We start from the raw sequence: 57671 nt of genomic DNA on the forward strand, positions 1-57671 counted from the left end.
TCCTTGGTTGATTGTATCTCGGCACATTTACCTCCTGAAGTTATCAGAAAGTATCCACTTTATCGGGGGATCTGCTCGGTCCGCTGGAACTTCTTGTTAGCCCTGTGTGTACTCGTCGGTTGCATCATCTAGAACACCAAATTTCTTGGCTAGAAAATCTTCGGTGTTTGCCCACGACCGAGCGGAGGCAAATAACAACATAATTGACATTAAAGGTAATACCCACACTCCGGAACCGATAGACTTCTCTGGGCTGAATATTTCGATAAGAAACGAAACGAATAGTATGAAGGATGCGCTTGCATAAAACTGCTTCCACGCATAAGTGCGAGAATAAATTCGATCAATCATTTCGAAATCATCAACCGTTTCTGGATCACGTTTTGCGGTTGGTTGTTTGAATATTTTTCTGCGAATTTCTCGAATCAGATAGTCAATAGAGACGAAGCACAACCCATCGACTACCAAACCTGCTACCAAGGCGATTGAGAGGACCACAAGGCTACCCGACAGGCCAGCATCCCCTTTGGTTGCGGCAATAAGCAGAGCATTGATTTGTTCCACCATTAAAGACAATGGATACAGTGCAAGTAGGCCTGGCGACAGATGCGCTACAACGAATCGATACGTTATTGGAGCAACAGAGTTCATAAGACTACGAGGCCTCTTTAGGGCTAACTATTAATCGAAGACCTAAAAGTTGTGCTTGAACACGACACTGAGGTGCATATTCCCTTTAGATCTCCAGTAAACACTTGAATTAATGTTCTTATAATGTATTATACCTGCATTATAAGATCTAAATAAAAACCTGAAAAGGGATTGCCATAATGGGAAAGGAACCCCGCTTGCTCGACCGTGTTCGTGCGGCTATTAGAACCAAACATTACAGCATCCGCACTGAGCAGGCTTATGCCGACTGCATTCGACGCTTTATTCTGTTCCATAACAAACGCCACCCCGTTGAGATGGGTAAGGCTGAAATCGAAGCGTTTCTGACTCACCTTGCGGTCAATAGAAACGTTGCGCCTTCGACGTCTTGAGCCCCCTGGAGAGATTAACGTAATCGTCGATTCCATAGCCATAAGCTTGGCTTAACAATCGGTGAATAATGCTAATCCGAAGTATCCCCACTAGCCAAATAAACTATGTCGCTGCAACGCCGGCAGTTCTATTCCGGGTCGCGGTTATCTCAGCCATGATGGAGAGGGCGATCTCGGGGGGCCGTTTACTACCGATCGATACACCGGCCGGGCCTCTTATGCGCTCAAGTTGCTGTGGGGAGCAGCCCATTTTCGCCAAACGATCATGTCGCTTTGCGGCGGATCGGGTCGAGCCCAGCGCACCGATGTAGAAGGCGTTTGATTCAAGCGCCTCCAACAACGCCATGTCGTCCTGTTTCGGATCGTGGGCCAGTGTGACGACCGCCGTGCGCGGCCGCGCGGCGATGTTGCGTACCGCGTCATCGGGCATCTGGCGGGTGTAATCCACATCGGGCAGGGGGTCGGGATCGGTGAATGTCTCCCTGGGATCGCAGATCGTCACCCGATAGTCGAGCATGCGCGCCATCCTGGCCAGGTAGCGTGCCAACTGGCCATCCCCGATCAAAAGAAGCTGCCAGGCGCTACCGAAGACCTTTGTCAAACTCTGATCCGAGACGCTCAACTCCGGGTGCCCATCACCGGTTAGCAGCCTAACCTCTCCGTTCCCCAGGTCTACCTGGCGTGCAACCAGTTCGCCATGATCGATACGGTTCAAAAGCTGATCGATGGAGGTGACCGAGTTGAGATGCTCGACGGTAATCTGCAGACGCCCGCCGCAAGGTAGCCCGAGGCGCCCGGCCTCCTGGTTGTCGACGCCGAAGCCCAGCGAAAGCGGAAGCGTGTCGGCCAATTCACCCTGTCGGTATCGGTCGATCAACTCCTCCTCGATACAACCTCCAGAGACCGAACCGATGAACCGGCCCTGATCGTTCATCGCCATCAACGACCCGGGCGGTCGTGGCGAGGAGCCCCAAGTCCGGGTCACGGTCGAGAGGGCCACCCCTCTTCCCTCGCGCAACCACTCGGCGGCCTTGGCCATGACTGCCTTGTCCTCCGCCAGCACAATCTCTCCTGACCTATCGTTATGGTTCGCCATCGGAATCCTTTTAGGGCCTGTTACCATGGATTAATCGTTCCCACGCTCCCGCGCGGGTACGCAGACCACAGTGCAATAGGGGAACCCGTAAACAACCACACCGCAACTCGTGCACTAAAACCATAAACCTGTCAGGCGGGCCTAAGCGGTAGTTGTCTCAGACGTTGCCCCGTTGCCGCAAACACCGCATTGGCGACGGCCGGCGCTATCACCGGCGTGGCCGGCTCGCCGACCCCGGTGGGTGCTTCGGTGGACGGTACGATATAGACCTCAACCTCGGGCATCTGATCGATACGCAGGGTCAGGTAGTCATGGAAGTTGGACTGTTCGACCCGCCCCTCCCTGAGAGTCAATTCGCTGGCCAATGTGGCCGCCAAGCCAAAGCCCATACCGCCCTGCATCTGCGCCTCGATGACATCGGGGTTGACCGGGACGCCGCAATCCACCGCGATCACCACCCGGTCCACGTAGATCACCCCGCGCCGCACCGTGACTTCCGCCACCTGCGCCACATAGGAGTTGAAGGACTCGTGCACCGCCACCCCCCTGCCACGGTTACGGCCCAGGGGTTCGTCCCACCCCGCCTTCTCCACCGCCAGGTTCAGTACACCCAGATGTCGCGGATGTTCCGCCAATAGGGCGCGTCGAAAGGCTACCGGATCCTTACCCGCCTCCGCTGCGAGCTCGTCCAGGAAACACTCCACTGCGAAGGCGGTATGGGTGGAGCCAACCGAACGCCACCAGAGTACCGGCACCTGCAACTGCGGCGAATGGAGATCGATATGGATATGCTTCAGGGCATACGGCAGGTTTGCCGCACCCTCTACCGAAGTCTGGTCGATGCCATCCTTGACCATCACCGACTCGAACGGGGTACCCGCCAGAATAGACTGCCCCACGATACGCTGTTGCCATACCATAGGCCGGTTTTCGGCATCCAGTCCCGCCTTCAGCTTGTGGAGATAGAGTGGCCGGTAGTAACCGGCACGCATATCGTCTTCCCGGGTCCAGATCAGTTTGACCGGCGTCCCCGGCGGCATCGTCTTGGCGATATGTACCGCCTCGAGCACGTAGTCGGCCTTGGGATTGGCCCGTCGGCCAAAGGAGCCGCCGGCGTAGAGCATATGGATACGTACCTGTTCCGGCTGCAGTCCCAGCAGACCGGCAACCGCCATCTGATCGCCGGTGTTCATCTGTTCACCGTTCCAGATCTCGCAACCCGAGGCATCGATGCGCACCACGCAGTCCATCGGTTCCATCGGCGCATGGGCCAGGAAAGGTACGCTGTATTCGGCCTCGATGACCTTCGCCGCCTTGGCCATCGCCGTCTCGCTGTCGCCCTCATTGCGGGCGACCGTTCCGGGCTGATCTGCCAGCTCACGGTAGCTGTCGAGTATCTCGCTGGAGCTCTGCTTGAATGCCTCACTTTCGTCCCATTCCACTTGCAGTGCATCCCGGCCCTGCTTGGCACTCCAGAAATCGTCCCCCACAACGGCGATCCCGGAAGGGATCTGCAGCACTTGCTTGACGCCTTTGATCGCCCTTGCCGCCTTGTCGTCGAAACTACGCACCTTGGCGCCGAAGCGTGGCGGATGCGCCACCACAGCGGTATACATTTCGAGGAGTTGCACATCGATGGTGAAGAGAGCGCTGCCATCTGTCTTTTCCGGGCTATCCTTACGAGGCAGGCGCTTGCCGATCAGGCGAAATTCATCAGGCTCCTTCAATAACACCTCTTGCGGTACCGGCTGCTGCGCGGCGGCATCCGCCATCTCCCCAAAGCTGGCGCTGCGGCCGCTGGGCGCATGAGTCAGGCGACCGGCCTCGACCCCGATCTCATCCGCTTTCACCTGCCACTGCTTGGCAGCGGCCTCCACCAGCATATGTCTCGCCGCGGCGCCCGCTTTGCGCATCTGCATCCAGGAGTTGGCGATTGCGGTACTGCCGCCTGTACCCTGGGCCTCGCCCCAATAGAGATTGCGGTAGCGCTTGGCATCCGCCGGGGCGCCCTCCACTCTGACCTGTTCCCAGGCGGCATCCAACTCTTCCGCCACCAGGGTCGCCAGCCCCGTATAGGTCCCCTGTCCCATCTCAAGGTGTTTTGAGATCACGGTGATCTGGTTGTCACTGCCGATGCGCAGAAAGGCGTTGGGTTGAAAGGCCGCTTGATCCGCCGGCGCGGCACCGGCAAAACCGGGCCCCGATCTGCGCGTATCGGCACGGGTTACCGGCATGATGCCCAGAGTCAGTCCGGCCGCGGTGGCGACACCCGCCGCCAGGAAACGACGGCGACTCAGATTGGTTATCCAGTCACTCTTCATCTTGATTCCCTCCCGACGGGCTAGACAGACTTATTCGCGGCCGCCTTGATGGCGGCACGAATCCGCACATAGGTCGCACAACGGCAGAGATTACCCTGCATGGCGGCATCGATCTCGGCGTCGGTGGGCTTGGATTTTCGCTCGAGCAAGGCCGCGGCCGACATGATCTGGCCCGACTGACAGTAACCACACTGTACCACTTCGAGCTCCCGCCAGGCCGCCTGTACCGCCTTGCCGGAGGGGCTTTTCAAGCCTTCGATTGTGGTTATCTGTTTACCTATCGCCTCCGATGCAGGCGTGATACAGGAACGCACCGGTTCGCCGTCAAGGTGGATAGTACAACTCCCGCACTGGGCAATCCCGCAACCGAACTTGGTGCCCGTCAGCCCCATATGATCACGCAATGCCCACAGCAGGGGCATTCCCGGATCGATATCGAGGGATTGTTTCGAACCGTTGATAGTGAGTTGAATCATGCTATGCCTCCGGATGCCGCTATCCCTATAGCCATCTGGTTAGGATAGTACGGCAGTCAAAGCTTCGCTACGATCAAACTGGATACAGATAATAAGGATTAATGACCACCATGAAAGGACATCCATCAATCGCTTTCAACCACCACCCTATTCCTGCCCGTTTCCTTGGTCCTGTAGAGGGCGTCGTCAGCACGTTTGGAACTATTTCCCCTCTTTGTGGACCCTGCAGTGACGCAATCCCACAAGAGACCGTGAGCTTGAGTATTCAATCATTGAGCCTGCAGGTCTCGATTACCTCGGGTGACTGTCCATCCACAGGCGGTTTTCTGTCGTCTGGTTCTAACTGGCAAAAGATTCAGGTGTGGCTGTTGATGAAAATTGATTACATATCCGCGGTTGAGAACACTTTAAAATAAAGACCGCAGCTGTGTAGTCACTGATTCAACGCCCCCTGTTCGTAGAACCGCCAGGCCACCAGCAGATTCAACAAAACCAGTGTTGGCACGATCAAGGCCGGCGCCATAACCATGGGGAACATGAACAGCTCTGCAAACAGGGGTTCCACCATAAACAAATGCATCAACCCCGCTACCGGCAAGACGATTGCCAACGCACCGGCAAGATGCCAATAGAGGATGAATCGATCACTCAGCCGCCCTGAACGGGCCAACAGGGTCACGATGATGGCGGAGACGCCGAACAGAAGATCCGGACCACCCACAAACCAGGCAAACATCTGTGGAAACAGATCATTCGACGCCTTCAACAAGGTACCCAGGGCAAGGATTCGGAGAATATGTATCCCGCTCAACCAATGGACCGGTGTTTCATCCACGAGTACTCTCAGGCCATCCCGCAGCGGCGCCAGCGACAACATCATGCTCAGTGCGACAACAACCGGTACATAGGGCATCCAATAGCCGGGCTTCAGATTATAAAATGGCTCACTGCCAAACCGGCCCACACTCGACTGGTAACCGATAAACATGCCCCACATCAATATTACGCCAATCAGAAATGCCATCTGATTCCGTTGGTCTGAGTTCAGTATCCCAGCCCGATGCAGTCTACTTACAAGAAACCAGAGAAATCCGAACACAACAGCAATCAACAGAGGCAAACTGGATAATTGCATAGTGATTTCCCTGGCTAGTTAGAAAATGATCGTAAGGCCCATGCGCTCAGGCCATAAATAGATCATAAGGCCCTCCTGGTTTCTGTCGCAGTGGCCGATGGCGTTCGGCTGAGAATCTCAAACACCCACTGCGCTATCGACCGCGGCGGCAACTCACCGAGCAAGGCAAACACCTTATTGAGCAGTCCCGGCACTGATGTGGTTCGCCCCGCCATGGTGGCTCGATATCCGGCGAGCGCCACCTTTGCCGGCGTAAGCCTGGGCATCCAGCGATAGATCGGCATGGCGTTGGCACCCGCCTGACCGGCAAACGACGTCGGTGTGGCTCCCGGGCATAACGCCGTGACCTTAACCCCCGTCCCAGCGAGCTCTCTTGCCATACCACGGGTGAATGCCAGTACATAGTGCTTCGAAGCCACATAGCTTGCCCAGTTTGAACCACCCGCAAAATAGGCGGCCAGTGAGGCGACATTCAGAACCCGTCCATTTCCGCGTTCAATCATAGCGGGGAGAAACAGCCTGGTGAGGGATGTCAGTGTAACGATGTTCAGCCTGAGCATATTGAGCTGCCGGTTGAGATCGCTCTTCGCAAAGGGACCCACATCTCCCATCCCGGCATTGTTAACGAGCACATCCACCTGGATACCCTCGTCAATCACTTGCCGATGCAACTCAGTCGAACTATCGTCAGCGGTCAGATCAAACGGGTATGTGGAAACACCACACCCATATTCGTTTTCCAATTGTCCGGCTGCTTGCTTGAGATCGGCCTCACTGCGCGCCGCCAACACAAGATTGTAGCCGTGCATGGCGAACTGTTTCGCCAATTCAAATCCAATCCCTTTAGAACCACCGGTAATCAATACTGTCGGTAGTTTTTCATTTTTCACATCTTTCGTAGTCATTGACTTGATCTCCATATGGCTCGTTTAATCTACGGTATTTATCACACAGCTATTTCCATGAACTGCGTGATGCTTTGAATCAACCCAGCACAAAAAATTCTGAATGCTGCAAATCAAAGGTGTAAATAAACCAGCGCAATCGATGAATGTTAATTCTTGCACCTGTATGCATCTGTTTTGTAACCTAAGTCTTCATTCATTAGCTTGGCTGGGACAGAGTCCCTTAAAAGCGATACATTTGTCATCGGTTTTTAAATCGACTGAGCATCTCGACTGATCGATGTCTGTAACACGATTAACGCAACAGGGAGGAGCACTTCAATAATTATGGGGATGGTCCCCGCCATACCTGCCGATCCGAATTGAACGAGAGCATAGATACGTGCTATAGCGCCTACCAGAACAGCCCCCGCTATGATTCTCAAGATAGTCCCACCGTATTCGACCTCCCGCATGAGCCAGATCATGATAAGGCCGATGCCTAACATCAACGCACCGAAAAAACGAAGATCTGCATCCAGCAACAAGCTTGTGGTGTTGCCGGGCTCCACCCAAACTTCCGCAAAGGGCCCAGGACCTGTCGTGCCGTAGATCAACGCCGGCCCGCCGAATCGAAAGAACATAAGAAACGTTCCCAGGCCTAACAGCATGCGATAGACAGTTTTCTTCATTAAGCCCTCCTTATGGAGTGTCTATGGTTTTCTGAGTTATCGAATTCAACAATTGCCGCGGCATCCAATATCAGGATCTTTTCACTTTCGCGCTGAAAGTTACTTGGGTTCATAGAAAATCTTTGAAATGTGTATATACACATAATATTACTTTAAAAAAACTGCTCACGTAGTTGCAGCACTACTCACAACAGCTGTCAGATCCTCGAGCATACGATCAAGCCGTTCGCCGCCCAGAGAGGCTTCTATCTTCTGTTGCGCCTCCTGCCATAGGGGTAAAGCCAGTTCCAGGTGCTTCACCCCTTTTTTTGTTAGATTCACCTCGCGCGTCCGCTTGTCATGTCGGCTGGGTTTTACTGTCACCAGCCTGTCACGCTCAAGGGGCTTCAGGTTACGCGTCAATGTCGTGCGATCCATCACCAATGCCTCCGCCATCCTGGATATGGCAACCGGCCCCATGCCCCGGATTACAACCAACAGGGTGAACTGGGTCGGCAGTATGCCGCTGGGTTTCATAACCTCCTCGTAAACCTGGGTTAAAGCCCTGGAAGCCTTGCGCAGATTGAACATAACGCATGTCTGACCTATTCCCTGGCACATGCTAAGGTCGCAATTTAACTTTTTCTCCAGCATAGATAGTGTATATACACATATTATTTCGATGTCAAGTTTTTCTACTCTTCTGAGCTCACCATCGACACACCTGGCAGAGCACCACAGATTGTCTTATAACATTTGGGGTATTCTGAACTTGAGCCCTTCCTTAGACTCCATTCCACTCACATGGTGTGAATTTTTCACTACACCCATCACTTCCATTATTGGTATATCTCTGGTTAGATGACTCGCCTGAGAGCGTTTTCAGTGATACAAACAAACAGATATTCACATGGAGAATGTAATGATTTCATACATTAAACAGTTGGTAACGTTTTCGTTGGCTGCACTATCACTGCTGTTTCATACAGCACATGCCGCACCCGGCATGAGTGAACAGCAGATGCAACAGATGATGATGCGGGCTCAAGAGGCAGAAGAGTGTTTCAATAAAATCGATAAATCACAGGTGGAGGAACTCGAGGCCAAGGGGAAAAAAATGCAGGCCGATATAAAGGCCCTGTGTGCTGCCGGCAAACGGGATGAGGCCATGAGTAAAGCGTTTAAATACAGCAAGCAGATAAATAACGATCCCAAGATAAAAGAGATGCGTAAATGTAGCGAGAAGATGCGGGGCATGATGGTCAACATGCCGCAACCCTATATGCCCCCGACAGTGGACGAGCGGGAAAAGGCCGGACATGTTTGTGACGATATGTAGAAAAGCAGAACGACCACATTCGGTATAAGCGAAGCTGGCTGGAAAACACGCCCCAGGCCGGATATCTGGCCATATCTGTTGTGTGCGGTCTTATGTTGAGATCTGCGAACCTGGGCTGGCCGATGCAGAATCACCTCAAGCAGCCGGCCGGGTTCCGGATAACGTCATATGCCGATGAGCGGTTGCAACATGCGGCTGAAAACCCCTGAGAAGCGCAACCTGTCATCGGTGGCGATAAGACATATGCAAGGTTCACCGCTTTCTGCAACCGGTTGGTGGGAAACCGATGCATCCAGGTCTGCCAGGTCACCACTTTGAAAGCATCCCATCTCATCCGTGTAGGCACCCTTGATCACCAGGGTCAGTTCCCCACCCAGGTGTGTGTGGTGCGGTATGATTGTACCGGGCGCAATGGAGAGCAGACGTACACTGCCCCGGCCGCTTTCAATCCCGTTAATCACATGCTGGCGGATACCCGGCATTAAACTGCGCCAGTGTAACGAATCGATTCCATCCGGCAGATAGGGGATCAGGATCCCGGGCACGCCATCGACCGGTACGTGGCATGTGGCGGCTGGAATCTCTTCATCCGGTTCGCTATCTATACGCGACCAGACATCTTCAAGACCGTTGGCGGACATGGCTGCCGGCTGCATCTCAGACAACAATTCACCACCCAGGGCGTTCGCCTCCGCCATACGGCCGCGGCAATGGGGGCAAGACTCCATATGGGCTGCCAGTACCAGGGAAAAGCCCTCGGTTACCGCGCCAGCCGCATAGGCGAGTATGGTTGCGTCATCGGGGTGATGTTTGATGTTCATATCTTCTCTCCCATACCCATGCGCAGCTTGCCGAAAGCAAGTCTCAGACGGGATTTGACTGTGCCGATCGGTATGGACAGCTGCAGACTGACCTCGGAATGGCTCAATCCCTCGAAGTAGGCGAGCCGCACAACATCCATCTGGTTTTGCGGCAGTGTATCGACCAGCGCTCGCAGTTTGTCCGCGTCGGGTCGCTTTTCGTAACTTTCATGGCCACTACCTTCATCGTCGCCCGGCTCCACTTCAGGGGGCATTTCCACTTCGTGCAGCTTGTACTTACGCAAGCGGTCGATCCGCAGGTTACGCGCCACCCTGAATATCCATGTTGTTGCAGCGGCTTTTTGCGGATCGTAGTGATGGGCCTTGCGCCAGATCTGCACCATGGTCTCCTGGGCAAGATCATCGGCGCTGGCTTCATCCGTGCCTTGTCTTATCATATAACTCTTTATCCGGGGAGCGAAGTATCCATACAGGCGCTCGAAGGCATGCCGGTCACGGTTAACGGCAACCGAAGTGAGCCTGTCAACCGTCTCACTGGCAGAAGCTCCCGCTATGTTTTCGGATTCGGGAATTATGTTAGTCACAGCTAACATCATAGCGCGGACCTTTCTCTTGTCTATCCATATGTACGCTACCTTTGTCGTATCGGATCACTACCGGCACAATCAATCCATCTTTCTCAACATGATCATTTCAGTTTCTTCAGGCAGTGATCCCAACAAGCCGTATCCCGCCCTGATGCGGGACGGCCATGATGTTTGAGATGCTCAGAATTGTGGCAGCAGCACGCTGTCGACAACCCAGACCAGACCGTTGGCGGTGCGATAGCCTTGGCAATCGACCTCAGACTGGTTGACCATTGGGCTTCTTCGATCCCTGCTGGCGAACAAAGTCTGGCCAGCCAGGGTCTGGTATTTTCTGATGTAACGCACCTTTCTGGGATCGACCTCTTTCGGCACCACGTGATAGGAGAGAACAGCTGTCAAAATATCCGGATCGCTTGCAATGAGGGTGAGCAGGTCAGGCGGTATATTCTCAAAGGCCTCATCCGTGGGCGCCAAAACCGTAATGCCCTCACTGGAATCGAGCAACTCTGCAACCTCAAACGGAAGGACGGCAGCCAAGGTACTCAGACCCAGTGCCACCGCGCCCTCGGTGATTGTCGCGGGTCTCACATCGATAATTTCTGTCTTGGCACATTTAAAGTACCCGCCTCGCCAACCGGCATTTGCTGATGTAGTCGACAGCATCAGCATTGCCGGTAGCACTAAGGTAACGAGGGTCAACACCGTCTTGTTTTTGAGTATGAAAAACATGCCATCGAGTTTTGAATGGGTGGTAGTCATAGTTAATTCTCCAATCGATTTTTGTTTAAACGTCTTCAGGGACAAGGACGAATCCGAAGCCACACAGAACGACGCCTAACCATTCAACACTCCATTTGATCTTTCCCTTTGATTGCCGGCGTGCGTTCATACGCTTCTACGCCATGCCGGGAGATATGGATCACCAACAAAACGAACATCAAATCAATACGGTTTTTGTGGACTTGCTCAATGCAGACTGGATGTTTCGCAACAGCACGCATTCAGTTAATGACGAGCACGGCAGAAACCAGCATCGCGGTTTGGCACATCAACAGTGCATCCTTACTTAGTCATACGACAACACGCAGCTTCATAGTTAAAGCGCACCACCCCTTTCAGGCCCGCGACAAAAGCATTGCCAAATTGGGGACAAATGGCAGGGATGCCATTTGAGGTTCAGAGCGGTTGGACCCGCTTCTGAACCGAACGCAATTAGGCGATACTTTTGACGAGGAAAGGGCCTGTCGGGGAAGCATTTTTGGTTCCTTTTTATGCCTAAAAAGGGACTCGCACGCGTAATCTGAATTCTCTGCGGAGGCAGCCCGGTTGTCGCGTGTGGAACCCGTTGCCATAACAAAATAAAACAATCCCCTCTAAAACAGGTCACAATAATCACAGACTAAGAAATCATGCTTCGAACTCAACTCACCATTGTTTTCTCCCTGCTCATCGCCACCACGGTTGGCTGGGCAGTTACCCCAGAAAAACAACCACCGACCAATATCATCGAAACCCTAATCACCTCCCTCCCCGGTTCTTGGGATGGCCAGGCCATAGAAACCCCCGTCGGCCCTGTCGACTACGACATCATCTTCCAACAATGCAGCGACTCCCTGGTGGCCGGTATGGCCGACCTCAGGCCATCCGACCACTACTGGCAGTTCCGCAACGAATCCGACAAACTTGAGCTGACCTTCCTGTCGACTTTTGCCGGTAACCGCGAACCGGTAAAACTGCTGGTCAGCAGGAAAACCGGATCATCGATCGACTTCTATGCACCGGAATTGCCCCTGTTAACCGTGTCGATCAGCATCAACGAACCGATCATCGACATCCGGGTTTTTCATCACCACAAACCCCACGTGCATATCCGCCTGAGCAGGCAAGCACAATCCACTCTCCAGGCTGAGCAAACCTCGCCGCTGTCTGCCTGCAAAAAAGTTTAAGGAGAATAAACCAACACCCCTGCCCATCAAGGCAAAAACTGGAGACAGGATAGTCCGGAAATAACCGTCTATCCGGCCTCAATCCACTCAACTCCCCTGGATTTCAGGTTGAATCCGCACTCATTCATTGCCTTTCAGGCCTTCCGGTTTGCTTTAGGCAACAAGCTGCCATGAAATCTGGTCAGGTTTACTCTGGGTTTGGGCGACAGCGCCGCCAGCCAGGCGATGAAGTCCTGCGGTTTAAAGATGATATGGGTCGTACCATCACTGTATGGCGTTTTGAGTTGATATCGGATATTCCCCGAAGGGGTCAATGACAGGCGCCTCTCGGAGACCGCTGGTCTTATCATATCGAGATTCCAGATCACGTTTCGACTGTAGGGCAGACCCACGTGCTGGTAGTGTTCCTCAATGCCTTTCCACAGGGGCTGCAGGTCAGGGTGCAAATGGATGATGTCCCGCGGCTCGGAGATACCCAGTGCCCGTCCGGAGTAGAGATGGTTACCCACCACCCCATCCGCAGAGACAAACATCTTCCCAGCCAATTGGCGTAGCTGGTAAATCTCCAGTCAGGATATCCTCGGGGAGCTCTCCGGTCGGAAAGGCCTTCTGGTCTGGCGTCTGCTGCGAAAACGCTTTCGATAATCGCCCATGGTCATGCCGATACTGCGTTTGAACAGGCGTCTGAAGGAGCTGATGTCCGTGTAGCCGACACTGCTGGCTACGCTTTCGTGTGACTTGCCCGTACTCTCAAGCAGCCATTTCGCCTTGTCGATCCTGAGGTTTTGCAGGCAGGCATTGGGTCCCTGACCTGTCGCGCTTTTAAACCGCCGGATCAAAGTGCGATCGCTGACATTCAGTCGAGCTGCGAGTTCAGGAACCTGTAGCGGATCACCCAGGTTCTTCTGCATCAACTCATGGGCCTTGGTTACTACCGGGTCTTCATATTTCCGGACACTGCTGACGCGGAAGGCGGCCTGCGAGTGTCGACTGCTGTCCAGCAATAGGTAACGGGCGGTCAAATGGGCGACTCTGCTATTGATGTAGCGGCGAATGACCTCCAGCATCAGGTCCTGATAGGAGGTGGAAGCGCCGGCGCTGAGAATGGAGTCCGCTGCCACCAGCAACTCACCGCTGTTGAGATGGATATCCGGATATCTGGCGGCAAAGAGTCCCTCCACGGGCCAGCCGGTGGTGGCTTGCTTGTCCTGTAATAAACCCGCCTCGGCAACGAAAAAGCTGCCGGTACAGCTGCTTGTGATCAGACTCTTGCCGGCGGCGCGCCTGGCCAGCCAGTTGATCAACGGTCTATTGTTTTCCAGGATATTCACCAGGCGGGTTTCATCGATGACCGACATGCCGGGTATGTAGATCACATCCACCTGGCGTACCCCTTTCAGGCTGCAATCCACCGCCTGCAGCATGCCGTTGCCGGTTTTCACCGGCCGGCCTGAGACGGAGACCACCTTCCATTCGAAACGTGGCAGCTCCTTTTTACCCATGGCATCGATGATTCTGTTGGCGGCGTAGAGCATATCGACAGAACCGGCGATGGCCGAGGCCATGCACTCATCTATGGCAACGATAGCGACGCTAACGGTCGTTTTCATAATGGCGGATATGGCATTAAAGATGTCATTTATGACTCTTACTGACAACCTAGTCCAGGACTATATTTTTTTCAACACCGGCAATCTGTCCTAGAAGAGAATCAAGAGGAGAAAGAAAATGTCCCTATCGACCGCACAAGCCATATCCGGGCCGCGCAGCAAAAAAAACACGCGCAAGAACACACCGATTCAGCGCGCCTTCTCTAGCCTGACACGGGTATCTCCCTCTCTGGCCGGACGATTGGCAAACTACTTCTGGTATCGCACCCAACATCGCTCCATGACTGCGGATGAACAGCGTGTTTTGGGTCAGGCCAGTGTTGAAGTCAGACGATATGGCGGGAAGTCAGTTCGCGTCTATCGATGGGGTGAGGGCCAGCCAGTACTGCTGACTCACGGGTGGAACGGCGATGCGGGGCAGATGGCCTTCCTGGTGGAGGCGCTGGTGGGACAGGGCTTCCAGGTCACCGCATTCGATGCGCCTGGCCATGGTCGTTCTTCCGGCAACAGTACAGATATCTTCGAAATCAGCGGTTTCATCACGCAACTGCTACAGGAGTCTGGAGATGATACGGTAGTGATTGCCCATTCTTTTGGTGGCATGTGTACGCTGCACGCAATCTCGAACGGTGCCCGTGCGAGCGCAGTGGTCTGTATCTCCACACCCAAGGACGTCACCACCCTGTTGCAGCAGTTTTCAAGTCTCCTGGGTTTGAATGAGGTGGTAGTTGGTCAATTGAAACGCCGTCTTGAGCAGCGCTTCGGTGAAGATATGTGGTCTCGGTTTTCTATGCAGGAGTGGGTTCGTCTTGCAGATCTTCCTGGACTGATCATTCATGACTCGCGGGATAGATACATCCCGGTATCCAACGGCAGAGCAGTACACGCGGCCTGGGCAGACAGCGAACTCCAGATAACCCGGGGGCTTGGACATATGCGCATCCTGCAAGATGCTGAGGTTATCAGCAGCATCAAGCGCTTTCTTGGTCGACTCAAGTCAGTGAATGAGGAGCAGTGACAGCCAAGAACTGGTGGGGCAGGGCCCCAGACGGCCGCATTTGAGGTAGTCGGCAAATTCCTGTTGTACGTGCGGGGGCAAGTCCTTGTCCTGCACGGCCATCACATCCCTGAGCGCCGGGTAGTGCCGCTCAATGATGTGATAGAGAAGCGTCTGTTCCGGCCGATGACGTTTATAGGGTGGGCTGTGTGGCGACCGCTCCGTGATCGCTGCGTGAGACATATCGTGCTCCGTTCCATGGAGCATTCGATATTCTCATAATGCTCTCTATGTAGCTAGTCGTTATGCTCGACTGCATGAATGCCAGGTACTTACCGACAGCCAGCAAGTCTCATACAGACCGGAGGCCAATCCCTCCGGTCTGGCCTGATCCTCAGGCGATCAGCTTGACCGCGATCTCCTGCCCCCGCTGGGCCGATTCCACATACTCATCCATCTTGTCGAAGTTGAGATACTTGTAGATCTCCGGCGCCATGGAGTCGATCTTGGTGGCGTAGGCCATGTACTCCTCCACCGTCGGCAGCTTGCCCATGACGGCGGCCACCGCGGCCAGCTCCGCCGAGGAGAGGAAGACATCGGCGCCCTGCCCCAGACGGTTGGGGAAGTTACGCGTGGAAGTCGAGACCGCTGTTGAGCCCGCCGCGATACGCGCCTGGTTGCCCATACAGAGGGAACAACCGGGCATCTCGGTACGGGCGCCTGCACTGGCGTAGATGTTATAGACACCCTCCTCCATCAGCTGCTGCTCGTCCATCTTGGTGGGGGGCGCCAGCCAGAGGCGGGTCGGGATAGACTCACCCGAGGCCTCCAGCAGCTTGGCGGTAGCCCGGAAGTGACCGATATTGGTCATGCAGGAACCGATGAAGACCTCGTCGATCTTGGTGCCCTGCACTTCCGAAAGCGGCTTGACGTCATCCGGATCGTTCGGGCACGCCAGGAGGGGTTCCTTGATCTGCGACATGTCGATCTCGATCACCTCGGCATACTCCGCATCCTTATCGGCGCGCATCAGGGTTGGATTCTCCAGCCACTCCTCCATGGCGCGGGCGCGGCGCTCCAGGGTACGGGCGTCTTCGTAACCGTTGTCGATCATCCAACGCAACATGGTGATGTTGGAACGCAGGTACTCGGCCACCGACTCCTCGGAAAGCTCGATGGTACAACCGCCGGCGGAACGCTCGGCGGAGGCGTCGGAGAGTTCGAAGGCCTGCTCCACGGTCAGATCGGGCAGCCCCTGGATCTCCAGAATGCGGCCATTGTAGATGTTCTTCTTGCCCTTTTTCTCCACCGTCAACAGACCCCGCTGCAGTGCCGCGTAGGGGATGGCGTTGACCAGATCGCGCAGGGTGATACCAAGTTGCATCTCACCGGTGAACTTCACCAGTACCGACTCGGGCATATCCAGCGGGATCACCCCCAGGGCCGCGCCGAAGGCCACCAGGCCGGAACCGGCCGGAAATGAGATGCCCAGCGGGAAACGGGTGTGGGAGTCGCCGCCGGTGCCCACCTGATCAGGCAGCAGCATGCGGTTGAGCCAGGAGTGGATAATACCGTCGCCCGGGCGCAGGGAGACACCACCCCGGTTCTGGATGAAATCGGGCAGGGTGTGCTGGGTGTTGATATCCACCGGCTTGGGATAGGCGGCGGTGTGGCAGAAGGACTGCATCACCAGATCGGCGGAGAAGCCGAGACAGGCCAACTCCTTCAGCTCGTCCCGGGTCATGGGACCGGTGGTGTCCTGGGAACCGACGGTGCTCATGCGCGGCTCGCAGTAGGTACCGGGACGAATGCCGTCGACACCGCAGGCCTGGCCGACCATCTTCTGGGCCAGAGTAAAACCCTTGCCGGAATCTTCCGGATCGACGGGACGACGGAAGACGTCAGTGGCGCCCAGGCCTAGGGCCTCACGGGCTCGTTCAGTCAGGGAGCGGCCGATGATCAGAGGAATCCGACCGCCCGCCTTCGCCTCATCCAGCAGCACCTCGGTCTTGAGGGAGAATTCGGAGAGCACCTCACCTGATTCTGTTTCGATCCTGCCCTCGTAGGGCTCCACCACGATAACGTCACCCATGGCGAGCTGCTCTACCGGGCATTCGATAGGCAGTGCGCCTGAGTCCTCGACGGTGTTGAAAAAGATGGGCGCGATCTTGCCACCCAGCACTACACCGCCCTGACGCTTGTTGGGTACGAAGGGGATATCGTCACCCATGTGCCAAAGCACCGAGTTGGTGGCCGACTTACGCGAGGAACCGGCACCCACTACGTCACCCACATAGGCCAGGGGCAATCCCTTGGACTTGAGTGATTCGAGGTTCGAGATCGGACCAATCGTGCCTGGTTCATCCGGGTTGATGCCCTCGCGCTCGTTCTTCAGCATCGCCAGGGCATGCAGCGGGATATCGGGACGGGACCAGGCATCCTGAGCCGGCGAAAGGTCGTCGGTATTGGTTTCGCCGGTGACCTTGAAGACGGTCAGCTTAATCTCAGCCGGTACGTCGGGCTTGCGCTTGAACCACTCGGCGTCGGCCCAGGAGTCCATCACTGCCTTGGCATTGGCGTTACCGCCATCGGCTTTCTCCTTAACATCGTGGAAGGCATCGAACATCAGCAGGGTGAACTTCAGCTGTTCGGCGGCCAGCCCGCCAAGCTCACTGTCGTCCATCAGGTCGATCAGGGGCTGGATGTTATAGCCGCCCAGCATGGTACCGAGCAGTTCCACCGCCTTCTGTTTGTCCACCAGGGGACTCTCCGCCTCACCCTTGGCCACTGCGGCCAGGAAGCCTGCCTTCACATAGGCGGCATCATCCACCCCCGGTGGCACCCGGTTGGTGAGGAGATCGAGCAGGGTCTCCTCATCGCCGGCGGTTGGGTTTTTCAGCAGCTCCACCAGATCGGCGACCTGCTGCGCGTTCAACGGCAGCGGTGGGATACCCTGTTTGGCGCGTTCTTCAACGTGCTGGCGATAGGCTTCGAGCATGGATGACCTCGCTTCAGTTATGGGGAACCGCCATCGATGGCAGTCTCCTGATCATGGGATTCCGGTATTCACCGGAGTGTGGATTAGGAAGATAGCAGAGGTTGATCCATACGTATAATGGATTGTTCGCATATATAACATAATATTTTTGCATGCTATTATTGCCTGATTATGGATCTTCAACGCCTGAGATCACTCCTGGCTGTGGCCGACACCGGTTCCATCACCGAGGCGGCAGACCGTATCGGCCTCACCCAACCCGCCCTCTCCCGCCGCCTGCAGCAGCTGGAAGCGTATTTCGGTGCCGAGCTGCTATCCCGAGGGCGCAAAGGCGCCCAATTGACTGAGATTGGCCGATTGGTGGAACGCGAGGCTCGGGGCCTGGTCAACCGTTTCGACCACCTGCGCGAACAGGTCAGGGCGCATCAGGGCCTGGAGGGGGGCACAGTACGCATCGGCGGCGGTGCAACCGCAGTCTCCTTCGTGCTACCGACAGCGATCGCCCGCTTTCGGCAGGAACATCCCGGGATCCGCTTTCAACTCAAAGAGGCGGGGAGTATCGAAGTGGCCGGGGATGTCATCAGCGGCCGTCTGGAATTGGGGCTGGTCACTTTGCCTGTTCAGGCCAGGGAGCTGCAGATCTGGCCCCTGATCACCGACCGGATCGTGTTGGTCGCACCCAGGGAGCACCCCCTGGCACGCCTGAACGAGGTTGACGCCAAGGCCCTTGACGGACTCGCCTTTGTCGGCTTCGAGGCTGACACGGCGGTGCGCCAGATTATCGATGCGGCCCTGCGCGACGCAGGTGTTGAGATGAACGTGGTGATGGAATTGCGCTCCATACCGGCCATCCTGCGCATGGTGGCCACCACAGGCAACCTTGCCTTTGTCAGTCGCATGGGCGTGGATACCCTGGCAGGCGTCTGCGAAATCGAAGTACGCGGACTCAACATCGTCCGTGAATTGGCAGTCATCGCCAAGCAGGGCAGTTCCCTCTCCCCCGCGGCCCAGGCCTTTTCATCATTGCTCAGAGAGGAGCAGTCTATTGCATGACGGTATGACGCCTGTCGATACCGCTTCTTCTCTCGACTCTCTGCTGTTTTCCTGCTTTGTTGATCGGCAAATGTGCATAGATCCACATGCTCGCCATGATGATTCCGCCTGCGACCAGCAGAACGAAAAAGATCGCCGGCGCCAACATTAATAATCCAGCCAAGATAATTTCCATCATTCTCCCCTGGGCATAATTACCGCTTCAATTATCATCCGATTAGACCCGAGAATGCCTATTGCGTGCTCCAGAGTAGCTATGCTCATATCAGGGTATTTTCAGGTCACTCACTCAAGCCATGAAAGCTATTCTGATGATTTTCTGATTTATCATTCACTCAATAGCACACTGACAACTCCCTGCTATGAAAATCTGCCAACGACTATACTGCTAGTTATCTTCAACTCACTCCTTTGATGCTATGACTACCCAAAACCCTTCGAAAAACACCCGGGAGAATCCTGTCGATCCTTTGGCTGAGCGTATTCTCGATACCGCCGTTCGATTGGCCGAGGAGGGCTCATGGGAATCGATACGACTGCATCAGGTAGCGGCCGAGATGGGCATCGACCTTGAAGTGATTCATCGTTATTACCGGCAGAAGGATGACCTGGTGGAGGCGTGGTATGATCGCGCGGACCGCGCCATGCTGGCCGATGCCGCTCTGCCGGATTACCTCTCCCTGACCACCCGGGAACGCCTTCATCGTTCCGTCATGTGCTGGTTGATGGCGATGCAGGATCATCGCCGCGTCAGCCGGGATATGCTGATGTACAAATTCGAGCTGGGCCATATACATCTGCAGGTGCTTGGCGTATTGAGAATAAGCCGCACGGTACAGTGGTTTCTTGAGTCGGCACATCGTGACGCCATACATCTGCATCGTGTCATCGAAGAGATGGGGCTGACCAATATCTACCTTGCAAGCTTCGCTCACTGGCTGTTCGACAGCTCCAATGAAGCGGAAAAAACCCGGCGATTACTCGACCGGCTGCTGGGACGCGCAGAAGCAGTAGCGCGCTTTCTAACCCCCTTCAGCAGAACCGGGCATGAGGATTTCACACCGGCACATGGCGAGGCTAAGAGAGATATCCCACAGAGTGTCGAGGGATCGGTCCACTGAGGAGAGAATAACCACCAGCCGATGGACACTGTCACCCATGTTCTTTTCGGCGCGGTCTGTACACTGGCGGTTACTCGAATCGAATCGGCACCCGTTAAGGAGCTGCCTATGCGACTGGCCGTTGCCGGCACCGCCGCAGCCTTCCCGGATATCGACTACCTGAGTTTCTGGATAGATCCCCTGCTGTTCCTAGCGGATTGGCATCGAACTGCAACTCACTCACTGTTGTTCATGCCAGTCTGGGCTGGATTATTGGCATCGCTTTGGATGTACTCCCACTGGGCAAGGAGTCGGTGGTTCACTGTCTACGCCCTGTGCGGACTGGGGGTTACGTCCCATATTCTACTCGATCTGTTGACGGTTTTCGGAATCAGGATTTTCTATCCGTTTTCGTCCTCCCTCTACGCTATCGGTACAAGCTTTGTCATCGATGGGATAGTCACCATTCTGCTTGCAGCAACCCTCCTCTACTCCCTGCGTCACCCGGGAAGACGTGCTGCCATGAGTGGCCTGTTGTTGCTGTCTCTCTACCTGGGCGCCCAATGGGGGCTCAGGAGTCATGCCTACAGGATTGTTGCCGCACAGTTGTCCGAAGCGTCCGATCTGCATCTTTTGCCGCAACCCTTCTCACCCTTCTATTGGCAGGCAATCAACCGGGCCGGTGATGAGTATCGGGTCGCCTATCTCAGCCTGCTTGCCAAGGACAAGGCCATCATCGATGACTATCGGGGTAGCACTGCACTTGAGTGGCGACAGGAAAGCCTGCTGGGAAACGATAACAGTCTCGTCCCCCTGATCGATGAGGCATGGAGTCAGCCGCTATTTTTAAAATTCAGGGAGTTCGCCCGCTTTCCAGTCCTGTATCGCCTGGATAAAGAGGGAGGAGAAGCCTGTGCATGGTTTACCGATCTTCGCTACACCCTGCCCTATATGACACCCGCATTCCGTTACGGCATGTGTCGCCGACATGGGCAGGCATGGAGGCTCTACCGCTTGAAGCGATTTAGCCACAACGAACGGCAGGCACTGCCTACCATCACTCAACATTGAACTGGATTTCACTGCTTTATGTAAGAGCATCCGATATCCTGTCTGGACCGCACTTCAACTCACGAATAACAGATGCATGTTGAAAGATTCAGCGGTTGACCACGTCCCGCGGATGCCCCCTATGCAGAGCTGACACCCTTTTCAGATATGTACCCCTACATTTGGGGCTTAACCGCTACACCTTACTCTCTTCTTCTCCTACGGCCTTCGATATGGCGTTGCGTCCCTTCTTTTTGGCCCTGTAAAGGGCGGAATCCGCAGCATCGACTAATGAGTCCAGGTCGTGACCATGATCGGGAAACATCGATACGCCGATACTGACGGTTGACGATATCTCCTGCCCGTCATCCATGCTGTGGATCTCTTTTGCAGCACGCTTGCGAATTCTCTCTGCAGTTGTGGTTGCCTGGTCCAGTTGGGTTTCACCCAGAACGACGATGAATTCGTCACCTCCAAAACGGCTGACATAATCCACATCCCGGACCGCATACTCGATAATCTCTGATATCCTGTGCAAAACCTCGTCACCAATATGGTGGCCAAAGGTATCATTGATCTTTTTCAGGTTATCCACATCCAACAGCAACAAGGTAATATTGTGTTTATAGCGCTTGGCTCTCTTCAGGTCCTGCGCAAACCGTTCGGCCAGCCCTCTGCGATTATACAAACCGGTCATCGGGTCGTGGGAGGCAAGAAACTTGAGTCGTTCCTCTTCCAGCTTTTGATGGGCGATATCCCGAAACGATCCGAGTGCCTGCCAGCCATTCAGGCTCTCAAACGGGGAGACCGTCAGTTCCAGGATGGTTTCCTCGCCATTTTTTCGTACCGCGGGAAACTGCTTGGTCCAAGATTCAAATTCCTTGCCATATTCGTCTACGAACCGACTGAAATGTTCGCTGGCATTGCTTCTGAGCCGTTCGGGTACAAGCAGTTCGTGAATGTTTCGATCAGTTAAGTCTGCGGCGGTATATCCGAGTATTTTTTCCGCAGCAGGATTCCAGAACAATATTCGGGCTTCACGGTCAACGATGATGATACCTTCCCTGGTGGCCATTGCGATACTCTTGAATCTTGCTTCGCTCTTCTTTAGCTGACGTTCAACATTAATCAGGTTGTTGAGGGCTTTTTCCCGCAGTTTCCCCAATCGGATGGATTGACGAAGACTTTCCTCAAGCAACTTATTTTCACGGAGTATTTTTGAGACCCGTTCCTGAATTTCCGTTGTGAGGGTATGCATGGTATCGCTTAGGGTATCTCAGGGTAGATCAGGTCCGTTCCACATCGTAGTTCCTTCAGATACTCGATTGCGTCGTCAACATGGGAGGTTCCGATGATTGATCCATGCTGAGGCAGTATGGCCTGGATCTCGAAGCCAGATAGTGACTTAATGAAACCCCGAGTTGCCAGATTGGATGCCATGTAATCCAGGTGAAACAGATCCATTTTCTCTTTGTGTACCCCGAAAGAGGAAACGGCCAGACTCCAATCTGTATCAAGGGCCGCCCAAATGTCCCCTGAAAACAAAAAACCGCTCTCCGAGTGATAGGTTACAAAAGCGCCAGGGAAATGCAGAAACGGGGCCTCTATGAATCTCAAATGGCTGCCGGATGGCAGGGTAAATTCGGGATTGGCGACAATATCATAAGCGTTGTAATCGGGATTACCGTAGTGAGGAAGCAGGACATGGGTCCTGGGTGAGGAATAGACCGGCATTTCAGGATTCAATTCCAGCCAGTCGACCATCGATGCCGCAACATCCGGATCCTGGTGACACACTATCAGTCCGCTGACATGCTCCGGCAGCATGATTTGTGAAACCCGCGTCTTCACCTGATCAAAAAAAGAGCGGTTGCCAGGATCCACCAATAGCGCCTGGTCACCATCAACAATAAGATAGGTGTTGCAACGAAATGCTGTTTCATCGGTGATCCCCAGCCAATAGATCGTCGTACCATGTCGCGAATACAACGGTGTCGGAATATCCATATCGGGGATCGCCGCAGTGGTGAGAGTGAAATCCGCTTGATAGGGCACAGCACACCTTCGGGCAGCGAGCCATGTGTTCAGTTTGCTATTAATCAGTGTAGACTCTGCCCGATAACATGGTATTGATCTTTATCAATACGGCAAAGATTGTGCAAAGCCCAGTCGAATATCACAGCCTTGGGACGGAATTTTTTTTCGGAAGGGCCTGCTGAAGATATTCCACAACACTCACCGACAAACCATTGCCGATTTGACTCAACTTTCTGGTGCGCCAAATGCCATCGTATTTCAAGTGAACCATATGTTAACACTGAAATAGTCGATTGATTTGCTGTGAAATCCGGTTTTCTACTGCAAGCACACTTAAACACACTCCATTTCAGCAGACGAATGGAAACTGTAGCGAGAATTAAACTGATTGTCAGAGTCCATTTACCTCAGCCCAGTCCTTCAGTTGTTCCAGCACGGTCAGGGAAGAACGGCCAAAGTCGGTGATCTCGTATGCAATAGCTACCGGTCTGGTGCTAAGAACCTTTCGCTCCACCAGGCCGATCTCTTCCATCTCTTTGAGTCTCTGGTTGACCATCTTTTTGCTCGCTCCGCCGAGTTGACGAGCTAGATCATTAAACCGGACTGGACCGTCCTGCAGGTGCCAGAGTATCGAGCCTTTCCACTTGCCGCCGATGATGCGCATGCCCCGCTCGATCGGGCAAGGTTCGGAGCAGGCGTTGATGACCACCTTTTTCCCGTCCGATCTCAGTTCGACACGTGCCTTAGATGTCTTCATGGTTACCAAAAGTATACTAGTTGACTATGGTCACTTAGTGTAACACCATACATCAACGCTTTCACCAAGGAGACAGCAACATGCCCAATATTTTCATTATCAATGCCCACGAGTACTACCCGTTCTCTGAGGGCAGGCTGAACAACACACTCGCAGACAAGGCAGCGGAAACCCTTTCAGTCAATGGGCACAAGGTAAAGACCACGACGATGAAAGACGACTACGACGTCGCCACCGAACTGGAAAAGCACCAATGGGCAGACGTCATTCTCCTGCAGACGCCAGTCAACTGGATGGGAGTGCCCTGGTCCTTCAAGAAATACATGGACACAATCTATTCGGCCGGGATGGACGGCACCCTGTGCGACGGCGACGGCCGCAGGCGCAGCGACCCTATCAAACAATACGGTTCCGGCGGGACACTGGCCGGGAAGAAATACATGCTCTCGTTGACCTTCAATGCGCCTAAGGAAGCATTCGACGATCCCAGTCAGGACCTGTTCCAGGGGAGGTCAGTCGACGATCTGCTGTTCCCGATGCACATGAACTTCCGCTTCTTCGGCATGGAACCGATCGAAACCTTCGCCTGCCACGATGTCATAAAGAATCCCGACATCGACAACGACCTGGTGCGCTTCGAAGCCCACCTCAACGAACATTTTTCAGAGGTCAGTGGCGATGAGCAAGAACTACAAAGTGCAGTGTGACTGCGGCGCGATTGAGCTTGAGATGACGGGCACCCCTAGGGTGCATGCCTATTGCCACTGCGAAGATTGTCGCGCGTTACTCGATGTGCCCTATCACTCGATCGTCGCATGGGATGCTGACCAGGCCAGTATCGCGTCAGGTGCAGAACATGCCATCGAGTACAAGTTTCCAACGCTGGAGATGACACGGGTGTTCTGCAAGCACTGCGGTGAGACGGTCTATAACACCAATGCGATGGGCTGGCGACTGGTATCGCAGTTGCTCATCCGCAAGTGCACGAACAATGAGCTGCCGGAAGAATTCCAGTCGAACGCGCACTTCTATTACGACCGCCGCATTGTCGATATCGACGATCAAATTCCTAAAAGCTGACATGTTGCGCATTCGCGAAGCGACCCATGGAAACCCACTAAAAAATCCCACAAATAAACCATTGAAGTTTTACTCAGCGTGGTACTGCCCGTTTGCTCAAAGAGCCTGGATGGCCTTGCTGTATAAGCAACTTGATTTCGAGTATATCGAGGTGGATCCCTATCAAAAATCCCAATGGTGGCTTGAAATTTCTCGAAATAGCGCGATTTCACCCTTCCAACGACGGGAAGCCTCTGGTCATGATTCAGCTACTGGTATGAGTCCATGCTGGAGACAAGCAGCTTCAGGGCTACGTCCACGGATCACGATAATTACCGCCAACGCTTGATCGAGTTCTACCTCCCTTATAGTCTAGGTCAGGGGCATAAGGATGTAACAGAAACCTGATAGAGAGGATATCGAAGACAAGCAATGAAGGAGACCGAAGTGACAACTACCGAAAGCGTTAAGGATTTTGAGATTCCATCGAAAACCTTACGTCGAATCCTGCTTTTGCTTGCGCACCCTTCACTCAACCGCTCCGAGGCAAATCGCCCGATGGCGGAGGCCGTTGTCGATATTGACGGTATAACCCTGATTGATTTGTATGCCGAATATCCAGACTTTCAGATCGACATCGATCGGGAACAACAGCGGCTCCTTGAACACGATGTCATCATCTTTCAGCACCCGCTGTATTGGTACTCGACCCCGGCCATACTGAAGGAATGGCAGGATCTTGTGCTGGAACACGACTTCGCCTACGGCTCGAATGGAACAGCACTCCATGGCAAGATCTTTTTCAATGCGCTCACCGCCGGCGGAATCGAGGCGGCATACCGCTCGGAGGGGTACAACCACTTCACCATCCGTGAACTACTCCATCCGCTGGAACAGACGGCCCTACTCTGCGGCATGACTTACTTACCGCCTTTTGCCCTATTCGGTTCACGCATGGTAGTTGAGGAAGGAAGGATCGGGAAACATATCGCCGACTGGATACGTGTACTCGAAGCCCTGCGTGACGATCGGCTCAATATCGTGATTGCGCAGAGCCTGCCCAGGCTCAACAGCGACCTCAACGCGATCCTCGAGGAGGACTGAGCAATGGGCGGATTACTGTTTCAGGCCTTTATCTATCTCTGTGCTGCGGTCGTTGCGGTGCCCATTGCCAAGCGGCTCGGACTGGGATCGGTTTTAGGTTATCTGCTCGCGGGCATCGTCATCGGACCCGTCATCGGCTTGGTCGGCTCGGAAACCCAGGCGATACAACATTTCGCCGAGTTCGGTGTCGTGATGATGCTGTTCCTGGTCGGCCTGGAGCTGCAACCACGCATGCTGTGGGAGATGCGTAACCGGCTGATCGGACTTGGAGGGCTGCAGGTGGGCATCACTGCAGCACTGATTACAGGTGCCGCGCTCCTGATGGGACTCTATTGGAGCGTGGCCTTGACCATCGGTCTGATTTTCTCACTTTCATCCACTGCCATCGTCCTTCAGACACTCAACGAGAAGGGTTTGACCAAAACCGAGGGCGGCCGGGCAAGCTTTTCCGTCCTGTTGTTTCAGGACATCGCCGTCATTCCCATGCTGGCGCTGATCCCCCTCCTCGTGTTACCCGAAATAGCGGGGAGCGGATCGGAGCATCTGCCCGCGGCGACCGGCGCACACGACGATGGCGGGCACCACGAGGATATGAGTCTCGTCGCAGCCCTGCCCGGCTGGGCGCATGCGCTGGTCGTTCTCGGAGCCGTCGCGACCGTGCTGCTCGGTGGTCACTTTCTATCACGGCCAATGTTCCGTTTCATCGCCGAATCCCGCCTGCGGGAGATCTTCACTGCCAGCGCATTACTGCTGGTGATCGGTATTGCACTGCTTATGACACTGGTGGACCTCTCCCCGGCGCTTGGAACCTTCCTCGCCGGCGTGGTGCTGGCCAATAGCGAGTTCCGTCATGAACTCGAATCTGACATCGAACCCTTCAAGGGTCTACTGCTCGGACTATTCTTCATCACCGTGGGGGCCGGTATCGATTTCGGCATCCTCTTCGCAGACTTCGCCACGGTTCTCGACCTGACACTCGGCGTGATGACCCTGAAAGGAATCGTCCTCTATGGCTTTGCCCGCCTATTCCGCCTCGAAACAGTTGACGGCTGGCTGTTTACCCTCGGCTTGGCCCAGGCAGGGGAATTCGGTTTCGTGCTGTTGAGTTTCAGTCTGCAGAATCGGGTAATACCGCCGGAACTGGCCGCCACGCTGTCGCTGGTGGTCGCACTCTCAATGCTGCTGACGCCGGTATTGTTCATTCTTTATGACAAATTGATCCAGTCCCGTCAGATTGAAACTGGAGGTCGAAAGCACGACGAGATTGAGGAAACCGGAACAGTCATTATCGCCGGCAATGGTCGTTTCGGTCAGATCGTCAACCGGCTGCTCGTTGCCAGTGGGGTTCCGACGGTCGTATTGGACCATGAGGCGACCACCATCGACATGCTCAGCAAGTTCGGCGTTAAAAGCTACTATGGCGATGCTTCGCGGCCGGAACTGCTGCATGCGGCCGGCATTGAATCCGCCAGCGTTATTGTTATCGCCATTGACGACCGTGAGCGTACGGTCGAGATGGTCGAGCATGTCCACCGTCACTATCCGCAAATTAAAATCCTGGCTCGGGCGTTTGATGTCAGCCATCTCTATCTACTGAATAAGGCCGGCGTCGATATCGCTGTAAGAGAGATGTTTGACGGTTCGCTGGAACTTGGCAAAGCGGCACTGAACGCTGTCGGGCTGCATCCGTTCAAGGTCGAAAAGATGTCACAGGCGTTTCGAAAACATGACGAGGCAGGATTGGATAGTCTGTATGAGCTCTGGGACGAGAATACCGAGATGGCAAGTAACAAGGCTTTTCTGGCACGCGCCAGGGAACACGGTGAGACACTCAAGGAGATGATGGAGGCTGACCGCCTGCAGCTACATGATCGGTCCGAGCGCGGCTGGACGCCTCCGCCCAAGGGCTACACCAAACACATGGATGAGTGAATGTGGCTATTGAGACGAACCATCCTCTAATCGAAGAGATACTTTCGGACTGGAAGACCAGAATCGGCGAGGAATACACCGGCTACCGGGGTCACGTCTACCGAATGTTCAACTTCTGTCTAGCCCTAAGGCAATGCTCCGAGGAGGAGAAGACTAAACTTGCCATAGCCGCCTGCTTCCACGATATCGGCCTTTGGTCAGATCAGACCGTGGACTACATACCGCCGTCGATCGTGCAAGCTAAGCGCTATCTCACCGAAACAGGCCAGGATGCCTGGTCAGAAGAGATCGGTTTGATGATCGAATGGCATCACAAGATACGCCGGCACAGGGACGACCGGTTTCCGCTTGTTGAAGTGTTCCGAAAGGGTGACCTTGTCGATTTTTCTCTGGGATTATTTAAGTGCGGGCTGCCGAAAAGCTTCGTAGACGAAGTGAAAGCCAGGATTCCCAACGCCGGGTTTCATCGTTTCTTGATGAAAGGCGCAAAGGAGTGGTTCGGCAAGCACCCGCTGAGTCCACCACCGTTCATGAAGTGGTAAACGGTGGAAGAAGGTGCCATAAATGGACGATGGGAAAACTACGAGCCAAATAACCGCATGAGCACTTACTGCTCAGTGTTACCCAAAAAACACCATTCCAATAAACGACGGACCGATTTGTGGGCCATATGCTTCTATATTTTCAGGCTTTTCCCAGCCTAATTGCCTGCAAATAACTGAATTATTTTAGCGGCCCTACCCCGGCATCGACTGTGTTGAGGGATTTTCATGTTTGTATCTTATTGTTTTTATTATGAGTTGGCGGAGAGGGAGGGATTCGATCCTTCCCTCTTTCTTTATTTTTCATAAGGTCACATCACTTGGCAAACCATATGCTGACCATCTACAGAGCGAATGTGTGCCAATTCATTAAGCCCACGACAACAATAAAAGCCTTCTAGCATTCCAATTCGTTGTTGGGAAAACATAAGCAGTCAAGGACTAAGTCGCTGAAGGTGACACTCCGAATTGGCGCTTGTATTCCCGGCTGAACTGGGCCGGGCTGTTATAACCTACCAGGTAGCCTGCCTCGCTGACATTCTTCCCTTCCATGATGTAGGCCTTGGCTTTGTTGAGCCTGATCAGCTTCGTATACTGCAAAGGTGATACGTGCATCACCTCCTTGAATTTCTTGTGGAAGCCTGAGCTGCTCATACCGACCAGACCGGCAAGATCATCCACTGACACGTTTTTATCGAGGTTTTCATTGAGGTGCTCGACGGCCTTGGAGATCTGCTGAATCTGTCCCTGCTGCCGCAGCAATACCTTCAGCGCTCCGCCCTGCTCATCACTAAGAATGCGGTAGTAGATTTCATCAAGAATGGATTCACCAAGCACCGTGGTTTCGACGGGATCGTCGAGCGTTCTGAGCAAACGGATGGTCGCGTCGAGAAGATTATCTTTAACGGGTGATGTAAAGATTCCTGAGGTACTTGAAATCTGTGGTTTGGCTGACGACTGACCTGCACCGTCCATTTTCAGTAACAGTTTAGCCAGCCTGTGACGATCCAGTCGAACGCCAACCGCAAGCATCGGTTCGCTCTCACTAACACCGATCATCTCGCACTCGACTGCCATCGGCATGAACAGAGCCAGAAAGTTACCGGTACTGTATTCATAACGGGTACCATCGAGGTACACATACTTCCTGCCCTGTGCCGCGATGATGAGCGCAGGCTCATACACCACGGCTTCTCTTCCGTGCATCTCCAATTCTCTGAACAAGAGCAGCTGATGCAGCGCGGTCTGGTACAGACCATTGTCCGGCGCATGTTTGCTAATCAGCTGCGCAAGCTCAGCCAGTCTGGTGTCTTGATTGACCATGCCTTCTCTCCGCGCCGCCTGACTTAACCATATCAGAAACCACCACACAGACAATACATTACTGTAATAAATAGAGAATTATGCAAGCTTTGTAGCTGTTTATGTATTCGATTCCATAGCATTTCCCTCTAAATTAATACTCAAAGAAATTGAGCAGCCGGGGAGAGAAACCCTACCTCCAACAATCGACGACAAGTTGGTGTGGAAATCTCCCGGCAAGGATTCACCCAAGAGGATCAGAAAATGAAAGATTTCAAGGACAAAGTGGTTGTTATCACAGGTGGCGCGACTGGAATCGGCTTTGCTTTTGCCAAAGCATTCGGCGCCGGTGGTGCCAAAATCGTGATCGGCGCACTGCACGAGAACCGCTTGCAGGAAGCGATAGACAAGCTTGCTGAACTCGGTATCGAAGCTAAATACACCATTTGTGACGTAACCCAGCCCGAGCAGGTCGAAGCGCTGGCGGATTTTTCATGGAACGCCTTTGGTCATGTTGACGTTATCGTCAACAACGCTGGCACCATGCTTCCACCGATGCCGGTGATCGACACACCTTTGGAGAGCGTGCAGAGCATTTTTAACGTCAACTTCTACGGCGTCTGGCACGGCTCGTCAATCTTCGGGAAGCGTTTAACCGAACAGGGAACACCCGCCGCCATCTACAACATCGGATCGGAAAACTCCCTGTTTCATGGCGTACCGATGGGAGCCGCCTATGTCGCCACCAAGCATGCGGTCCTTGCGCTGACCGAATCATTGCGCGAGGAGGTACCCGACTTTATAGAAGTTGGCCTCGTCTGCCCAGGTTTCGTGAGATCCGAGCTAGGTCCACCAGAGGCGATGACCATGGCCATGGATACCGACCGCTTCGTGTCGATCGCCATGGAGCAGATCAAGGCGGGCGAATTCTATATTGTCTCGCACGCTTACAACATAGAGCGCATCAACGCGCGCCATGACGAGATCGTAAAGGCCTATGCCACCTACGCCCCACGCTACGAGGGTGACGACGAATTCGATGTCCGTAGCCTGATGGGCCGCATGCAGGAAGCCGTTGATAACGCTTAGCAAACAGAAACACTGGAGTTACGGCAATGAAAGCAAAAGTAGCCATTGATCAACTGAACCCGCAGAAATGGGCCGAAATCCCGCCTACCGAGCGCCTGGCACTTTTAGAGGCCGTACGCGAGAACCTGCAACAATACGGTGACGAACTCGCTTCGTCCGACACAAAGATGAAGAACGGACTGATGGGTGAAGAACTGTACTCCAACTCTCTCTCCAAAGTTGCCACTGTCGTGCCGATGGCTAATACAGTGACCGCCGCCATCGAGGTTTACAAAGGGCTGGTTCATGGCGAGATGCCCAAGCCGCTATCCATTATCCCGTTGGGTAATGATCTTTACGATATCAAGGTCTTCCCTTCCCACGCTAAAGACCGGCTGATGAATAGTGACCGCACTGATGTACTGCGCGTCAAGGGCGAGCCGAAGCAGGTTAACCCGATGGACAAGTCTGCTGGCATCATCGCAGTCCTGGGTGCAGGCAACTACTCCTCCGCCCTGGAGATGCTCAAGGCGATTTTCTTTGAGAACTGCGCGGTGGCACACAAGCCGCACCACTTGAACGCGGAAACGGACAAGATCTGGGCAAAGATCATGCAGCCGCTTGTCGACCAGAAAGTGCTCGCTTTCGCTGATCACGATCAGGGCCCTGAACTGACCACTGATCCGCGCCTAAATAAAATCTACTTCACCGGCGGCACAGGGACTGCCAAGGCTATCATGTCAGCCACGACCACACCGCTGGTCTCGGAATGTGGCGGCAACAATCCCTGCATCATTGTGCCCGGTGACCGTCCATGGACGGACAAGGAAATCACCCACCAAGCACAACAGATCGCTACCATCAATAAATTAAACGGTGGTGCCGTCTGTGGTCGCGTTCAAACGCTGGTGACCTCTAAACATTGGCCACAACGCGAGGCCTTCCTTAACGCTATCCGCAAGGCGATTATTGAGGATACGCCTGCTGACGGTACCTATTACCCCGGTTCAGACAAGGTCATGGAAGGTTTCCTTGAAGCTTATCCTCGGGCCGAAATTCTCAAGCCGGAAGGCGGCAAATACAGAAGCGCTGACTTCCTGCTGATTACCGGAGCGGAAGAAGAAAGTTACGCCACCGCCAACGAAGCCTTCTGCCAGATCATCGACGAGGTACCGCTGGATGTACCTGCCAACGCAGCCGACTTCCTGCCTAGAGCTGTTGAGTTCTGCAATACACGTCTGCTTGGGACCCTGAGTAGCTGCATCTTGATCGATGAAGACACAAATAAGGCGCATCAGACCGAGTTGGATCAGGCAGTGACCGACCTGGAATATGGCGCGGTCGCCGTCAACACCATGCCGCCTTTCGTCTTCCTGTCGCCATGGCTCACCTGGGGTGGTAACGAGGAAGGCAAAGACTTCGTCTCCGGTCATGGCAACTTTGGCAATGCGATGAATTTCGAAAATGTCGAAAAGTCCATCATGACCGCAGGTTTCATGTCACCAGGCCACATGATCAGAACCAGCAAAGGCGCCTTCGACACACTGGCCACAGAAATGTCCAACTACGCGGTTGAACCGAGTTGGAAGAACCTCGCGTGCCTCATGGGTGGCGCCATCGCTGGTAGTTTTCGAAAAAAAGATTTTTAGGCAGGGGAAACTGATATGAACAAAGCGATTCTGATCACCGGCGCCTCCAGTGGCATCGGCAAAGCAACCGCAAAGTATTTTCAGGAGAAAGGCTGGAATGTCATCGCCACTATGCGCACACCTGAAAAGGAAACCGAGTTGAACCGACTCGACAATGTACTGGTTACCCGGCTCGACGTTACCGATTCTGATTCGATTAAATCAGCAGTAACCAAGGGCATCGAAAGATTCGGTCAAATCGACGTATTGCTAAACAATGCCGGTTATGGCGCTTACGGTCCGCTGGAAGCTTTCCCAATGGAAAATATACGCAGGCAGTTTGATACCAATGTCATCGGTCTGTTGGAAACGACTAAGGCAGTATTACCGTATATGCGCAAACAGAAATCGGGCACCATCGTCAATGTCTCATCCATTGGCGGCAAGATGACCTTCCCTCTCGGCACCCTCTATCACGGCACCAAGTTCGCGGTGGAAGGCTTGTCCGAAGCCCTTCACTTCGAGTTGGAACCGCTGGACATCAAGGTCAAGATCGTCGAGCCGGGAGCTATCGCCACAGACTTCGGAGGACGTTCTTTCGACTTCATCAATGATGAATCCCTGGCGGAATACCAGGATACGGTCAATACGCTGATGTCCGCATTCGAAGCGACGCTTAGCCAGGCTTCACCGGCCAGTATTGTAGCCGAGGTGATCTGGAACGCTGTTACCGACGACACGGATACCCTACGCTACACAGCCGGTGACGATGCCAAGGAACTGATGGCAAATCGCGAGGCGCTGGATGACGAGACCTTTATTGGAGGTCTGAAAAAGCAATTCGGTCTGGCCCGACATCATTAACGAACGGAAAGGCTCGGCTGATACCGAGCCGAACAACCGAGGCAACTCCAATCGTTTTGCCTCAACTGAACTAAAACAGTCTAAGTCACCAAAGATATGGCGAAAACAAAAATATTATTGCTCTCAGTGACAGCATTTCTAAGTGCTGCCATGTTGTCCTTCGCTCTTGCGGCCAACGACTGGCGGTCAAAGGGAGAAGAAACCACCAATCAGGACATTGTGGTGCTGCTACACGGCCTGGGGCGCAGCAATACCGCCATGTGGTTGCTAGCTGCAAGGATCGGCAATGCCGGTTATCAAGTTGAACAGGTTGGATACAGCTCCCTGAACAAGGCACCTGAAGAGATTATCGGGAACATCAGCCAACAGATTGATGCTTGCTGTGCAGAACAGGATCGTACCGTGCATTTCGTCGGCCACTCCCTTGGCGGATTGCTGATCCGCGCCTATCTACAGGAAAACAAACTTGAATATTTGGGGCGCGTTGTATTGGTTGGCACACCAAACCAGGGTACAGAGATTGTCGATAACATGCGTGACAACTGCCTGATGCAACTGCTTGGCCCCACAGCTAATGCACTGGGAACGGATGATACCAGTCTCCCCAAACAACTTGAGCCACCCTACTACCCGGTAGGTGTTATTGCTGGCTATTACGACAGTGATTCCAATGACGACCTCTTGCCAGGCCGCGACGATGGACTGGTACCAGTAGAGTCAACGAAATTGGAGGGCATGACTGATTTCATCGAGATAGAGAGCGGGCATTCAATGATGCGCTATAGCAAAGATGTAGCCAAACAGGTAATAGCTTTCCTGAATAACGGAAAATTTCACCGTGAATGATCCCCTGATATGAAGAATCGAGCGTTAACCAACCCTTCTCTATAAAGCGCGCTTCTGACTGATCGTAAAACCAGACGCCCACCGTCACCATAAGCACTTTCCAATCCTTGCTGCTAGCGAGCTAACTGCCCCAATGGGGTATCCCTTAACAGGACCAAAATGTGGACCAGACGATCATGATTTGCAGAGATTTTGCCTGCTGAGCTACCAGCTAACTAACTGTTTTTTTCAGAAGTTGACTCTTCCTGACATCTACCGTATCGAGGGATAAATCAATTTTTATGTTATTGATTGTCAGGGTTTTGGCAGAGAGGGAGAGATTGACTCACCTGCTGCGCAGGCTCACCCCTTCAGGACGCCTTCGCTACGCGCCTTGTCGAACGAAGGGTTTGAATCAAAGCCTCCCTATCCGCCAAATAAAAGGGGGCCGAGGGACTCCTAAGTTTGGGTGCCGGCTGGTGGGAGGGATTGATTCGCCTGCGGCTCACCCCTTCGGGGCGCCTTCGCTACGCTGCGGCGTCCTGCGGCGCTTTGCGCCTGGTCGAACGAAGGGTTCTAATCAAAGCCTCCCTATCCGCCAAATAAAAGGGGGCCCTGTTGGGCCCCCTTTTATTTGGCGGAGAGAGAGGGATTCGAACCCTCGGATCCCATAAGGGATCACCTGATTTCGAGTCAGGCCCGTTCGGCCGCTCCGGCACCTCTCCTGATCGGGTTGTTGCTCACTGGCGGCTCGATAAGGCCAGGTGGAATTGGCCGATGCTGTGAGCCAGTTGGTTATAAATTCAGTTAATTGTCTAAAATCAATGTCTCAGCTGGCAAAATAGGTTATCAAGAGATACCCATGCTTCCCGTGAACCGCCTCATTCTATACTAAATGGGCTAGAGTTAAGTACCAGGCGTTCCATTCAGTGATTAAAATTCGCCAACTATGGAGTAAAAGATCATTCCGGAAGTCATAACAATAAGTAATAACCAGCTATTGAGATAGATGCCAATACAACGAACCCTACTGGTCTCTCTATGTCTGTTTGCCTTGGTTATGACCCTGGGCAGCTGCAGCATCCCACCCCCTCTGGTGGAGCGTATCAAGGCTTCCGGAGAGCTGATCGTCGCTACCCGCAACAGCGGCACCACTTTTTATGAGGGCCCTGAAGGGCTGACCGGTTTTGAATATGAGCTGGTGCAACTCTTTTCCCGGGAGTTGGGGGTCAAGGCCCACTTCATTGTTCCCAGTCACTTCGATGACCTGCTTCCCACGGTGATCGAAGGCAACGCCCATCTGGCCGCCGCCGGGCTGACCGTCACCCCGGAGCGGGAAGCTGAAATCCGTTTTGGCCCTTCCTACCAGGAGATCACCCAACAGGTGGTCTACCGCACAGGCAAGAAGCGTCCGCGAAAAGTCGAAGATCTGGCCGGCAAGGACCTGCATGTCCTGGCAGGCAGCAGTCACGAGGAGGAACTGCTGCGATTGAAGGAGTCATATCCGGATCTGCAATGGATCAGCCATACCGATCTGGAGAGCGCTGAATTGATGCAGATGGTGCAGGAGAACAAAATCGACTTCACCATTGCAGACTCCAACGAATTTGCCGTCACCCGGCGATTCATGCCCTATCTCAAGATCGGTTTCGATCTGACCGAGCCACAACCCTTGGCATGGGCGATGGCCCACGCGGACGATGCCAGCCTGTTTGAAGCGATGGAGGCATTTTTCAACCGCATCCGTGAAGACGGCACTCTGGCCCAGCTGATAGAGCGCCACTACGGACACATCGGCCGACTCAACTTTGTCGAACTGCGCACCTTCGTCAAGCACATAAAAGATCGACTGCCGAAATATCAGGTCTATTTCGAAGAGGCGGCAAAGCAAACCGGCATCGACTGGCACATGCTGGCCGCCATCGGTTATCAGGAGTCGCACTGGAATCCGAAGGCGAAATCACCCACGGGTGTCAGAGGGATCATGATGCTTACTCTGGCCACCGCCAAGCAGATGAAGATCGAGAGCCGGCTCGATCCCGAACAGAGCATCATCGGCGGAGCGAAATATCTGCGCTTTATCGAAAAGCTGCTGCCGGAAAGGATTACCGAGCCCGATCGCTTATGGTTGACCCTGGCGGGTTACAACGTGGGTTTCGGCCACCTGGAGGATGCGCGGATCCTGACTGAACACTTGGGTGACGACCCCGACAAATGGGCCGATGTAAAGAAACACCTACCGAAACTGAGTCTCAAGAAGTGGTACTCCAGTCTCAAACGGGGTTATGCCCGCGGCAAGGAACCGGTCAACTACGTGGACAATATCCGCGCCTACTATGAGTTGCTGAAATGGCAACTGCGGCAGATGGAACTGGCGAAGCAGGCGGATCAGAACCCACCGCACGCCCTCTCCATCAACCCCGAGGCACTATAACCAATCGGTCAGTTGCAAGCCGAATCCAAGGCGGTGACTCTTGGCGTTATAGTCGATCAGGCTTTCACCATAGCCGTTGAAGTATTGCAGATAGCCGCGCCATCGCCCATGAATGGGGAAGCTCCAATCAAGCTGCATAGTGTCACGGTTGTCACCGTCAAACAGGTTTCGCAGCATCAGGCTGAAGGTCTGCTTCTCTCGCTTGTAGATACCCCGCAACTCATACCTGCCGAGAAAATCGTCGATATCCGGATTGTCGTCATTATCCTCGAGTATGCGATACCATGGCTTGACGCCCACCAGGAAATTACCCCTCTCGAAGAGAAAGTTGGCATAGGCGCGATTCCAGCTGCGGGACAGAAAACCGCCCTGGCCATTGGACTGATGGACCACACCATACTGTTGCAGCACATTTCTCCAACCGAACAACGACCAATCATTGGGAACCACCAAAAACAACTCTGGCTCATGCATGGTTTCGCGAAAGGGTGATGAGATATCCCGGTTGTAGGCCTGCCAGAAGGAAAGATTGGTATAGGCGGCGTAAAGATCCGCACGGCTATCGAACAGAGACTCCACCACCGGCATTTTGAAACTGAGTTGAAACTTCATCTCCACGCGATCGAATTCAGAGGGAGGGGTGTTGTAAACTTCATAATTCGGCTTGTCGTTATAAGATGCCAACATCACATAGTTCTGTTTGTGCGGCGAGAGCACGAAGGGGTTGGAACGGGTCTTTCTCTCTGCACTGATGCGTTTCTCAACCAGCGAAATACTCTGTTCTGTGACGGGAGGCAGGGCTCCATCTTCGCTGGCTGTATGCCGCTCAAGCGGGTCCCGACTTTTGAGACAGAGACGCTTCAACTCGCTGATGAGCATGTCGTCGTCCGCATGCTGCAGCCGCTCCCAGATACAGCGTTCATAGTCCGCCAATGGATCGGCTGTTACGCGACACGGCCCCAATATCGCAAGCAGAACCATCCATAGGCTGTGTCTTATAAGCTTGGGGTTCATGCTTGTTACTCCCCTTGTTGTTTTGATCTTTTTTGTCGAAAGAAATCTTTAAGCAGATCCGTAGCACGCTGCTGCAGCACACCTCCCTTTACTGCCACACTATGGTTGAATCGATGATCCGTGGGCAACAGATCAAAGACACTACCGGCGGCCCCACCCTTGGGATCGTCTGCGGCAAACACAACCCGGGCGACACGGGCATGCACAATGGCACCGGCACACATGGGGCAGGGCTCAAGCGTGACATACAAGGTGGTTCCCGGCAGTCGATAGTTACCTATCCTGGAGGCGGCATCCCGCAACGCCACGATTTCCGCGTGGGCGGTAGGGTCCTGCAATGCAATGGGCTGGTTCCAGCCTTCTCCGATAATCTCGCCTTCCAATACGACGACAGCACCTACCGGCACTTCGCCCTGGGATTCAGCCCGTTGCGCCAGCAGCAATGCCTGCCGCATGAATTGCTGATCCTGCAGGTCCGGATCATCAACAACCATCAGTCCAACCTCTTGCCGAGCTGCCTGATCTATCCCCACTCGACTGCTAATAAGCCTGGTAAATAGAGTAAATACAGTTGGCCATTTGTAACGGGCAGAGTGAAAACCATGAAAAATACCATTATCTAAAATTTCTTGAACGAAAAATTCTATCCATCTCTTCGTATCAAGACGCAAGGGTATCACAGACCGTCGAATACCACGAAAGATATCTAAAAAAAACAGCACCTTAACATTTTACAATTCAACCAGGCTTCAACCGCTCCCAACCACTGCGACGCCCACCACTTCGACACCTAAAACATCCAGACACAGGATCACCATCTCCCATAAGCGCTTAAATCCATCATTCAACACGGCTTCCTACCACCACCGGACCCACGAGAAAAAAACCCCTGGCGCCATCACTCCCTGAGAGCTCCATGATCTATCGAGCAGCACGAGTCACTCAATCAGTATGACCCGGTCTATGTCAAAGATCGTCTCCACCAGCGCGTCATAATCCACGTGAGCCAACCGCTAGATTAGTCATTACCCTGTATAAGATCAGATCTCTGATTGCTACAAGCTTGGAATCGCCCCTACCACTACTGTTCGATAGTTAATTATGTGGAGCGATAGAACCCCTGACAGTGGCAGCAAAACCAAGGGCCCGGCCGATAGCCCCCGTCCAGCCTGGTAGAGAGTGGATTCTTCAAAATCACCTTTAATAATCAAGGTGATTAGATCCATATGCCATTGGGCTTTTTTCGCAACCTTACCGTCATCGCAGTGATAATATATTGATGACAAGATAGCCGGTTATAAAGGCGCACTGAACCTGGTGCCATGAGAATTGTCCGTATCAGGGGACAAACCAAAGAATTACCACCATGCATATATTCTTTATATCAGCATACCCAATGCCCATGCCCATGTTCATGCGCGCTAGAGTCGTCTGACATCCGAATCATGCAAACACGACAATAAAACCAGCCACTATGAACTTGCTGCCAATCAACCAGACCTTGCATGACCTTAGCCCTCTGTTATTGAGGAAAGGATTGAAGGGAGCACCGGACTGGCGGCAGTCGCACCCTTCGGGAAGCCGGAATTATACGAGGAACAACCTATGAGAAACCTAACTTTTGTTTCTTTTCTTTTTACCATACTCCTCATGACTCCGCCGCTTACAGCCGGCACCTACCCAATGGCACCGGCACTCGATGTGGATGAGTGGATCAATGGTGACGGAGTCACTCTGGACGATCTAAAAGGTAAAGTCGTGGTCATCGATTTTTTCCAGATGTGGTGTCCAGGGTGCAATGATTTCTCGATCCCGTTAGTGGCGTACTGGGAACAGCGCTTTGCCGAGGAAATTGCCGCCGGCCAACTCGTCATGTTGAGTATACACACGGTTTTTGAGGGTCACGATTACCAACGCACAGAACGCTTGATCCCCTACTTAAAAAAGAAGGGTATCAATCATCTGGTTGGAGTTGATCGGCACCAAGGTAACGATCCGACACCGCAAACGATGAAGCTGTTCCGCACCCGCGGGACACCGGAGATGGCTATCCTGGATAAGCAGGGGCGTATTCGTTTCCAACGTTTCGGCGGCTTCGATGCCGAGACGGCAACGACGCTGATACATGACCTCCTCCAGGAATCGGTTGACTAATAAAGTAGTGGATGCTGATCATTTCGTAGCACAGCTCATTTGAGCACCAACCTCTTGCACCTCGACCCCGAACGGTAAATCTTTTCCTGATAACACACATTATTCAGCCAATTAATCGGTGACTTGGTGATAGTAAGATGTATAAGTAAATCGCGAATGATTTTTTACGTCCGCAAATGAATGCAAACATTTTATTTGCTGTGCAACAGGGTGCAACAAAGACCTGAACCTACCGCCTCCATACAGGACAGTCAAAAACACTAAATTTGCGTTCATTTGCGGATATGTTGGATTTGCGTCGATTCGCGGCTTGCTTTTACAACACTCATGGTGAGGGAAATGATGTGTATACTAATGAAAACCTCCTCACTTTTTTAGTCATTGCAATATCACTGTCTTAAACTATTGTTTAAGAAATCCTACTTGCCTGTTAAACGATTCGGGATCCTCGTTTATCCTATTGTCCCGGGTACATGTTAAATAAGTATTTCGTCTATTTTTTATCTGACTATGTGTAAATATCAATACGAGTATTTAATATGAACTTGGAAAGGGTAACTTTTGGTTTTTTTATCATTCTTTCATTGACCTTTAATTTTGTTTTTGTGATTGGCCACATCGATAATCCCTCACATCACAATGTATGGATACTCACAATAGCGATTTTGGTGAGCCTTATTGCAACCGGCTTAAAGCTTGGGGACCGCTCCCAGGTCGGTGCGTTACTGTTGGCAGCCGGTCTGGTAGCGGATCTTCTCCTGATTACAGCCCGAATATTTTGGGTGGTTTTTGAGAGCGACACAGAGATGGGTCCAGGCCCGGAATCCATGGTTATGATCGTTTCACTGGCAAGTGGCGCTCTGTTGGCGAATATCGTTTCCGTTGTCATCCTTATCGGAGACACACTGATGTCCCGCCGTTGAGGTTCAATTAATGGCGGCAACCTCAGAACTGGATCGGGTTTCCATGCTAGTCCTGCGCTATATGCGCAGACCGATATTTGTGCTTATCCTTGTTTATGCGGTCGGAATAACGGGCATGGCTCTCATTCCGGGAAAATCCGCGGACGGCAATACCGAGTACATGAGTTTGTTTCATGCGTTCTATTTTTTCACTTATACCGCCACGACCACCGGATTCGGGGAGATCCCGAATGAGTTTACCGATGAACAACGTCTATGGGCCATATTCTGTCTGTAATATAGGTGTCATAGCATGGCTCTACGCAATCGGTTCTATTATCGGATTAATAAGAAATACACACTTTGTTCAGGCTTTGAGTGAATATCGATTTTCGAGAATTGTGAAACAAATATCCGATCCCTTTTTTATCATATGCGGTTTCGGTGATACTGGCAGTCTCTTGGCGCGCGGTTTAAGTGATCACCATCTCATCGGTGTTGTAATTGACCGGGATCCAGAACGCATAAAGGCTCTTTCCTTGCGGGATTACAACATCAAAATGCCCGGTTTGTGCGGTGATTCCAGCGCACCTAAACATTTGGTGGATGCAGGTATCAAACACCAGCAATGCAAGGCTGTGATCGCATTAACCGGCGACGAGGAGGTCAACCTCAAAATCACTGTAATGGCCCGGTTTATGAACCCCGATGTTCATATTATTTGTCGCTCAACTTCGCCCAAACATGAAGAGCATCTTTCGCCACTACATAACGTCACCATAATAAATCCATTTGAAATATTCGCTCAGCTGCTGAGCATGGCAATCACAGCCCCGAGACTACATAATCTTAACAGCTGGCTGGTAAGGGCGAAGGGCGTTCAACTCGGCAAACCTCTCAAGGCTCCTAATGACAAGTGGATATTATGCGGCTATGGACGCATGGGAAAGTGGCTGCATCAGTACATGAAGTTAAATGATATTAATCCCCTTATCATCGATCCAAATATGGACAAGGCGCCGGATGATGGATCGTTCATTAATGGATATGCTGATCACGGTACGCTGAAAAAAGCAGGCCTTGCCAATACAAACGGAATTGTCGCGGGTACTGACAGTGACTCAGATAACCTGAACATTCTGATGAGTGCGCAGGTAATGAATCCGACAGTGTTCACCATTGTGCGCCAAAATCATCATGAGAATCAGCTTGCATTCGACGCGGCCCACGCGGATTTGATATTGCAATCCAGCCTGACTACCGCCCGCCGAATATTGAAATATTTAATCTCTCCGCATATTCAACAATTGATTGAATATTTATACGAACAGGGAGAGCATCTCACAAACGAGATCAGTGGTAAGTTAAAAACTATCATTGGCAATAGAAAACCACACCTCTGGTGTATCACGCTGGATAGGGCGCAAGCACTGGCTATGGTGGATTTCAGTGAACAGGGTCAAAAAATAATATTGGGGAACCTGTTGCACCACCCCTCTGACAGGAACGAAATCCTTACCTGTATACCGTTGATGATTTTCAGGGATGGGCAATCCAGTATGCTGCCAAGTCTCGATGAGTCGGTATGTCCGGGAGACAGGATCCTGTTTTGCGGTACAGAGCAGAGTGAGCGTTTACTCAGGTCAACATTAAACAACGCTTACGCACTTCACTACCTGGTGACGGGTGAGGAACAAGCCAGGGGGTACTTCTTTCGCTGGCTGGAAAATAAACAAAAGGACAGACAAACTCAACCACATGATTAATAGTTGATTAGTGCCGTTCGGATCCACAGCCAAGACGATAAAATCCGAATGTTAAATAAAATAAACAAATATCTCTGAAGGCTTATTCCTACGAAGACTAAAGAACAGGTCGGCTAGATCGCAAGCAGAAAGCGAAGTAGAAAGCGATGATAATATGGCACCGCCGCAGGCAATGCATATCTCGATGTCGATCCTGAATACCCGTTTCAGGCTTTGTGCCCAACTCATCGAGGCTCGGCGTTCGGCAGTGGTTCACTCTTGCTTTTCATCCATGGCTTTTGCTTGTTGCCCTCACCCTGCTTTGTGGACCAGAGAGCGGATACCCATTCGTCCGATGCAGCAACCTAAGACAATACCCAGTAACCATTGCCACTACACCCATCTATTGGCACGGTAGCCCAAGGATCTTCGTCACCCTACCAACTCGGTCGACTAATGAGCAACGCCTCAGCACTTGCGACATCAAGCGGTTTGGAAAAGTAAAATCCCTGGGCCATCGGACACTGCAAGGCACGCAGCAATGTCAACTGATCGATACTCTCCACACCCTCCGCTGTCACATTGATCTTCAACGTGCGCGCGAGTGCGATGATGGTACGGACGATCTCAAAGCCATTACTATCGGTATCCATCTGGCTGACAAAAGAGCGATCGATCTTGAGCGTATCCACCGGGATACTGTGTAGATAACTTAACGAGGAGTAGCCCGTACCAAAGTCGTCCATCGCCAGACCGATTCCATGTTCGTACAACGCCTCGACGAACTGTGACGCATCCTCGGTGTTTTCCATGATCAAGTTCTCGGTGATCTCGAGCTTCAGACAAGCGGGCTTCAGCGCGTACTCGTGCAGCATTTTTTTAATCTGGTCGGCCAAGTCACTCTCAACGAACTGCTTGGCGGATATGTTCACGCTGATGGTCAGGTCAGGCAGAAGCAGGCGATGCTGCCATTCGCGCAGCTGGGCGCAGGCGAGTTTAAGTACATAGCGCCCCATCGCATTTATTAATCCGGTCTCTTCTACAAGTGGGATGAACTCGCAGGGCAAGACCAGCCCCTTTTCTGGGTGCTGCCAACGCACCAGCGCCTCGAAACCTTCAATGCGGCCACTCTCCAGCGACACAATCGGCTGATAGAAAACGGTCAGCTCCTCATGCGCCAATGCGCGCCTCAGGTCATTCTCCAGGTGCAACTGCTGCAGCGCATCCATATGCATCGTTCCTTTGAACAACTCCACGTAGCCGCGACCATGCGCCTTGGCACGAAACATCGCCGTATCCGCGTTGTGGATCAGGCTCTCCGCCGAGTCGGCATCATTACTCCCCAAGGCAATACCGATGCTAGCTGTGGTGAACACCTCGTCACCACTCAGCCGGTAGGTCTGTTCGACGCGTTGAGCGATGCGCTTGGCGATCTGCATAGCCTCATCTTCACGGTCGATGCCGTCGAGGACCACCCCAAACTCATCGCCACCAAAACGGCACACAGTATCGCCATCGCGTAAGCTATCGAGCAAGCGATCAGCGACCGATTTCAACAGCTCGTCACCTACCGTGTGACCAAGGCTGTCATTGACAACCTTAAAACGATCGAGATCAAGAAAAAGCACTGCGAACAGGTAGTTGTCACAGCGGCGTGCCCGTTCCAGACATCGACTCAGACGATCCATGAACAATGCGCGATTGGGTAGTCCGGTCAGAACGTCGTGTAACGCATCGTGATGCAGCTGCTGTTCGGCTCGTTTGCGCTCATGAATGTCGGTCAGTGAGCCTGCCATCCGATAGGCGACTCCATCAGAGTACCGTACCGCCAGACCGCGAATCATCATCCATCGAAAATCGCTGTCGTTGTTGTTGAGCATTCGACATTCGCACTCCAGATGCGGCGTACCGCCACTCAGGTGACTGTCTATGGCCGCACGCAATAACCCTACATCACCTTCGTGCACTAGGCCAAACGCCGCATCCAATGTATCGTCGAGATCTCCTTCGGCGAAGCCCAACATCGCTTTAAGCCGCGGTGAGTAGTAGACCGTATTAGTCTCCAAATTCCAGTCCCATAGCCCGTCGTTGACTGCTTTAGCCGCCAGTGCATAGCGTTCCTCGCTCAGCGCCAGGGCCTGCTCCGCCTTACGTCGCTGTTCGATGTGATGCCACTCACGCAATACCCGGTCGGCAGTACGAGGCATGCCACCCATGGTGGCGTCCGATTTGACGATATAGTCGATCGCTCCGGCTCGCATGGATTCGACCGCCAGATGCTCGTCGCCATGCCCGGTCATGATGACCACCGGGCAAACAGACGCGGTATTGGATTGTACCTGCAACAGCTCAACCCCCTCACCGTCAGGTAGGCGGTAGTCAGCAATCACCAGTGCGGGTACATGATGCTCAAGGGTGTCGCGCGCCTCCCGAAGCGTGCGTACCACGTCGATCACATAGCCCTCGGGATGCGATTCAAAGGCGCGACGGATCAGCAGTGCATGCGCCTCGTCGTCCTCGATCAGCAGGATAGTCTTGGCATCCGCACTGACCACCTGTGTGCTGGGAGTTGACATCCCTAGCTCTTCTTGGCTAACCAGGGGCTTTGATTCCAAGCGAGCCAGTAATAACCGATTTCATCCATTAGCTCGGAGAACTTTTCGTAATCCAGTGGCTTGGTGACATAACTGTTGGCGTTATGCTCGTATGCGTTTGCCACGTCGCGCTCAGCCCGGGAGGTCGTCAGGATGACTACCGGTATGCGTTTCAACTCCTCAGACTGTTTAATCTGCCGCAGCACCTCGAGACCGTCGTATTTCGGCAAGCGCAAATCCAGCAAGACCAGATTCACCTGCTGGTGTGATTGCTGATCAATGTATGCACCACGCCCAAACAGGTAGTCGAGTGCTGCCTCGCCGTCGGTGACATGATGCACGACATTGGCGACGCGATGATGCTCTAGGTTGCGCATCACCAATTCGGCATGCGCGTCGTTGTCCTCCACAAGGAGTACGTCCAATGGTTCACCTTTCCCCGGCATATCAATCATGTCGCCTCCTCAACGGGTTTGGGCAGAGAGAAACTGAAACGGCTGCCTTGTCCGTTGCCGTCGGACTCGAGCCAGATTCTGCCACCGTGCACATCTACGATGCGCTTCACCAGTGATAGACCGATACCGGTACCCTCGGTAGTCGGATCCAGGCGGTCGAACAGCCCGAAAACCTTTTCATGATAGCGCGGATCGATTCCAGGGCCATTGTCACTGACATGGCAGATCACCTCACCTTTACGGTCCTCAAAGCTGATTTCGATGCGCGGCCGCTCGGTCGTACTGACGAACTTGGCCGCATTGTCGATCAGATTCAGCACCACCTCTAATAGACGCTTGCGGTCACCGTATACACGTGGCGGGTCCGGCGCTACAGAGACTTCGACCCGATTTCCATCGATACGACCGGCGACCATCGCCACCACCTCGTCCACCAGCTCACCGAGATCGACCCATTCCGACGGGTTGACGATCCGACCGATCCGCGATAGCTCCAGCAACTCATCGAGCAGTGTCTGCATCGTATCGGCCGCAGTGGCGATCTGTCGAAGATCCTGATCGACGCGTTCATGGTCACCCTGTTTCAGATCGGTCTCGAGCAGGCCGATAAATCCGCTGATTGTGATCAGCGGGCTCTTCAGGTCGTGTGAAACAGTATAGGTGAATCGTTCCAGCTCTGCATTTTTGCTCTCGAGCTCATCGATCAGCTCGGCACGTTCCTTGGCCTGCCGCCCGAGCTGATCACGCGACTCGCGCAGCGACTCGGTGTACTGATGCGATTTGTACAACAAGGCATCGAGTGCCTCCTTGATGCTGCGGATCTCAGCACTCGCTCCACGATCGAGAGGCGGTAACGGACTCAGCGTGGCGATATCGCGCTCTCGCACATGCTCGCTGATCTCTTTGAGCGGTCTGAGCAGGCGCGTTATCTGCCACGACAATAATCCGAGCAGCACCAGCAGGAGGGCCAGTTCCTCGATCAGTCGGGTGCGAACATCGTCGCGCAGATCGCGAAAAAAATCGTCGCTGCCAAAAACTCGGGCGATCGCAATCAGTTCCCGGCTGGGCCCACCGTATACAGGCACCTCGGTGACGAAACAAGTAGCACAGGCGGCATACCCGCGTGCCAGACTGATCTGTTCCGGCGGCAGTCTGACAACATCCGGGTCGAATTCGAGTTCGATCCGAACGATGAACGCCGTCTGAGTCGCCGGGTGCTGGAACAGCAGCGCACGATCCATGACCTTGACCACGGCATCGATCTGGTGCGCATCCATGCCCGGCGCCAGCACATCACCAAGCAGATTGGCCAGTGCCTGGCTCTGGAACCTGGCGTTGCTCTGCGCATCGATACGCAACTGGGGTTCAAGCACATGGGTCCAATAGAAGATGCCAAATCCCGTCAGTATCGCGACAAGCAAACCGGTCAGCAGCGTAATCCGCGTATGCAGATAGGCGCCGAACCACAATTTACGCTCAGTCGTCATAATGTTTTGGCAATACGCAGGAAGAATGGCTTAAGGCGCACACCGCCGGCATCCAGCGCCCGCATGTTCACGAACGGCAGGATCCGGTCACCCACCCAGATGCCGCCTGATGCGCCCTGTTCGACATCACCCTTGTGCGGCGAGATCACCAGCACACCGGCATCCCGGCCGAATGCCAGTATCCTGGCCAGCGCCTCCGCGGGAAGACGTTCGGTGACAAACATCCCGGCCGGTCGCGCATCACGGTACTCAGCGAGCGCCTCGACACTGACGGTACGCACCCGAACCGGCAGATCACGAATGTGGCCGACCTCAGCGAGTCCGGCGGCGAGGTGTTCCACCTCCTGTTCGGCATCCCAATGGACCAACAGCAGTAACAACGCACCGTCCTTGTCAGTCTTATCTGCAATATCCAGATCCGCTGCGAGGAAGCTGGGGAACAGGTCTATGCCGGCATTGATGCGCAACGACTCGACCTCACGCGCCCCCAGACCGGCCGACCACAGCCATAGCACAATGGCGATACCCAGGAGTCGTTCGTTTGGAGACATGCTACTCAATGCCGAATAAACCTCAGAAAGCGATCTCGCCCTGCAACCACCACTGGCGACCACGCTGAGGATAGTCTTCCGGATAGGTACCGGGTGGTGCCGGATAGGCATAGTCCTCGTCGAATAGATTGCGCACACCTGCGCGCAGTGTCATGCCGCTCTGCCCTACATTGACGAAACTGGCGATGAGATCGACGATCTGATAATCCTCCAGTGCCGCGCGCGGGTCACCGGCGCCGCGCGCGCGGTCACCGACATAGCGGTAGTGGGCATCCAGCAACACCCCCGGGGACAGGCGATAGTGCACACCGAGATTCGCCAGCCAGTCCGGGGCGCCAGTCAGATCATTGCCGGTGTCTCTGTCCTCGGTGTCTGTGTACGAGGTATTGGCATGCATGGAAAGAGCCTTCGAAACGGCGTGCTCGATTTCCAGCTCCAGCCCGCGCAGACGCGCATCGCCGCCGTTGGTATAGGTACCGGAAACGACCGAGATCAGGTCATTGAGCTCGCTGTAGTACAGCGTCGCACGCACGGTCGTGTCGGCCCCCTTGAAGATGTAGCCGAGTTCATGGTTCGTGCTGTCGGTGTTTTCAATATTAGGATTGCCCCGAAGGATCTGATTGGGCCTTGTGTACTGTTCGACAAAAGTCGGCGGACGGAAGGCCTTGGCGTACTGGGCCTTGAGGATGTGCTGGCTGGACAGGCGCCACACCGCGGCCAAGCGCGGGCTGAATGCATTGCCGGCGTCATTGTAATCATCGTAACGCAGGCCGGTAGTGATCATGGCGTCGTCACTCAGACGAAACTGATCCTGCAGCGCCAGGCTCAGGTGATGGCGATCCTTCTCCGGCAGGAGAAAGTCGACGGGCCCGGTGAAGCTACCGCCACTTCTGGCCTCCCTGATCTCGCTCTTGCGGTATTGCAGGTCGATCAGCAACTCGTGCCGCTGCCCGACCCGTCCTTCAAGTTGTACGCCACCGTACCTCTGCCGCTCCTCATAAACGGTGTTGGCTTGCACAGTACCCAATACCGGAAGGATTGTGAGGATCGCCTCATCCACGTCCTGCTTATGGCGCAGCCAGCCGAGACGCAGGGTTGCATCCCAGCCACTGTTAAGAGCGAATCCCTGGTGCAGGTCGACCGCCGTATTGACGTGCTGCAACTGTAACCGGTCATCCGGCGCCGGCAATGTGTTGTTGATCCCGAATTGCTCACCGTGCCTGTTCTCGATGTGCTGCGCACTCAGGCCGAAGTCGCGGTGATCCAGCTCTAGGATCGCCGCGTGTGAATCACGGGCATCATTGACTGGGCCCGGTGCGTTGGTTAGCGCGGGGGTGAGTCCGTCAGGTCCCGAAATGACATCACCGGCCGCCATGTCTTCGGCGAAGACATTCAGATTCAGGCGCCAATCGCTCCCTTCGCCTGCCCACGCCAGCGCGGCCCCGCCGCTATAACGTTCATCCTCGCCGACACGCACGAATGCCCGATTATCGTCTTTGCGTGTAATCACGTTGATCACACCTGTGTAGGCATACTCACCGTGCACCGCGGAGCCCGGTCCACGGATCACCTCGATGCGCTCGACCAGCTCAACTGGCAGACTCATGACCGGCCGCACCCCGCCATGGAGGTTTGTATTCTGCGCAATACCGTTGACCAATACCTTGAAGTTGCCGGACGAAAAAATGAATCCGGTGCCGCGTATCATCAGTGTGCGCTCACCCTGCGCTCCGACGTACGGCTCGATCCCCGGCACCTCGGTCAGCGCCTCCCAGACATTGCTCTTACCGCTGGATACCAGGTGATCGCCATCGAGTACCGTCACCATGCCGGGGACGTAATCGGCATTCAGGCGCGTCTTGGTCGCGATCTCTGTGTACCTGTCGACGATCGCGAGCAGGCGTTGCAGATCAGGATCCGTACCATGCCCTGCACCATCCGCTGTCGACCAGTCCGATGGCGAAGCCTGGTCTGCGCTGGCGTTCGACAAGGCCAGCAACAGTAGACCGTTGAGTAACGACAAAAGGTGTTTTCTGATTGTCTGTTCCGACATTTGAGTGCGTCCTCAATTGATGGAGCAACAAAGCAATGCGCCATGGCGCTGTTCCTAGTGGAGAATCCCCGCGCCCATTTCATCGGGCTGAAAATAAGATTTCTAAACTCCCTGATCTCTAAGAGTTTACCACTCGATATTATCTCAAGGCATCGTAACTAGGATGCTCCTTCTCGGCCTTGACAACGGTGATAATGCTGTACCGGCCGCTGCCGCTCCGGCTATATTCGCTTGGTGGAACATGTCGCCGACTTGCGTACCAGCGAGATGACGTGTATTAGGAAGAATAAACGCCCTTTTCACCCAGGTCCAGCGGCAGTTTACAGCTACTGGCCTACCTGGCAGCCCCCCGCCCGATCGACGCGTGGTCCCTCTGTGAAATGAGATGGTCGCGGCCGTCGTTGACGTCGCCGATGGTGATTGTTCTGCTTGAGACTACAGGCTTGAGTGTTGAACAGGTCGCCGATGCCTGCGGCTATAACATCCAGACAGGCGCGGATGGGTATCACGCGTTAGTAAGAATGGCGCAATTGGCATATCAACCAAGGTATCCAGTAAACACCGAAAAAAAATAAGGCATATAGCACGTAACAAACACCGGGCTCTGACGAGGTTTAAGCATCTCCACGCTTCAGGAAATACAGTAAAATAGGGGTCAGATTAATATCCCCTAATATTAGAAACGATTTTTCTCTGAATCCCTGTTTCCCCATGTGTGAATATTCACCTTCGTGCAGATAAATTTGTCATCCTGATCTATACTCGCTCGCAAAAAGGAGATCGATTCATGCAACGCTATGTTTACATCTTACTGTCATTGATCTTGTCAACCACATACGGTTATGCGGGCGATATGCCGGGCAGCAGTGATCATCCCAAACTTCCACGTGTGGCTGGTTCGGAAATCCTAGGCTATGATTACAACGACTACGATGCCGCCAATTTTCTGAAAGCGGATACGGGTAAAAAAATAACAGTAGTGAACCCGGAAGGAAAACGGACGCGTATTCTCTACCTGGCAAAACCGGGAGATAAGCCGCTGGTGGTGCAGAAAAACTATGCTGTTGCCTTAAGTGAATTGGGGAATGCCAACGAGATATACAGTTGTAAAAACAAAGGATGTAAAAGCAATCTGTTTGCAAACACACTGTGGTCGCGGCATACCATGATTCCAACCAAGGGATTAACCCATCCTTTTTATTTATTGGGATTCTCACACAATTTCACATCGCCCACATATCGCTATAGCGACGTGACAACAGACAGTGCCAGATACCATGTTGGTGTGTTTTCCGCTGTTATCGCCGCGAACAACTCCAATAAAAATTTCCAGCAACGGACCGTGATGCTGGTTGAAATTCTGGAAGTCAGCAATTTCGAGGCGACACTGGAGTTCGTCGACGCATCCGAAATGCAACAACAGATTGTAGAGTCTGGGCACGTGGCCCTGTACGGCATCCAATTCGACCATGACAAAGCGACGTTACGCCCGGAGTCCAAAGAAACGATTACCGAGATAGTGAAGGCACTACAATCGGACCAGACCCTGCAACTCTACGTGGTAGGCCACACTGACGATGTCGGAAGCCTGGCATACAACCAGAATCTTTCCCTGAAACGTGCCAAAACCGTCGTTGAGGAATTAGTCGGCGCCGGCATCGAAAGCGGCAGACTCACCGCGCTTGGCGTGGGACCCGCAGCACCGGTGAGCAGTAATGACAAGGAAGCCGGACGAGCAAAGAACCGGCGGGTCGAATTGGTAAAGCGTAGATAAGCTGAACCCATTGAGCTGCATATTTTACCGGTGTTATCGGTGACTGCTGAGACATAGTCATTGGGCAACGCAGGAGGTTGGCTATGTTGCCCGCCAAGAGGGGCGCATGGGAAGCCTGGTAACCGTCAAGATCCGATTCCAAGGATTCGAGACTCACACCCGTAGCCGGACACTGCCGACACCGACCGCGGTGGACCTGGAGATCTTCCGACAGGCCTGGGCACTCTACCGGGTCGAAGATTGGGAAGGGCGACCGGTGAGACTGATTGGGCTGGGCATAGGCGTGTGAGAGAGTGATGCTTATCACCTGGCGAACCAAGGCGACCTGTTCGACGAGATGACTTCCGAGCTCGGCCCCAAACAGGATAGCCTTTACGCAACTGTATTGGTCAAGTCTTTTTGGCCACGGTTTTATATGCATTCCAATACTGTTGCTCAACTACCCTCGGCGCCAATCCGTCATTGTGAGTATGTGGCCTGAATTGGCTATGGTATCCAATGATATATTCAGTAATGTGGTACTTCACTTCCTCAATCGTGCGATAACCAGCCTCAGGCATGCAAATAGTGACTGTCCCGGTTTATGGTTTATGGTTTATGGTTTATGGTTTATGGGTTTATGGTTTATGGGTTTATGGGTTTATGGGTTTATGGGTTTATGGTTTATGGGTTTATGAGAGAAAGTGCTGCAATTGAGCATGACTGGCCCGCGTTAAGGGGCCAGTCATGTTACAAACAAAGTATCCAGAATTGTTGCACTCACTATGTATACTTATACATTTCTCCAACACTTCCAACAATTTTTGGATCGGGAGGTATGGCAATCTCCTTATTCTTATCCGCATATGGCAAGCTGTTGAGGACATAACGCATACAATTCAGGCGGGCTCGCTTTTTACCATCAGATCGAATGATTGTCCATGGCGCCCAAGGAACATCCGTTTTTTCAAACATGATATTCTTCGCTTCGGTAAACTCGTCCCAACGCTTTAAGCCATCCTGGTCTACTGGGCTTAACTTCCACTGTTTGAGGCGATCGGTTTCACGTGATTTAAAGCGCCGGAACTGTTCTTCTCTACTGACGGAAAACCAGAATTTGTATAATCGAATACCGTCATCGACAAGCATATGTTCGAAGATCGGAGCCTGCTTCAGGAACATCTTGTGCTGTTCCGTGGTACAAAATCCCATTACCGGTTCGACAACACCGCGATTGTACCAGGAGCGATCGTAGAGAGTGATTTCTCCCTTAGTAGGCAGTGTACTGATATAACGCTGGAAGTACCACTGGCCGAGTTCCCTTTCACTGGGTATGGTCAGAGCGATAACATGAGCCTGCCGGGGGTTCATATGTTCCATGAAACGTTTGATCGTGCCTCCTTTCCCACCGGCATCCCTGCCCTCAAAGATCATTACAATGCGCTCTCCGGTATCCCTCACCCACTTTTGCAGTTTCAGCAGTTCCACTTGAAGCTCTGCTTTTTCCTTTTCATACTCTTCACGACCCATTTTTTTTCATAGGGATACTGGGGGCCGATGAGCTGCTTCTTCTTGGATGCGTTTACCTTATCAACGATATGCTTGGGAACGCCTTTGTCTAATGCGGATGGTTGAAATCTTATGTTCGCCATGTTTGCCTCCCATTTTCGGGTTATTGAATTATTTGTGTTTTCAATCCAGTCTTATATCTCAGGTCGACTATTTTGTTTTACTCCATCCCTGAATTGATTCAATACTTCAATGTAACTTCATTTTTCAGGTAGCGTTGATCCATACGGGTTCCGCAGGAGATCAGAACTGTCTTGATACCCATGTAATTTAAGGGTAATGGCGATACGATGAAACAGTATCCTGTTCTCGGATATAATCTGGCGTCCCCGGTCGTACAGCCCGGCTGCGGTTTGTGGATAGCCGCAACAGCGATAACCGGGTGGCATGACTGTCTCCGCACCCACTTCACGAAGTATGGCCAGTGTGGCTATGCCGACTTCACTGAACAACCGCTCAGAGCCGCAGTCGGGAAAATAGAAATTCGCATAATTTTCCTCAGACAGCTTACCAGGATTGTGCAGTATCGGTACTGAATCAGTGCCATCAAGCCTCAATGGATTGCGCAGTGTCTGCTAATGCGAAGTATAAGGAGAATGACCACAACCACCCTGCATATAAGCAGAAAACTGGAGGCAGGATACACCGGAAATAACCTTCCATCCAGCCTCAATCGATTCAACAGCCCGTATTTCCGGTTGAATCTACCCCCTCACACTGACTTCCCGGCCTTCCTGCTGAATTGGGACAACATGCCACCAGGTAACCTATCCTTCAGTTGCTGTGCCGTGTAGACCGGTTTGCCGCTGATCTTCCCAGGCCCGTTTGGATAACGGGCTCTTGAACCATGCATAGAAGCCACTCGGATGGACATTGAGCACCCGGTACATCGTTGCTACCCGAAATTCATGGCTCAGTTACAAAATCTACTACTTTATTCTGTAGCCAATATTTGGTAGAGAAGTGTCAGTTCCTGTCGGTGACGTTCATAAGGTGGGCTGTGTGGCGACCGGTCCGTGAACGCAGCTTGCCGCGCTGTTAACCCTGATCCCCAACCTGTCGGATTAAATCTGTATTTCTGGCCTTCATGGATTACTGCCAGGTATAGACCGCGCCTGCACCAGGCGCTGAATTGTCTGCCTCGCCACCGGTTGCGCTGCTGTCTTCTTCAGGAGCACCTACCACCAGAGTATCCCCAGAGATCGCTACACTGGCGCCAAACTGATCACCCCCATCAGTATGGACCGCCTCGAGATAAACCTGCTGACTCCGCACCCCGGCATGCAGGCTGAACCCGGATTCTTTCGCGACCTGGGCAAACCGATCATCGTCTTCCCAGGCCGGGAGGGTCTGCAGCGTGAACACTTTACGTCCTTGCTGCGGCCCGATGGTGATACGGTAGCTGACCGAACAGCCCAATTCCTGTTACATCGGATCTTCGTCGCCCTCTTCCAGGTTCAGGTAACTGTTTTCTTCATCCCGTTACAGGATGCCTTCACGCTCCAGAAATCCGGCCACACGGTGGCTGATCGGATGCACCAACGCCACCAATCACTGCTGGTTGGGCGCGTTGGTACGATGAAACCGTGTTTTACCGTATTTTGTTTCGGTGTAGACACCGTCAAGGAAGAGCATGTGGAAATGCACGTTCAAATTGAGCGCACTGCCGAATCGCTGGATCAATGTCACCGCACCGGTCTGTGCAGTTTTTCGAGTAAATCCCGACTTCTGAATAAGATGGGCCGATATGGCCCTGTAAACGATCCCCAGCACCCGCCCAATCAGTTGCGGACGGCTGGCGAACAGAAACCGCAATTGAAATGGGAAGCTCAGCATCCACGGACGGGGTTGTTCTGGTAACACCTCATCAACCAGCAGCGCTGCGCTTTCGGCCATGCGTCTTGCGGCATAACGTCCTCCATTCCATGGCGAGCCTAATGTTCTCATATTGTTTTCTATGTATAAAGACTGCGTGCCATAAAAACGTACCCGCCACTTAAGGTAATAGGTGAAGAGACATTACTAGCCGATGAAGAGCCATCGATCGGCGAAGATGCTTTTCCTTCTGTGATCGATTTAACATAGGCTGGTAGCTCAGGTGGAGAGTATCCCCAGTTTGAATTGGCGCAGGAAGGTTTGTTGATAGAAATCTGAGTTTTGTTCGACATTTACTGATGTTCTGTCTCAATATGTGGATGCAACTCCCCCTTTTTATCTACTGCTGGCTGTATAGCTCTCCATCGGGAGATACCTGTCATTGGCCATGGTGCTTGTGATCTTAAATGATCACTAAATGACACCCTGAATCACTAAAAAAATATACCAAAACTGATCTCTTAACGCTCAACCATCCTGGCTTGAGTAAGGATATGTATTGGAGATATCCCCGGTAGGGATTGCTCACAGGGCGGCAAATTTATTTTTGCGCATCTGTTCGGGTTTTTACAATTTTTATCCTCAGTGCGGATTTATGCTTCTTTCATGATCTGAAAATTGAAGGAGAAAAGTCATGTTACAAAGCCCGAAAATGCACTTGGCCCTGATGGGGCTGGTCTCTCTGTCCATGAGTGATTCCCTTGCCGCAGAGCAGCGTGTGGAATTCGGAGTGGTGGCCTCGGCGAATAGCAGTTTTTATGAGGATGCGGGACAGGATTACTACCTCTTGCCGCTTCTGTTGGCGGATTACGATCGTTTCTATCTGCAGGGAATCAATGCCGGGTATCGATTCTTTCAGGGGGAGACCCAGAATCTGGCTGTGGAGGTTCGTCGTACCTTCGATGGTTATGAGAGCGACGATAGTGATGCACTCGAAGGTATGAAAAACCGGGATCAGGCCTGGGAGGCTGGTCTGGTCTATGAGGTGAATCTGCTGGGTGGACAGGCCAAAGCCAAGCTGATGCACGATATTTCCAATACTCATGACGGATTCACTGGCCGGGTTGAGTATGAGCGTTCGTTGCTGAACGGTAAAACCTACATGGTCAACTGGTATGGCGGCTCAGAATTCTGGAGCCGTAAGAAAACCAACTACTACTTTGGTGTGACTCCGGAAGAGTCGACTTCGTCGCGACCAGTCTACACGGCGGATGAGAGTTATAGCCTGTTTGCTGGTGTGAATGCCGTGAAGCGCTTGAATGATAGATACTCGTTGATTGCCAGTGCTGATTATCAATGGATGACGGATGAGATCGATGATAGTCCGTTGACCACCAGGCAGGATCAGTGGACTCTCTATGCCGGCATTTTTTATCAGTTTTAACTCTGTTTTCTAAGGTAGCCAGTTGAAGAGATTGTGGATAAAGAGGATGCGGACAATGAGTGCCAGATTTAACTACCAAGCAAAAAAATATTTTCTGACGGTATTTGCAGGTACCGGAATCTTCTGGAGTGTGGGAGGTGTTATGAGTTTCCAGCCTGATTGGGTGGATTACTATATGCTGCCTATGTTACTCGGGTTGATGGTGCCGGCGATGGTTGCTGTTGTATTGATATGGCGGCAACCGGAGGGCGCGTTGCGTAGGGATTTTAAATGTCGTCTGTTGAGTCTCAGTCTGATCAGGCCTGGTGTGTTTTTGCTCTCCCTGACGTTGATGCCTCTTTCAGTGCTGTTATCGATTGTTGTCTCGCTGGGGTTTGGTGGATCGGTGGAACAGTTTCAGGTCTCAGACTCCTTTTCGTTCAATAGTGGTTTTGTACCGGTTTTACTGCTGCTTTTCCTGGCAGCTCTGTTTGAGGAATTGGGGTGGCGCGGTTATGGATTCGAGAGCCTTGAGAAGGGGCGAAGTTTTCTCTCTGCTTCACTGATATTTGGTCTGCTCTGGTCTGTCTGGCACCTGCCACTGTTATGGGTGAATGACTCATATCAATATGAGATCTATCAGTTGAGCCCCTGGTATGCTGTGAATTTCTACCTCAGTACTGCGGTATTAGGTGTGATCATCAGCTGGATTTGTCATATCAATCAGCGCAGTATCCTGGTGGCGATTCTGTTTCACTTTGTTGTCAATCTATCCCAGGAGATGCTGAGTATGACGCAACAGACAAAGAGTGTTCAGACCGTTGTGCTGATACTCTTTGCTCTGGTGATTATCCGTAACCAGTGGCCGCTATTCATGCGTAAAAGAGAGCTGGTTATTACCAGTACCAGAGATACTGGCTCTGTTGGTCAAAATTGGTTTTAAGGTATTGGCCGGGTGTCATGCCGGTGTAACGTTTGAAATCTTTGATGAAGTGCGCCTGGTCAAAGTAACCACTCCGATAGGCCAGTTCAGTCAGGTTGATGGAGTGGCGTTTCGACAAGGTCTGCCAAAGCTGTTGATGGGTTTGTTTGAACCTCAGGTTGCTTTGAATCTGTTTGTACGACATGCCATAGACTTCCGCATAACGTTTTTGTAGCCAGCGTTCACTCTTTTGGTAGATCTGTGCCTGTTCAGACAGACTCTGCCGAAGGTTTGGAAGCGGGGGTGTGAAACCCTTGGTGGATGTGGTCTGGTGGTTGCTGCCATCTGATGGAGAGAGGTTGCGAATTTCCAGGCGCTGATTACTGATCTGTTGCCACAAGTGTTGTAGAAAGTATCGCTCAACGATCGTGATCAGGGCCTGACCGGTATTGGCGCCTTCCATCTCCTCCAGCATCAGTGTGCTGGTGGTCTGTCCCAGAAGATCTGCAAGTTGCAGGTCCTCCCCGTCAAGTTCTTTGGGAGCGTACTGAAAGA

At 53.1% G+C, this 57671-nt stretch carries 56 protein-coding genes, 1 tRNA gene and 3 pseudogenes (1 of these 60 running past the window's edge); 27 read left to right on the forward strand and 33 right to left on the reverse strand.

Annotated elements, in window-relative coordinates; all coding sequences use genetic code 11:
* Positions 1–96: 96 nt before the first annotated feature.
* Complete coding sequence (locus CODIS_RS16395; protein WP_069127127.1) at positions 97–651, reverse strand: hypothetical protein; 555 nt, start codon at positions 649–651, stop codon at positions 97–99.
* 179 nt (positions 652–830) lie between these two features.
* On the opposite strand from CODIS_RS16395, the gene CODIS_RS20615 reads away from it, so the two are divergent.
* Positions 831–1043, forward strand: a complete 213-nt coding sequence (locus CODIS_RS20615; protein WP_083220839.1) for a phage integrase N-terminal SAM-like domain-containing protein — start codon at positions 831–833, stop codon at positions 1041–1043.
* Between the two features lie 103 nt (positions 1044–1146).
* Here CODIS_RS20615 and CODIS_RS16405 read toward each other — a convergent pair whose 3' ends face one another.
* From CODIS_RS16405 to CODIS_RS16435, 7 genes are all read right to left on the reverse strand, one after another.
* Entirely contained in the window at positions 1147–2139 is a 993-nt protein-coding gene (locus CODIS_RS16405; RefSeq protein ID WP_235615259.1) for an XdhC family protein, read from the reverse strand.
* 131 nt (positions 2140–2270) lie between these two features.
* Positions 2271–4460 carry a xanthine dehydrogenase family protein molybdopterin-binding subunit gene (locus CODIS_RS16410; protein WP_069127129.1) on the reverse strand — a complete coding sequence of 730 codons (2190 nt, stop codon included), beginning with the start codon at positions 4458–4460 and terminating at the stop codon, positions 2271–2273.
* 20 nt (positions 4461–4480) lie between these two features.
* Positions 4481–4936 carry a (2Fe-2S)-binding protein gene (locus tag CODIS_RS16415; RefSeq protein ID WP_069127130.1) on the reverse strand — a complete coding sequence of 152 codons (456 nt, stop codon included), beginning with the start codon at positions 4934–4936 and terminating at the stop codon, positions 4481–4483.
* 433 nt (positions 4937–5369) lie between these two features.
* A complete protein-coding gene (locus tag CODIS_RS16420; protein ID WP_154723173.1) occupies positions 5370–5960 on the reverse strand; it encodes a hypothetical protein in 591 nt (196 codons plus the stop codon).
* Positions 5961–6133: 173 nt separating this feature from the next.
* Complete coding sequence (locus tag CODIS_RS16425; RefSeq protein ID WP_069127132.1) at positions 6134–6976, reverse strand: SDR family NAD(P)-dependent oxidoreductase; 843 nt, start codon at positions 6974–6976, stop codon at positions 6134–6136.
* A gap of 251 nt (positions 6977–7227) precedes the next feature.
* A complete protein-coding gene (locus tag CODIS_RS16430) occupies positions 7228–7647 on the reverse strand; it encodes a DUF4345 domain-containing protein (RefSeq protein WP_069127133.1) in 420 nt (139 codons plus the stop codon).
* Between the two features lie 165 nt (positions 7648–7812).
* Positions 7813–8163 carry a MarR family winged helix-turn-helix transcriptional regulator gene (locus tag CODIS_RS16435; RefSeq protein WP_235615260.1) on the reverse strand — a complete coding sequence of 117 codons (351 nt, stop codon included), beginning with the start codon at positions 8161–8163 and terminating at the stop codon, positions 7813–7815.
* 385 nt (positions 8164–8548) lie between these two features.
* Between CODIS_RS16435 and CODIS_RS16440 the strand changes: the two genes are divergently transcribed.
* The gene (locus CODIS_RS16440) at positions 8549–8965 is read left to right on the forward strand and encodes a hypothetical protein (protein WP_154723174.1); all 417 of its coding nucleotides are present in this window, start codon (positions 8549–8551) and stop codon (positions 8963–8965) included.
* Positions 8966–9129: 164 nt separating this feature from the next.
* Here the strand turns inward: CODIS_RS16440 and CODIS_RS16445 are convergent, their stop codons facing one another.
* On the reverse strand, positions 9130–9786 hold the full coding sequence (locus tag CODIS_RS16445; protein ID WP_069127136.1) for a ChrR family anti-sigma-E factor: 657 nt from the start codon (positions 9784–9786) through the stop codon (positions 9130–9132).
* The gene (locus tag CODIS_RS16450) at positions 9783–10370 is read right to left on the reverse strand and encodes a sigma-70 family RNA polymerase sigma factor (RefSeq protein ID WP_235615261.1); all 588 of its coding nucleotides are present in this window, start codon (positions 10368–10370) and stop codon (positions 9783–9785) included. Before CODIS_RS16450 ends, CODIS_RS16445 begins: the two co-directional genes overlap by 4 nt.
* Between CODIS_RS16450 and CODIS_RS21185 the strand changes: the two genes are divergently transcribed.
* Positions 10360–10548 carry a hypothetical protein gene (locus CODIS_RS21185; RefSeq protein WP_162420261.1) on the forward strand — a complete coding sequence of 63 codons (189 nt, stop codon included), beginning with the start codon at positions 10360–10362 and terminating at the stop codon, positions 10546–10548. The two genes, CODIS_RS16450 and CODIS_RS21185, sit on opposite strands and share 11 nt — an antisense overlap.
* Positions 10549–10553: 5 nt before the next feature.
* On the opposite strand, the gene CODIS_RS16455 is transcribed toward CODIS_RS21185, so the two are convergent.
* Complete coding sequence (locus CODIS_RS16455; protein WP_069127137.1) at positions 10554–11132, reverse strand: fasciclin domain-containing protein; 579 nt, start codon at positions 11130–11132, stop codon at positions 10554–10556.
* A gap of 650 nt (positions 11133–11782) precedes the next feature.
* Here CODIS_RS16455 and CODIS_RS16460 point away from each other — a divergent pair.
* Positions 11783–12319, forward strand: a complete 537-nt coding sequence (locus CODIS_RS16460) for a hypothetical protein (protein WP_069127138.1) — start codon at positions 11783–11785, stop codon at positions 12317–12319.
* 137 nt (positions 12320–12456) lie between these two features.
* On the opposite strand, the pseudogene CODIS_RS20620 reads toward CODIS_RS16460, so the two are convergent.
* Together CODIS_RS20620 and CODIS_RS16470 are read right to left on the reverse strand one after the other, a co-directional pair.
* Positions 12457–12663, reverse strand: a pseudogene (locus CODIS_RS20620) (transposase); the annotation flags it as partial.
* 225 nt (positions 12664–12888) lie between these two features.
* On the reverse strand, positions 12889–13929 hold the full coding sequence (locus CODIS_RS16470; protein WP_069127140.1) for a GlxA family transcriptional regulator: 1041 nt from the start codon (positions 13927–13929) through the stop codon (positions 12889–12891).
* 118 nt (positions 13930–14047) lie between these two features.
* On the opposite strand from CODIS_RS16470, the gene CODIS_RS16475 reads away from it, so the two are divergent.
* Positions 14048–14947 carry an alpha/beta fold hydrolase gene (locus CODIS_RS16475; protein ID WP_069127141.1) on the forward strand — a complete coding sequence of 300 codons (900 nt, stop codon included), beginning with the start codon at positions 14048–14050 and terminating at the stop codon, positions 14945–14947.
* Here the strand turns inward: CODIS_RS16475 and CODIS_RS16480 are convergent.
* A complete protein-coding gene (locus CODIS_RS16480) occupies positions 14927–15169 on the reverse strand; it encodes a hypothetical protein (protein WP_154723175.1) in 243 nt (80 codons plus the stop codon). The genes CODIS_RS16475 and CODIS_RS16480 overlap by 21 nt on opposite strands.
* 151 nt (positions 15170–15320) lie before the next feature.
* Complete coding sequence (gene acnB / locus CODIS_RS16485; protein ID WP_069127143.1) at positions 15321–17924, reverse strand: bifunctional aconitate hydratase 2/2-methylisocitrate dehydratase; 2604 nt, start codon at positions 17922–17924, stop codon at positions 15321–15323.
* Positions 17925–18095: 171 nt separating this feature from the next.
* On the opposite strand from acnB, the gene CODIS_RS16490 reads away from it, so the two are divergent.
* On the forward strand, positions 18096–18977 hold the full coding sequence (locus tag CODIS_RS16490) for a LysR family transcriptional regulator (RefSeq protein WP_069127144.1): 882 nt from the start codon (positions 18096–18098) through the stop codon (positions 18975–18977).
* Here the strand turns inward: CODIS_RS16490 and CODIS_RS16495 are convergent.
* Positions 18967–19140: a hypothetical protein gene (locus tag CODIS_RS16495; RefSeq protein WP_154723176.1), complete on the reverse strand. Its 174-nt coding sequence runs from the start codon at positions 19138–19140 to the stop codon at positions 18967–18969. The two genes, CODIS_RS16490 and CODIS_RS16495, sit on opposite strands and share 11 nt — an antisense overlap.
* Positions 19141–19396: 256 nt before the next feature.
* Between CODIS_RS16495 and CODIS_RS16500 the strand changes: the two genes are divergently transcribed.
* Together CODIS_RS16500 and CODIS_RS16505 are read left to right on the forward strand one after the other, a co-directional pair.
* Entirely contained in the window at positions 19397–20098 is a 702-nt protein-coding gene (locus tag CODIS_RS16500) for a TetR/AcrR family transcriptional regulator (protein WP_069127146.1), read from the forward strand.
* Positions 20099–20119: 21 nt separating this feature from the next.
* Positions 20120–21148, forward strand: a complete 1029-nt coding sequence (locus tag CODIS_RS16505) for a metal-dependent hydrolase (RefSeq protein ID WP_069127147.1) — start codon at positions 20120–20122, stop codon at positions 21146–21148.
* A 175-nt stretch (positions 21149–21323) separates the two neighbouring features.
* On the opposite strand, the gene CODIS_RS16510 is transcribed toward CODIS_RS16505, so the two are convergent.
* The 3 genes from CODIS_RS16510 to CODIS_RS16520 all read right to left on the reverse strand — a co-directional run bounded on the left by CODIS_RS16510 (position 21324) and on the right by CODIS_RS16520 (position 23921).
* Positions 21324–22385 (reverse strand): GGDEF domain-containing protein, encoded by a 1062-nt coding sequence (locus tag CODIS_RS16510; protein ID WP_069127148.1) that lies wholly within the window; start codon positions 22383–22385, stop codon positions 21324–21326.
* Positions 22386–22393: 8 nt separating this feature from the next.
* Positions 22394–23182, reverse strand: a complete 789-nt coding sequence (locus CODIS_RS16515) for an oxygen-binding di-iron domain-containing protein (protein WP_235615262.1) — start codon at positions 23180–23182, stop codon at positions 22394–22396.
* Positions 23183–23555: 373 nt separating this feature from the next.
* Complete coding sequence (locus tag CODIS_RS16520; RefSeq protein ID WP_069127149.1) at positions 23556–23921, reverse strand: winged helix-turn-helix transcriptional regulator; 366 nt, start codon at positions 23919–23921, stop codon at positions 23556–23558.
* Positions 23922–24001: 80 nt separating this feature from the next.
* On the opposite strand from CODIS_RS16520, the gene CODIS_RS16525 reads away from it, so the two are divergent.
* The 6 genes from CODIS_RS16525 (at position 24002) to CODIS_RS16545 (ending at position 28558) form a co-directional block, all read left to right on the forward strand.
* Positions 24002–24628: an NAD(P)H-dependent oxidoreductase gene (locus CODIS_RS16525; protein ID WP_069127150.1), complete on the forward strand. Its 627-nt coding sequence runs from the start codon at positions 24002–24004 to the stop codon at positions 24626–24628.
* Positions 24600–25001 (forward strand): GFA family protein, encoded by a 402-nt coding sequence (locus CODIS_RS16530; RefSeq protein WP_069127151.1) that lies wholly within the window; start codon positions 24600–24602, stop codon positions 24999–25001. Before CODIS_RS16525 ends, CODIS_RS16530 begins: the two co-directional genes overlap by 29 nt.
* A gap of 1 nt (position 25002) precedes the next feature.
* Positions 25003–25329 (forward strand): glutathione S-transferase N-terminal domain-containing protein, encoded by a 327-nt coding sequence (locus CODIS_RS21785; RefSeq protein ID WP_417903663.1) that lies wholly within the window; start codon positions 25003–25005, stop codon positions 25327–25329.
* Between the two features lie 98 nt (positions 25330–25427).
* Positions 25428–26084, forward strand: coding sequence for an NAD(P)H-dependent oxidoreductase (locus CODIS_RS16535; protein WP_069127192.1), 657 nt, complete (start codon positions 25428–25430; stop codon positions 26082–26084).
* Between the two features lie 3 nt (positions 26085–26087).
* On the forward strand, positions 26088–28016 hold the full coding sequence (locus CODIS_RS16540) for a monovalent cation:proton antiporter-2 (CPA2) family protein (RefSeq protein WP_069127152.1): 1929 nt from the start codon (positions 26088–26090) through the stop codon (positions 28014–28016).
* A 2-nt stretch (positions 28017–28018) separates the two neighbouring features.
* On the forward strand, positions 28019–28558 hold the full coding sequence (locus CODIS_RS16545; protein WP_083220844.1) for a hypothetical protein: 540 nt from the start codon (positions 28019–28021) through the stop codon (positions 28556–28558).
* 441 nt (positions 28559–28999) lie between these two features.
* Here the strand turns inward: CODIS_RS16545 and CODIS_RS16550 are convergent, their stop codons facing one another.
* Positions 29000–29881: an AraC family transcriptional regulator gene (locus tag CODIS_RS16550; RefSeq protein WP_069127154.1), complete on the reverse strand. Its 882-nt coding sequence runs from the start codon at positions 29879–29881 to the stop codon at positions 29000–29002.
* A gap of 243 nt (positions 29882–30124) precedes the next feature.
* Here CODIS_RS16550 and CODIS_RS16555 point away from each other — a divergent pair, with 243 nt between their 5' ends.
* The 4 genes from CODIS_RS16555 (at position 30125) to CODIS_RS16570 (ending at position 34266) form a co-directional block, all read left to right on the forward strand.
* Positions 30125–30949: an SDR family NAD(P)-dependent oxidoreductase gene (locus CODIS_RS16555; RefSeq protein ID WP_069127155.1), complete on the forward strand. Its 825-nt coding sequence runs from the start codon at positions 30125–30127 to the stop codon at positions 30947–30949.
* A gap of 26 nt (positions 30950–30975) precedes the next feature.
* Positions 30976–32577: an aldehyde dehydrogenase family protein gene (locus tag CODIS_RS16560; protein WP_069127156.1), complete on the forward strand. Its 1602-nt coding sequence runs from the start codon at positions 30976–30978 to the stop codon at positions 32575–32577.
* A 15-nt stretch (positions 32578–32592) separates the two neighbouring features.
* Positions 32593–33420, forward strand: a complete 828-nt coding sequence (locus tag CODIS_RS16565; RefSeq protein ID WP_069127157.1) for an SDR family oxidoreductase — start codon at positions 32593–32595, stop codon at positions 33418–33420.
* Between the two features lie 150 nt (positions 33421–33570).
* Complete coding sequence (locus CODIS_RS16570) at positions 33571–34266, forward strand: alpha/beta hydrolase family protein (RefSeq protein ID WP_069127193.1); 696 nt, start codon at positions 33571–33573, stop codon at positions 34264–34266.
* A 614-nt stretch (positions 34267–34880) separates the two neighbouring features.
* Here the strand turns inward: CODIS_RS16570 and CODIS_RS16575 are convergent.
* A tRNA-Ser gene (locus CODIS_RS16575) sits at positions 34881–34970 on the reverse strand.
* Positions 34971–35254: 284 nt separating this feature from the next.
* Here CODIS_RS16575 and mltF point away from each other — a divergent pair.
* Positions 35255–36679 carry a membrane-bound lytic murein transglycosylase MltF gene (mltF, locus tag CODIS_RS16580; RefSeq protein WP_083220845.1) on the forward strand — a complete coding sequence of 475 codons (1425 nt, stop codon included), beginning with the start codon at positions 35255–35257 and terminating at the stop codon, positions 36677–36679.
* Here the strand turns inward: mltF and CODIS_RS16585 are convergent.
* Entirely contained in the window at positions 36674–37693 is a 1020-nt protein-coding gene (locus tag CODIS_RS16585) for a phospholipase A (protein WP_235615263.1), read from the reverse strand. The two genes, mltF and CODIS_RS16585, sit on opposite strands and share 6 nt — an antisense overlap.
* Positions 37694–37698: 5 nt before the next feature.
* Positions 37699–38187 carry a tRNA adenosine(34) deaminase TadA gene (tadA, locus tag CODIS_RS16590; protein ID WP_083220846.1) on the reverse strand — a complete coding sequence of 163 codons (489 nt, stop codon included), beginning with the start codon at positions 38185–38187 and terminating at the stop codon, positions 37699–37701.
* Positions 38188–39298: 1111 nt separating this feature from the next.
* Here tadA and CODIS_RS16595 point away from each other — a divergent pair.
* From CODIS_RS16595 to CODIS_RS16610, 4 genes are all read left to right on the forward strand, one after another.
* A complete protein-coding gene (locus tag CODIS_RS16595) occupies positions 39299–39847 on the forward strand; it encodes a TlpA disulfide reductase family protein (protein WP_069127159.1) in 549 nt (182 codons plus the stop codon).
* A 668-nt stretch (positions 39848–40515) separates the two neighbouring features.
* On the forward strand, positions 40516–40770 hold the full coding sequence (locus CODIS_RS16600; RefSeq protein WP_417903664.1) for a DUF6394 family protein: 255 nt from the start codon (positions 40516–40518) through the stop codon (positions 40768–40770).
* Positions 40771–40780: 10 nt separating this feature from the next.
* Positions 40781–41047, forward strand: a complete 267-nt coding sequence (locus CODIS_RS16605) for an ion channel (protein WP_069127161.1) — start codon at positions 40781–40783, stop codon at positions 41045–41047.
* On the forward strand, positions 41013–42515 hold the full coding sequence (locus CODIS_RS16610; protein ID WP_162420265.1) for a potassium channel family protein: 1503 nt from the start codon (positions 41013–41015) through the stop codon (positions 42513–42515). Before CODIS_RS16605 ends, CODIS_RS16610 begins: the two co-directional genes overlap by 35 nt.
* Before the next feature lie 416 nt (positions 42516–42931).
* On the opposite strand, the gene CODIS_RS16615 is transcribed toward CODIS_RS16610, so the two are convergent.
* Genes CODIS_RS16615 through CODIS_RS16635 form a run of 5 tightly spaced genes read right to left on the reverse strand, consistent with a single transcriptional unit; the run spans position 42932 to position 49634 of the window.
* Positions 42932–45070, reverse strand: coding sequence for a putative bifunctional diguanylate cyclase/phosphodiesterase (locus tag CODIS_RS16615; protein WP_069127163.1), 2139 nt, complete (start codon positions 45068–45070; stop codon positions 42932–42934).
* 2 nt (positions 45071–45072) lie between these two features.
* On the reverse strand, positions 45073–45534 hold the full coding sequence (locus CODIS_RS16620; protein ID WP_305782121.1) for a response regulator: 462 nt from the start codon (positions 45532–45534) through the stop codon (positions 45073–45075).
* A gap of 5 nt (positions 45535–45539) precedes the next feature.
* Positions 45540–47030, reverse strand: a complete 1491-nt coding sequence (locus CODIS_RS16625; RefSeq protein ID WP_069127165.1) for a sensor histidine kinase — start codon at positions 47028–47030, stop codon at positions 45540–45542.
* Positions 47027–47581, reverse strand: coding sequence for a YfiR family protein (locus tag CODIS_RS16630; protein ID WP_069127166.1), 555 nt, complete (start codon positions 47579–47581; stop codon positions 47027–47029). The genes CODIS_RS16625 and CODIS_RS16630 overlap by 4 nt, the downstream gene beginning before the upstream one ends.
* 22 nt (positions 47582–47603) lie before the next feature.
* A complete protein-coding gene (locus CODIS_RS16635) occupies positions 47604–49634 on the reverse strand; it encodes a TonB-dependent receptor plug domain-containing protein (RefSeq protein ID WP_069127167.1) in 2031 nt (676 codons plus the stop codon).
* A gap of 787 nt (positions 49635–50421) precedes the next feature.
* Between CODIS_RS16635 and CODIS_RS16640 the strand changes: the two genes are divergently transcribed.
* Positions 50422–51408, forward strand: coding sequence for an OmpA family protein (locus tag CODIS_RS16640; protein ID WP_069127168.1), 987 nt, complete (start codon positions 50422–50424; stop codon positions 51406–51408).
* A gap of 46 nt (positions 51409–51454) precedes the next feature.
* On the forward strand, positions 51455–51697 hold the full coding sequence (locus CODIS_RS16645; protein ID WP_268805718.1) for a DinB/UmuC family translesion DNA polymerase: 243 nt from the start codon (positions 51455–51457) through the stop codon (positions 51695–51697).
* A gap of 473 nt (positions 51698–52170) precedes the next feature.
* Here CODIS_RS16645 and ppk2 read toward each other — a convergent pair whose 3' ends face one another.
* The 4 genes and pseudogenes from ppk2 to CODIS_RS21440 form a co-directional block, all read right to left on the reverse strand.
* The gene (ppk2, locus tag CODIS_RS16650) at positions 52171–52917 is read right to left on the reverse strand and encodes a polyphosphate kinase 2 (RefSeq protein WP_083220848.1); all 747 of its coding nucleotides are present in this window, start codon (positions 52915–52917) and stop codon (positions 52171–52173) included.
* Between the two features lie 256 nt (positions 52918–53173).
* A pseudogene (locus CODIS_RS16655) lies at positions 53174–53531 on the reverse strand (heterodisulfide reductase-related iron-sulfur binding cluster); the annotation flags it as partial.
* A gap of 517 nt (positions 53532–54048) precedes the next feature.
* The gene (locus tag CODIS_RS21630) at positions 54049–54231 is read right to left on the reverse strand and encodes an FG-GAP repeat protein (RefSeq protein ID WP_305782123.1); all 183 of its coding nucleotides are present in this window, start codon (positions 54229–54231) and stop codon (positions 54049–54051) included.
* Positions 54220–54861, reverse strand: a pseudogene (locus CODIS_RS21440) (transposase); the annotation flags it as partial. The pseudogene CODIS_RS21440 and the gene CODIS_RS21630, both read right to left, overlap by 12 nt.
* A gap of 604 nt (positions 54862–55465) precedes the next feature.
* On the opposite strand from CODIS_RS21440, the gene CODIS_RS16670 reads away from it, so the two are divergent.
* Positions 55466–56215, forward strand: a complete 750-nt coding sequence (locus CODIS_RS16670; RefSeq protein WP_069127174.1) for a MipA/OmpV family protein — start codon at positions 55466–55468, stop codon at positions 56213–56215.
* 55 nt (positions 56216–56270) lie between these two features.
* Entirely contained in the window at positions 56271–57137 is an 867-nt protein-coding gene (locus tag CODIS_RS16675) for a CPBP family intramembrane glutamic endopeptidase (protein ID WP_069127175.1), read from the forward strand.
* Here CODIS_RS16675 and CODIS_RS16680 read toward each other — a convergent pair.
* A protein-coding gene (locus CODIS_RS16680; RefSeq protein ID WP_069127176.1) for a helix-turn-helix domain-containing protein crosses the window boundary here: on the reverse strand, positions 57091–57671 show its 3' portion. 442 nt of this gene lie beyond the right edge of the window; the window shows 581 of its 1023 coding nt (coding positions 443–1023); its start codon lies beyond the right edge, outside the window; it ends in the stop codon at positions 57091–57093. The genes CODIS_RS16675 and CODIS_RS16680 overlap by 47 nt on opposite strands.

It is taken from the genome of Candidatus Thiodiazotropha endolucinida (assembly GCF_001715975.1).
GTDB lineage: Bacteria > Pseudomonadota > Gammaproteobacteria > Chromatiales > Chromatiaceae > Thiodiazotropha > Thiodiazotropha endolucinida.

What these genes read in the sequence shown, in the direction of transcription:
- acnB (WP_069127143.1), bottom strand. Translation starts at nt 17,924, where the DNA reads ATGCTCGAAGCCTATCGCCAGCACGTTGAAGAACGCGCCAAACAGGGT.
- CODIS_RS16445 (WP_069127136.1), bottom strand. Translation starts at nt 9,786, where the DNA reads ATGAACATCAAACATCACCCCGATGACGCAACCATACTCGCCTATGCG.
- CODIS_RS16500 (WP_069127146.1), top strand. Translation starts at nt 19,397, where the DNA reads ATGACTACCCAAAACCCTTCGAAAAACACCCGGGAGAATCCTGTCGAT.
- CODIS_RS21785 (WP_417903663.1), top strand. Translation starts at nt 25,003, where the DNA reads ATGTTGCGCATTCGCGAAGCGACCCATGGAAACCCACTAAAAAATCCC.
- CODIS_RS16605 (WP_069127161.1), top strand. Translation starts at nt 40,781, where the DNA reads ATGGCGGCAACCTCAGAACTGGATCGGGTTTCCATGCTAGTCCTGCGC.
- CODIS_RS16640 (WP_069127168.1), top strand. Translation starts at nt 50,422, where the DNA reads ATGCAACGCTATGTTTACATCTTACTGTCATTGATCTTGTCAACCACA.
- CODIS_RS16595 (WP_069127159.1), top strand. Translation starts at nt 39,299, where the DNA reads ATGAGAAACCTAACTTTTGTTTCTTTTCTTTTTACCATACTCCTCATG.
- CODIS_RS16430 (WP_069127133.1), bottom strand. Translation starts at nt 7,647, where the DNA reads ATGAAGAAAACTGTCTATCGCATGCTGTTAGGCCTGGGAACGTTTCTT.
- CODIS_RS16610 (WP_162420265.1), top strand. Translation starts at nt 41,013, where the DNA reads ATGAACAACGTCTATGGGCCATATTCTGTCTGTAATATAGGTGTCATA.
- CODIS_RS16530 (WP_069127151.1), top strand. Translation starts at nt 24,600, where the DNA reads ATGAGCAAGAACTACAAAGTGCAGTGTGACTGCGGCGCGATTGAGCTT.
- CODIS_RS16435 (WP_235615260.1), bottom strand. Translation starts at nt 8,163, where the DNA reads ATGAAACCCAGCGGCATACTGCCGACCCAGTTCACCCTGTTGGTTGTA.
- CODIS_RS16550 (WP_069127154.1), bottom strand. Translation starts at nt 29,881, where the DNA reads ATGGTCAATCAAGACACCAGACTGGCTGAGCTTGCGCAGCTGATTAGC.
- CODIS_RS16585 (WP_235615263.1), bottom strand. Translation starts at nt 37,693, where the DNA reads ATGAACCCCAAGCTTATAAGACACAGCCTATGGATGGTTCTGCTTGCG.
- CODIS_RS16480 (WP_154723175.1), bottom strand. Translation starts at nt 15,169, where the DNA reads ATGTCTCACGCAGCGATCACGGAGCGGTCGCCACACAGCCCACCCTAT.
- CODIS_RS16420 (WP_154723173.1), bottom strand. Translation starts at nt 5,960, where the DNA reads ATGGCATTTCTGATTGGCGTAATATTGATGTGGGGCATGTTTATCGGT.
- ppk2 (WP_083220848.1), bottom strand. Translation starts at nt 52,917, where the DNA reads ATGGGTCGTGAAGAGTATGAAAAGGAAAAAGCAGAGCTTCAAGTGGAA.
- CODIS_RS16520 (WP_069127149.1), bottom strand. Translation starts at nt 23,921, where the DNA reads ATGAAGACATCTAAGGCACGTGTCGAACTGAGATCGGACGGGAAAAAG.
- CODIS_RS16670 (WP_069127174.1), top strand. Translation starts at nt 55,466, where the DNA reads ATGTTACAAAGCCCGAAAATGCACTTGGCCCTGATGGGGCTGGTCTCT.
- CODIS_RS16505 (WP_069127147.1), top strand. Translation starts at nt 20,120, where the DNA reads ATGGACACTGTCACCCATGTTCTTTTCGGCGCGGTCTGTACACTGGCG.
- CODIS_RS16425 (WP_069127132.1), bottom strand. Translation starts at nt 6,976, where the DNA reads ATGACTACGAAAGATGTGAAAAATGAAAAACTACCGACAGTATTGATT.
- CODIS_RS16570 (WP_069127193.1), top strand. Translation starts at nt 33,571, where the DNA reads ATGTTGTCCTTCGCTCTTGCGGCCAACGACTGGCGGTCAAAGGGAGAA.
- CODIS_RS16620 (WP_305782121.1), bottom strand. Translation starts at nt 45,534, where the DNA reads ATGCCGGGGAAAGGTGAACCATTGGACGTACTCCTTGTGGAGGACAAC.
- CODIS_RS16410 (WP_069127129.1), bottom strand. Translation starts at nt 4,460, where the DNA reads ATGAAGAGTGACTGGATAACCAATCTGAGTCGCCGTCGTTTCCTGGCG.
- mltF (WP_083220845.1), top strand. Translation starts at nt 35,255, where the DNA reads ATGCCAATACAACGAACCCTACTGGTCTCTCTATGTCTGTTTGCCTTG.
- CODIS_RS16490 (WP_069127144.1), top strand. Translation starts at nt 18,096, where the DNA reads ATGGATCTTCAACGCCTGAGATCACTCCTGGCTGTGGCCGACACCGGT.
- CODIS_RS16510 (WP_069127148.1), bottom strand. Translation starts at nt 22,385, where the DNA reads ATGCATACCCTCACAACGGAAATTCAGGAACGGGTCTCAAAAATACTC.
- CODIS_RS16405 (WP_235615259.1), bottom strand. Translation starts at nt 2,139, where the DNA reads ATGGCGAACCATAACGATAGGTCAGGAGAGATTGTGCTGGCGGAGGAC.
- CODIS_RS16395 (WP_069127127.1), bottom strand. Translation starts at nt 651, where the DNA reads ATGAACTCTGTTGCTCCAATAACGTATCGATTCGTTGTAGCGCATCTG.
- CODIS_RS16625 (WP_069127165.1), bottom strand. Translation starts at nt 47,030, where the DNA reads ATGACGACTGAGCGTAAATTGTGGTTCGGCGCCTATCTGCATACGCGG.
- CODIS_RS16440 (WP_154723174.1), top strand. Translation starts at nt 8,549, where the DNA reads ATGATTTCATACATTAAACAGTTGGTAACGTTTTCGTTGGCTGCACTA.
- CODIS_RS16460 (WP_069127138.1), top strand. Translation starts at nt 11,783, where the DNA reads ATGCTTCGAACTCAACTCACCATTGTTTTCTCCCTGCTCATCGCCACC.
- CODIS_RS16525 (WP_069127150.1), top strand. Translation starts at nt 24,002, where the DNA reads ATGCCCAATATTTTCATTATCAATGCCCACGAGTACTACCCGTTCTCT.
- CODIS_RS16615 (WP_069127163.1), bottom strand. Translation starts at nt 45,070, where the DNA reads ATGTCAACTCCCAGCACACAGGTGGTCAGTGCGGATGCCAAGACTATC.
- CODIS_RS16555 (WP_069127155.1), top strand. Translation starts at nt 30,125, where the DNA reads ATGAAAGATTTCAAGGACAAAGTGGTTGTTATCACAGGTGGCGCGACT.
- CODIS_RS16475 (WP_069127141.1), top strand. Translation starts at nt 14,048, where the DNA reads ATGTCCCTATCGACCGCACAAGCCATATCCGGGCCGCGCAGCAAAAAA.
- CODIS_RS16560 (WP_069127156.1), top strand. Translation starts at nt 30,976, where the DNA reads ATGAAAGCAAAAGTAGCCATTGATCAACTGAACCCGCAGAAATGGGCC.
- CODIS_RS21185 (WP_162420261.1), top strand. Translation starts at nt 10,360, where the DNA reads ATGTTAGTCACAGCTAACATCATAGCGCGGACCTTTCTCTTGTCTATC.
- CODIS_RS16565 (WP_069127157.1), top strand. Translation starts at nt 32,593, where the DNA reads ATGAACAAAGCGATTCTGATCACCGGCGCCTCCAGTGGCATCGGCAAA.
- CODIS_RS16540 (WP_069127152.1), top strand. Translation starts at nt 26,088, where the DNA reads ATGGGCGGATTACTGTTTCAGGCCTTTATCTATCTCTGTGCTGCGGTC.
- CODIS_RS16635 (WP_069127167.1), bottom strand. Translation starts at nt 49,634, where the DNA reads ATGTCGGAACAGACAATCAGAAAACACCTTTTGTCGTTACTCAACGGT.
- CODIS_RS16630 (WP_069127166.1), bottom strand. Translation starts at nt 47,581, where the DNA reads ATGTCTCCAAACGAACGACTCCTGGGTATCGCCATTGTGCTATGGCTG.
- CODIS_RS16675 (WP_069127175.1), top strand. Translation starts at nt 56,271, where the DNA reads ATGAGTGCCAGATTTAACTACCAAGCAAAAAAATATTTTCTGACGGTA.
- CODIS_RS16455 (WP_069127137.1), bottom strand. Translation starts at nt 11,132, where the DNA reads ATGACTACCACCCATTCAAAACTCGATGGCATGTTTTTCATACTCAAA.
- CODIS_RS16470 (WP_069127140.1), bottom strand. Translation starts at nt 13,929, where the DNA reads ATGAAAACGACCGTTAGCGTCGCTATCGTTGCCATAGATGAGTGCATG.
- tadA (WP_083220846.1), bottom strand. Translation starts at nt 38,187, where the DNA reads ATGGTTGTTGATGATCCGGACCTGCAGGATCAGCAATTCATGCGGCAG.
- CODIS_RS20615 (WP_083220839.1), top strand. Translation starts at nt 831, where the DNA reads ATGGGAAAGGAACCCCGCTTGCTCGACCGTGTTCGTGCGGCTATTAGA.
- CODIS_RS16415 (WP_069127130.1), bottom strand. Translation starts at nt 4,936, where the DNA reads ATGATTCAACTCACTATCAACGGTTCGAAACAATCCCTCGATATCGAT.